Genomic DNA, 57,553 nt, shown 5'->3' with positions numbered 1-57,553 from the left:
TCTTCCAACTCTTCAATTGTTTTTTCTAGATAATTCATATGATCCCAGTGGTAACTCAACATATCACGATGGTGACGGCTTTAAAGCCGCCATTGGGGTTTCTTATCTAAAAAGGATTTCTTTTCAGAAACATTTTAGTGAATAGTAAATTCTATAAAAGTATAGAGGGAGATTTATGTTTAAAGAAAGCGATTAGAAGGGAATCTTATTATCACGAGCGGGTGAAGATAATTATTCCAATTAATATGTTAACATACAAGCATATGGACATAGTAAGCTTATCAATTAATCCAGGGAGGATAATTAAATGAGTGCAGATATTCTAAAAGAAGAAAATCGGTATTTTATAAATGATGAAAGTGGAAATATGGCAGCTGAAATCACTTTTGTACCAAGCGGTGATTCTCAAATTACAATCGACCATACGTACGTCAGTGATTCGCTACGGGGCCAGGGAGTCGCAGGAAAGCTGGTGGAAAAAGTGGTACAAGAAGCGAGAAAGAGCGGGTTAAAGATTGTGCCAGCTTGCTCATACGCAAAGGCTCTTTTTGAACGAAAAAGTGAATACCAGGATGTACTAGCAAAATAAAGGGGGTGTTTTGGTTGAATGCTAAACAAGTAAATGTAAATGGGACGCCAATATCTTTTTACGAGGAAGGACAGGGGGATCCGGTTGTTCTTATTCACGGGTTTTGCGGGAGCAAGGATTATTGGCAAAAGGTGATACGGCCATTGGCAGAGGATTATAGGATAATCGCAATTGACCTTCCGGGCCATGGAGATTCTGAAATGCCTTCAGGAGATAGCTCAATTGAAAAGATGGCTGAGTTGATCCAAGGTACTATTCAGGAGCTTGGAGTGGAGAAAGCATCATTATTTGGCCACTCGCTGGGCGGCTATGTGACCCTTGCTTTTGCAGAAGCTCATGAAGACAAGATTAGAAAATTTGCACTCATCCATTCAACTGCCAACCCCGATTCAGAAGAAGGGAAAAAGGGCAGGGACGTTGCGGCCGGAAAAATTGGTGCCGAGGGAATCAGGTCCTTTGTAGACGGGCTTGTTCCCAATCTGTTTGCACCAGGAGAAGAGCACAAACAGGAACTTCAGACTGCAAAAGAAATCGGATATAGCACTAGCTCAGAAGGGGCAAAGGCAGCCTTGAAAGCAATGAAACAGCGTCCGGACCGTAATATGATTCTAAAAAAGACAGAGCTGCCGGTTTTAATCTTAGCTGGAGGGAAAGATCAAATTATTCCGCCTGAAAAGGCGTTTACCGTTGAGCGGCCGAATATTCACCAGGAAACTATTGAAGAGGCAGGGCATATGAGCATGTATGAAACGCCCGTTGAACTTGTTGCTGTCATTCGGGAGTTTATGCAGAAGTAGTCCAGTTTATATAGGGATAAGGGCAAATGATTACTAAGCGCACATAAGTATTTTTTATTCGCACATAAAGTGTTAAAAAGTATCCGCACATAAAAAATTTTATCCGCATATAAATTGTTGTCTTGTGCACACATATATGCTTTTTAAGGCCTCAGTTGATTATTTCCCTAATCCTTCTGGTCTGAAAGATAGAAAACGCTCCTTCTTCATCAAAAAAAGGAGCGTTTTTCCATTGCTATTACTTAAAAATAACCGAAATAATCTCGTCTGTTGTCATTCCGCTTTCCACTTCGAAGGTACCGGGCCGCAATTCATTTGCCAAACCGCGTTTTTCAACATCTTTGTAAAATTGGACGCCGCTGTTAATGATGTTGGCACGTTCAAGGGCATTGCCTACATCTATGCTCGTCATTCCCATTGAGACGGTCAAAATAGTGCGGTAGACAACCTTCTCGCCGGCTTCTTTGTTTGATTTCTCTTCTGTTTTTTCTTTGTCTTTTTCACTGGCTTTTGCAGCAGCAGCGAGCTGTTCACTCCATTCCGCTTCTGTGTTGATCACATACCCTTTAGATACAAGCAAATCGATCATTTCCTGCACTCCAGGTCTTTCAGTCTTAGCCGCTTTTTCCGTTTTATCCGCTAGATTTTCCGTGCTCTTTGCTTCTGAAGGGCCGAATAGATAAACACTTCCAGTCAGAATGGCAGCCACAAATAGACCAGCGGAAAAACTGCGCAAGGAATTAGGTGTCATTGTGCAACCATACTCCTTTCAGCCTTTTTTGAAAGGTAAGGCAAAAGCATCCGCTCTGCCTCATTTGGTGTGAGCTGCTGTTTTAAGGCAATGCTATCGAACGAATAACCGCGTTTATGAAGATCAAGCATTTCCCGAAGCATTTGGCGTTCTTTGGAAGATACATCCAATGCCCCTGACTGCTGTGCAGTGATTTCTGCATCTAATTCAAGATTCCTGATCTGTTGCTGCAGTTCGTGAATTTCATTTTTTAATGAAAAAGTTACCTGATCAATTTGCTGTTCCAGGTTTGATTTGGATTGCGCCGTTTTAAAAAACGATAAAATGAGCAGCACAACTGCTGAACCAAACAAAATGGCTATTACCCATCCCATCTTATTTATCCTCCCTTATATAAAACATATTCTATGTATCTATTTTTCCAAACTAAATTATAACCTGAATACAAATGGAATTCGAATCAAAACGACAAAATACCACAAAAGTACTGTTTATCTGTAAGAAAAAGGAGTGGATGGTAATTCTAAATTCTTAAAAAATGAGAAACCGCTAATCTGCTGGATCGTTTTTTGAAAATAAATTATTAAAATTACTGGTAAGCTTCTCTTAAAACCCAATAGAAAAACCTGATCCTAAACTGGACCAGGTTTTAATTGCTTCAACTTTCCTTCTGCATTTGTGTTCTTTTTGCAGCCTGGAGTATTTCCTCAAGAGGGGAGACCCTGCCAAATTTGTCTTTATGAACAATATGCTTTCTTTCAAATTGGGTCGGGTTATCTATCCCCGCGGCGGCAGCCAGGTTATATAACCCTTCTCTTAGCGAGATGACATAATTGCAGACACGATAATGCTTTTCTTCGACAATGAGCCCGTCCTGAAGCTTTTTGTCAGTGGTAGCAACGCCTGCAGGGCAGTGATTTGTATGGCAGACTTGTGCCATGATGCAGCCAACACTGATCATAAAGCCGCGCGCAATATTAACGAGGTCTGCACCCATCGCAAGAGCAATCGCAATTTTATCAGGCGTAATCAATTTACCGGAGGCAATGATTTTTACACGGTCCCTGACTCCATACTGTCTTAACATTTCATCTACTACAGTCAGGGCAGATTGAATTGGCAAGCCAACGCTGTCTGCTAGTTCCTGATAGGTTGCACCTGTACCGCCTTCTCCTCCATCAACAGTTATAAAATCAGGTCCTTTGCCGCTTTCCTTCATATAGGAAATCATCTCTTCAAGAGCATCCAGATCGCCAACAACAATTTTCATTCCAACCGGCTTGCCGCCAACACTTCGCAGCTCTTCTATAAAGTCAAACATGGAGGGGGCATCATTAAATTCATAGAAACGGTTTGGACTATTAATGGTTTTCCCGACTTCAACCAGGCGAATGCTCGCAATTTCTTCTGTGACTTTTTCACCTTCTACGTGTCCGCCCCGGGTTTTGGCACCCTGGGCAAGCTTTAGTTCAAAAGCTTTAACTTCTGGAATTTCGCTTTTCTTTTTAAACGCTTCCCATGAAAATTCACCATTTGGTTTCCTGACGCCAAACATATCCGGTCCAATTTGCATAATGATATCCGGGCTTCCAGCTAAGTGATATTGAGATAGGCCGCCCTCACCTGTATTCATCCACGTTCCGCCAGCCAAGCCAAGGCCTTTTGATAAGGCGGTTATCGCTTTCTCGCCAAGAGAGCCATAGCTCATTGCCGATTGGCCGACAAGCCCCTTTATCCTGAATGGGTGCCGGCAGGTTGTTTCGCCCAATACAACCGCATCTTCATCCCGCAGGTAATAGGGATCGGCAAGTTTTTCTTCGCTATGCTCCTTTCTTGAAAACAGGTTGTCTCCATCTATCTTATAAACACGACTTTTAATTTTCTTGGTATTATCGACTTTCATCTCATCGGCCAATTTTGGAAACAAGGTATTCCGGATATAAAAACCTTCTTCATCAAAGTTTCTTATCGATCCAAAACCTATCAGTCTCTCTTTATATTTTCCTGCTTTAACAACATCCTGGTATTCTTTTCTGGAAAAAGGTTTGCCTTCTGTATCTGTATTGAACAAATATTGCCTTAACTCAGGGCCGATTTTTTCAGTAATATACCTAATTTTACCAATTACGGGAAAATTCCTGAGAATGGAATGCTGTTTTTGCCTGTCATCTTTTATATGCCAATAGATATAAAGAGAGACTGGGATTAGAGTGACAAGTGCAATGAAAATAAATAGTGCAATTACAAGATAATCAGTTAAGCTCATATGCTCCTCCTTCTATCAAAATAAATTTAGTGCATCTTTAATAGGGGTATCACCAGACGAAACCTCTATCGTTTTATTAAAAACAGCCTTATAATTTAATGATTCAACAAGTATGGCTGCGGCATCCTCCCTGGGAATTTCCGCTGTTTTATCGTGGATTTTGTTAATTGCCTGCACCAGTCCAGTACCAGGATGATCTGTTAATTGGGCAGGGCGTACGACTGTATAGATTAAATTGGCGTTCTTCAGCATATCTTCCGGCAAATCTTTGGCAGCAATTGTACGTGACGAATCATTCTCTCCCTCTTCCGCTTTAACTGCGCTCATCATCACAAATCGCTTTACACCTGATTCCTGTGCCCATTGGATGGTATCTGAAACCGACTGATGGTCAACCAAAACCGTTTTGCTTGTATGCTTCTTGGGATTGACACCAGTCAGATAGATGGCTGCATCTGCTATTTGAAGACGTGATAAAAGGATTTGCTCATCATACAACACTGCATCATTAGCACCCAGTTTTATATAATCTTCCATTTGAACTTCATTGGCAACAACCGCAATAGATTCTATGTTTTTCTCTGCAAGCTTTTTTATCACATGTTCTCCAACATCACTATTTGCTCCTATCACAACCGCTTTCATCAAAACGCCTCCTTTTCTATCCTTTTTCCACGAGATGGTAGTTTGAAACCAAATGGAGATAAAAGAAAAACGCAGTCCTATGAGAAGGATGACTGCTTTTTCTTACCAATAGTGGTATGTATTTCATGAAAATAGGTCGTTTCTCTTATGCTGCTGGTTCTTTCTTTCACATGCCGGAGCCGACATCCTCTCCTGAAGGGGATAAATAGCTTTTAATATGAAAAAGCTTCATCCGCGGTGGATGAAGCTTCCTATATTTATACTAATCGTTTAAAGTTTTGACCCAGGATTTCACTCATCGTATGAACGGTAATAAAGGCTTTACTATCAACCTGGGTGATATAGCCCTTAAGTCTTGTAAAATCTTTCCTGCCGAGGATCGTCGTAATTACTTCTTTCTGGTCAGAAGTAAAGGCTCCAGTTGCAGTATGAATGGTTGCTCCTTTGCCTAATTCATGGACAATATATGTCTTAATTTCATCACTGTATCGGCTAATAATCACAATTTCTTTATTTGAATTGAATTGCTGAAGCGCATAATCAATGACAAATCCGTTTATAATCACACCAAAGAATGCATACATGCCGACTTGAGGACCGAATAGGATGGCGGAGGACAGTGCAATGGATAAATCAGCAAGAAGTACGCCTCTGCCAACTTCAATATTTAAGTATTTATTGAAAATCATGGCAATAATGTCCGTTCCGCCGGTGGATGCCTGCTGGTTGAAGACAATTGCCATCCCGGTTGCGGCAATGCATTGCCCGATAATCAGCTGGATAAGAATATCATCACTAAGCGGCTGGTTCATTGGAGCAAATTTTTCAAGCACCCATACATAAAATGAAAGGGCGAAGCTGGCATAGATTGTCTTAGCTCCAAAGCCCGAGCCTAGAAAAATAAATCCGACTAAAAACAGTACAATGTTGACAAGAATCATGAAAATTCCGATTGAAAGGCCGGGGAACAAATCATTCATGATAATCGACAAACCACTAACTCCTCCAGTTGCTAAATTATTGGGTGATAGGAAAAAGTGGACATTTATTGAAACAAGGAATGCTCCAAGATTGATCAATAAAAAGGAAATTGTTTTTTGTCGCATCGCCGCAACCTCCTTTATCTTATTTTTTTCGATTTCCGTAAAAAGTGGAACAACGGGGATTATAAAGCCCAAAACACCCTTTGTAAAGGGACTGCGGCAAAAAAGTTAAGGTTTAATAATTATGAAAATTGGAAGGGGTTGCATAAAAGGTGTGAGATTATCCATCTGCACAGTTTTTTTATATAATAGAATGCAGATCATGCCATACTGATGTGTAACGAAAGGAAGAAAGATATCTTGAAAAATAGAAAGCTTATTGTTATTCCTATTATGATTCTTGTAGCTGCGGCAGCTATGTGGATGTTAAACAAAGATTATCAGCAAATAGATATGCCTATCAGAATGCTGATAGCAGCTGGTGCCGCCCTATTGTCCGGTGTCCTATCATATTTTCTATTTAAGCCTGAAAAAGATGGAAATGAAAAAGTCTGATCCCAAAGGGGACAGGCTTTTTTTGAAGCCGATAATCAGGGGTGAGAGCGAAAGGAGGTCGCCATGAACGCTTCATGAAGCCGGTAATCAGGGGTGAGCGCGAGAAAGGGCCGCCATGAACACTTCTTAAAGCCGATGTCTAACAAAAGCTTTATATTATTTTCCTGATTTCTGGCGGTTCTGCAAAGAAGCTGGCCACCAAATTGTTTCGAAAGCAGCCTACGTTGTTCTGGAAATCAACAGTGAAGGATATAAAGAAATACTGGGCATCTGATTTTACGCAGACCCAGCTTTTTTCCAATATTCTTCACGCACAATAAAAGCTGATTCCCTTAGGAATCAGCCTTATTTTTTACGCTTGAGCAGCTGTAAGTCGATATAAAGCTGGCATCTTGTGTTAAAGTCATCAAAATCGATGGATGTCAGGTCTGTAATTTGCTTCATACGGTATTTTAAAGTGTTTGTATGAATGAAAAGCTGTTCAGCTGTCGGCTTGATGCGGCAGTTGTTTAATAAATATACCTCAAGTGATTTCAGCAAATTCGTTTGGCTTTCCTGGTCTTTTTTCTTGAGCTTCAGTAAATCTTCATTAACGTAGTTCGTTTTGTTATTATGCTGGGCAATGGGCTCTAAATAGCGGAAAACCCATAATTTTTTATAGTCAAACGGCAGTTCTTCCGGTGAACCGATGAATTTTGCCGCTTTTATGACCTCCTGCGCCTCTTTATAGCTTTTTCGGAGCTTCAGGATGGAGGTATACTCACCGCCAATCCCTGCGAAAACGGCTTGGTGTTTAAATTGGCTCAGAACAGTGTTTGTCAGCTCATAGGCATCTTCCGATAAGCTGCCTGGTGCTGGAGAGCTGCTTCCAATCAATACGATAATCTCCAGCTGGTTTGTGAAAATGTGGGCGGGATGGCTAAGTGCATTCGCAAACAATCGCACGGTTTCCGCCAGTTCTGCAAATTTCTCTTCGTCTGCCTGGGCAATGGAAAACACATTTACGATAAAAGCCTCTGGAAGGATGATTTTGACATTTGCAGCTTCCCATTTGATTTGATCTTCTGTCTGATATGTCCGGTCAATGATTTTCCTGTAAAATTGATGTTTTTCCTCATCTTTACGAAGCTTAAGCAAGTTTTTCTGATATAAAAGCTTGCCGATATGAAAAGAGATTTCATGTAAAAATCTAAGTTCGGTTTCTATCAGAAGCCCATCTGTTTCCTGCACCCAGATATAACCCAAGATATGCTCTTTATATTTAGCGCTGACAACCACTCGCTGATTAAGCCCGATTTCTTCCATCTTTTTAATGCGAAAGGGTTCTGGAACGGTTTTCAGCTGATCGACAATGCCTTCATCCATAAATTTTTCCAAAATAGGGATCGGCCACCGTTTTGAAAAAATAGTCTGCTGATTGGCGAGGTCAAAGTGCTCAATATAATAAGAACTGTAGGCCAGCAGAGAAAATTGCTCATCCTCAATGACAACCGGCTTCTTTAAAAAAGTGCTGGCCATTTCCGTTATCTCATCAATATTCGTCAAATTAAGGATTTTCTCAAGTGGCTGGCTCATACAGGTCCCTCCTCATTATTCTTTATTATAGAGAAAATCAGCACCAAGCACCACTCGTATTTTGTCGAAAAGAAAAGGACGGGCATTTTTTGCCCAGTCCTGGTAGCTAATTTATTTAACCGTTTTCTCAAAAGCTTCAAATTGTTCTTCAATTTCCTTGGATGGCTTGGAAGTTAAAAGGCTGACAACAATGATGGCGATTAAGCTGGCTGCAAATCCTGGAATCATTTCATACAGAATTCCGGATAGGCCGCCACTTGACCAAATAATAACAGTGCTTGCTCCCACAACTATTCCGGCTAAAGCTCCCCATCTTGTCATGCGCTTCCAATACAGGCTAAGAATAATAAGCGGTCCAAATGAAGCACCGAATCCTGCCCATGCATAGCCGACAAGGCTGAGAATCGTTTCATTTTTCTCCCATGAAATAATCAGAGCAACAATCGAAACGAGCAAAACGGATAGCCTTCCAATCGTGACTAGCTCCTTATCTGAAGCAGAACGGCGGAAGAATGTCTTGTACAAATCTTCCGTTAATGAACTTGATGTCACAAGCAGCTGGGAAGAAATCGTACTCATGATGGCTGCCAGAATCGCTGCAATTAAGAATCCAGTAATGATGGGATGGAATAATACCTCACCCAAAAGGATGAAAATCGTTTCTGAGTCTTCAATGCTTAACCCAGTATCTGCAACATAAGCAATCCCAATGAAGCCTGTCAGCATTGCACCGATGCTTGAAAAAATCATCCAGCCCATCCCGATGCGGGTGGCCTTTTTGATTTCCTTCACAGAGCTGATGGCCATAAAGCGGACAATAATATGCGGCTGGCCAAAATAGCCAAGTCCCCATGCAAACAGAGAAATGACGCCTAGGAGGCTTGTCCCTTTAAAAATATCAAGAAGTGCAGGGTTGATGGATCTGGCTGTTTCAATAGCAGGGCCGAATCCGCCCACATGGAAAAGAGTTACTAATGGTACAAGGATCAATGCAATAAACATGATCAGACCTTGAACAAAGTCTGTCAAGCTAACTGCAAGGAATCCGCCAAATAGTGTATAGGCCACTACTACTCCTGTAATAATCCAAAGACCTGTATGATAATCCAAACCAAACGTGCTCTGGAATAATACTCCTCCGGATACCATGCCTGATGAAACATAGAAAGTAAAGAAAATCAAAATAACTAATCCTGAAATCAGGCGAAGAATTTTGGAAGTGTCGCCGAAGCGGTTTTCCAGATACCCGGGAATGGTAATCGAGTCATTGGCTACTTCTGTATAAGTGCGCAGTCTTGGAGCCACATACAGCCAGTTAGCCCATGCTCCCAGTGTCAAACCGATAACAATCCATGATGCGCTTAGGTCTGTCGCGTACATGGCACCTGGCAATCCCATAAGAAGCCAGCCGCTCATATCAGATGCACCTGCACTTAAAGCGGTAACAGCAGGACCGAGTGTTCTCCCGCCAAGCATATAGTCAGATAGATTGGATGTTCTTTTGTAAGCATAATAACCAATCCAAAGCATCCCGATCATATAGACGGTAATGGAAACAAGCAATGCATAATCCATCTGAAAACCTCCTTTAATATTAAGTTTTGTAAATATTTAGATAAAATAAGCTGTGAGAAAGCATCTACAGATCGCTTTCTCATTACTTAGGAAATCTCTCATTAGCTTTATACAGATTTATATTATATCCGGATTTTACTATTTTGGAAGAAAAATAAATTCTAAATGAGTTACTTTTTGAAAATACCTTTGAAGGCAAATGCAATGTTGGCAGGACGTTCCGCCATACGTCTCATGAAATAGCCATACCAGTCCATTCCATATGGAACATAGACACGCATTTTATAGCCTTGCTTCGCAAGTTCCAGCTGTGTTCTGTTCCTCATGCCGTAAAGCATCTGAAATTCAAAGCGGTCGTTTGGAATGTTATGCTTTTTGGCTAGCTCTTTTGTATATTCAATGATTTGGTCGTCGTGTGAAGCTATTGCCGTATAGTTTCCATTTAATAGACTTTGCTCAATTAGTTTTTTATAATTCTCGTCTACGTCTGTCTTTTCAGGAAATGCGTGTTCAGGAGATTCCTTATAAGCTCCTTTGACCATGCGCAAAAACGGCTGATACTTTCCAAGATCCTGAAGGTCTTTTTCGGTGCGGTACAAGTAGGCTTGCAAAACAGTGCTTACGCAGCTGTATTTTTCTTTAAACTGCTTAAACAAGTCGATGGTCGCCTGGCAGCGGGGTACATCCTCCATATCAATTGTAACCATAATATTGTGTTTTTCAGCTGTGTCCAGGATTCGCTTCATATTTTTTACAACGAGATCTCGGTCAATATCCAGACCAAGGGATGTCATTTTAAGGGATACTTGTGAATCTAAACCCTCTCTGCTGATCATTTCAATCGTGGAGATGCATTCTTCTGTCCGTTCGTTCGCAACCTCAACAGAATCCACAAACTCTCCCAAATGGTCGACCGTGACCGAAAGACCCTGATTATTCAAATCTCTTATAAAGCGGACACTGCTCTGAAAGTCCACTCCGCCAATTAATTTACCTGCCGCAAAACTTCCGCCGCGGTTTTGTGCAATTTTATTTAATAAGCTATTTTTTGATAAAAAAAGAAAAAAGTCCCTTGTAATCGCTTCCATTTCATTGAACACCTCCATGGTTATATCTTTAGATTAATCTTACAATTCTGTGACAAGTCCCGACAATGTTCACGAAAAACAAAGATTGCCTCTTTCTTTTGTTGGCGGAAGACAATCGGAGGAGACATTTGCCAAACGATCGAAATTTCAATCTTTTTAAGAGATTAATATATAAGAAAAGTTTCCATATTGTTATTTACATTGCCAAGCATTTGTATTTAAATAGTAATATAGTTTTGAATATTTACTTATTTCTGAAAAATGGGGGTTGGAAGATGAGAAAACAGTTGAAGAAATTTGCCCAGTTTACAGCGCTGTCCAGTTTGCTGGTTCTGTCTGCCTGCGGAGGAGACCAGGCTGCAGGTGACAAAGAGGAGCAAAGCGGCGGAGGAACAGTTAAAGCGGATATTGGCGTTATTTCCTATATCAGCGGTCCTGGAGCAGCCTATGGGGAAGCTATTACAAATGGATTAAAACTTGCCCAGGAAGAGATTAATAGCAAAGGTGAGGTAGAGATAAACCTTGTTATTGAAGATTCAGCCGGCAAGCAAGATCAGGCGTTGACAGCAGCTCAAAAATTGATGAATTCCGAGAATGTGACAGGCATTATCGGACCTACCTTAAGCACAGAAATGAATGTAGTCGGCCCTGAGGCAGATCTAAATGGAGTGCCGATCATGGGAACATCGACTACAGCAGAAGGCATTCCGCAAATAGGAGATTATGTATTCCGCAACTCGCTTCCTGAAGCATTGGCCATCCCGGCTGCAATCGATAAAGCGATTGAAAAATATGATGCTAAAAAAGTTGCAATCCTATATGGAAATGATGATGTATTTACGAAATCGGGATTTGACACGATGAAAAAGGCTGCAGAAGAAAAGGGTCTGGAAATATTGACGATTGAAACATTCCAAAAAGGTCAATCAGACTATAATGCGCAGCTAACAAAAATTAAAGGTTTAAATCCGGACCTGATTTTGGCCTCTGCCCTATACAACGAAGGAGCCGTTATTATGGACCAGGCACGCAAAATGGGTATTGATGTTCCATTTGTAGGCGGAAACGGCTTTAACTCACCTGAGGTAATCAACATTGCAGGTGATGCGGCAAATGGGCTAATTGTGGCAACGCCTTGGTATGGTGAAAAAGAAGATGAAAAGGTTCAGGATTTTGTCAGCAAATATGAAGAAGAATACAGTAAGAAGCCAGACCAATTTGCAGCCCAGGCCTATGACGCGCTTTACATTATGGCAGAAGCATTGAAAAATGCGGGTGAAGCTGACCGTGATGCACTTCGTGATGCATTGGCTGAAGTACAGGGCTTTAATGGTATTCTGGGTGAGTTCTCCTTTGATAAGGAAGGGGATGTTGTGATGGATCCAACTGTCCTAGTGATTGAAGATGGAGCTTTCAAGGTTTTTGAATAATAAATGTAATACCAAGTAAAGCTCTGGCGCCAATAGTGCCTGAGCTTTACTTTTAAAAATTGAGATTCCAAGTTTTATATAAAAAATGTTAGTAGGTGGATAGCCGTGTTAATTGAACAATTAATAAACGGAATTACCCTTGGCAGTATTTATGCCATCGTTGCACTTGGGTTTACACTAGTCTTTGGGGTGCTTGGCATTATTAACATGGCGCATGGAGAGATCTTTATGTTTGGCGCTTTTATCGGTGTTGTTGTGACTGCTACATTCAAAGGACCGCTTTGGCTCGCTTTCCTTGCCGCCATATTGGTAACTGCTGCAATGGGGTATATGCTTGAACGCTTTGCTCTAAGGCCACTGCGAAGTAAACAAGGTGTTTCACATTTGGCGCCATTAATTAGTACAATTGGTGTTTCAATCTTACTGGAAAACCTATCCCATCATCTCTTTGGTCCGGGGAATCATCCATTTAGGGCTTCATTTGCAGAAATAAGCTTCCAAATCGGATCGATTACCGTATATCTCGTGCAGATTGTCATTTTTATCATTTCTGTACTTCTGATGTATGCACTTTCTTTTTGGCTTGGCAAAACAAAGGCAGGCAAGGCGTTAAGGGCAACAGCGGAAAACCTTGAAACGGCAAGCCTTCTTGGTGTTGATGTAAAAAGAACGATCACGATGACCGTTATCATTGCATCGGCTATGGGAGGAATTGCCGGCATCCTGGTCGGAATGGCATTTAACTCTGTTACGCCGCAGATGGGATTATCCATAGGGCTGAAAGGGCTTGCCATCATTATTCTCGGCGGTATGGGGAATGTCAAAGGAGCAATGGCAGGCGGGCTGATCCTTGGATTAGCAGAAACCTTTGTTGTTGTTTACGGGAATTCCGGCTACAAGGATGCAATCGCTTTTGTGGCCATTATCGTCATACTTCTCATTAGGCCTCAAGGATTGTTTGGCCAAAAAATTTCAGCATAAGAAGGTGAATCCATGCTAGCAGAATTAATCAATCCATATCACTTACAGGTTGCTTCCTTTATATTAATTAATATTATCTTAGGGGTAAGCATTTATATAACTCTATCAACTGGACAGCTGTCCCTTGCCAATGCAGGGTTTATGGGAATCGGCGCCTATACTTCCGCACTTCTGACGCTGAATTTTGACCTTCCGATTATTGTGGGAATACTGGCAGGAACCTTAATGGCGGGTTTATTCGGAATTATTATTGGAATTCCAACTTTAAGGCTTCAAGGCGTCTATCTGGCGATTGTTACTCTTGGCTTTGGAGAAGTGATCCGTGTTATTTTTGTAAACTGGGAGTCGCTGACAAAGGGGGCTGTTGGTTTATCAGGAATACCACATATGGGGCGTGAAATCCTGAAAACGTTAAAAGGCTTTGGCTTTGATCCGAAGGTATTCGGCCTGCAAAATAACCAGTTTGTATTCTTAACTATTTTTCTGCTCTTATTAGTCATTACCATCAGCATTATTATGTTTTTTAGAAGGCAAAACCGTTCCAGGGTCGGACGGGCCTTTGCAGCGATAAAGCTTGATGAAAAAGCAGCGGAGTCAATGGGGATCAATATTACTTATTATAAAGTTCTTGCGTTTGCACAAGGTGCTTTAGTAGCAGGATTTGCCGGCACATTGTTTGCGCACGTGCTTGCTTATATAAGTCCTGCTGATTTTGCTTATCACCGTGCAGTCGAAATTTTAATTTTTGCAGTCTTTGGGGGCAGTGAAGTTATTTGGGGACCGGTATTTGGGGCGCTATTCTTGACCGTCATGCCGGAAGTGCTCCGTTTTATCAGCGAATATCGCTATATGATTTACGGATTAATCATCATTATAATGATGGCTGTCCGTCCTCAGGGACTTATTGATGTAAATATTTTAAACTGGATTAAGCTGAAAACGTCAAAGAGGAGGCAAAAGCATGGTACTTCAAGTCAAAAAAGCATGTAAAAACTTTGGCGGGCTGAGTGCCCTGTCTGATGTCTCATTTTCCATAAACAAGGGTGAAATCTTTGGGTTGATCGGTCCGAATGGAGCCGGTAAAACAACGATGTTCAATTTGATTACCTCGATGTTTATTCCGACTTCAGGCGAAATCCTATTTAACGGAGATAACATTAATGGCCTGAAGCCTCACCTGATAACAAAAAAAGGGGTCTGCAGGACATTCCAGAACATTCGTCTATTTCCCCAAATGACAGCTGAGGAAAATGTAATGGTAGGGGAACACTGCCGAAGCAAAGCAGGAGTATTCAGCAGTGTTTTTCGGACAAAAATGCAGCGACAGGAAGAAGAGAGAATCAGAAACAAATCCAATGAATTGCTTCAATTTGTTGGTTTAAAAGGGTATTCGGATGTTGTTTCGGACAGCCTGGCATACGGCCAGCAAAGGAGATTGGAAATTGCCAGGGCATTGGCCAGCAGCCCGAAGCTTCTGCTTCTTGATGAGCCTGCTGCGGGAATGAATGAAACAGAGACAAGCGAACTTTTCCATCTTATTAAAAAGATACAAGAGCAGGGGGTTACGGTACTGCTTATCGAGCATGATATGCCTCTTGTAATGAAATTATGCGATCGAATTGCAGTACTCAACTTCGGAAAGAAGATTGCAGAAGGCACACCGGCAGATATCCAGAATAATCCTGATGTCATCGAAGCCTATCTCGGCAGCGAGGAGGATGATTTGTATGCTTAAAGTAAGCGGCATTTCCGCTTTTTATGGTAGGATCCAGGTGCTAAAGAACATTGGTCTGGAAGTAGCAGAAGGCAGCATTGTTACTATTCTGGGTGCAAACGGGGCAGGCAAAACAACCACCATGAAAACTATTTCAGGACTCCTGAAACCACAGCAGGGCAGCATCGAATTTCAAGGTGAGGAAGTAAAGGGGCTGCGGCCTGATCAGCTTCTGAGAAAAGGAATTGCTCTTGTCCCGGAAGGCCGGCAGATTCTATCCGGGATGACGGTGCTCGAAAATCTTGAAATGGGTGCATATCACCGAAAGGATAATGAGATTGACCGGGATATTAAAGCTATAATGGGGAGGTTTCCGATTCTTGAAGAAAGGCAGAAGCAGCTTGGGGGGACTTTATCAGGCGGCCAGCAGCAAATGCTTGCCATTGCCAGAGCAATCCTCAGCAAGCCGAAGCTTCTGCTCCTTGACGAACCATCAATGGGGCTGGCGCCGCTTGTAGTGGCTGATATTTTTAAAATTATTAAAGAAATTAACGAAGCCGGTACAACAGTTCTCCTGGTAGAACAGAATGCAAGGCAGGCTCTGCGCATTTCTGATTATGGATATGTGCTGGAAACCGGAAAAATCGTAGCAGAAGGAAGTGCTCATGAACTGTTGAATGATCCAAGAATTATGGAAGCCTATCTGGGACGGAAATCAAGTTAATCTATTTTTGAAGGCCAAATCTACTGATTTGGTCTTTTGTATTTAGGAAGGGAAGATTATGTTAAAATCGATTCGTGAATAAATTTAGATAAGAAAACAATATCGGAGGACAGATGAAAAAGATTAAAAAGTTTTTTAAGAGAATGTTCATGTTTCTATTAATTCTTGCTGTGTTCATGTTTGCCAATAACAGCTCATTGTTTACTAAAGAAAGAGAAGAACAGCCATTGCTGCTGGCGCACAGAGGAATGGCACAGACCTTTTATATGGAAGGAATAACTGGGGATACGTGTACGGCAGAGCGAATTTATGAACCTGAACATCCTTTTATTGAAAATACAATTCCATCCATGGAGGCAGCTTTTGAAGCCGGAGCCGATGTAGTAGAATTAGACATTCAGCTGACAAAAGATGGCCAGTTTGCTGTTTTTCATGATTGGACACTGGAATGCCGGACAGATGGCCAGGGGGTTACCAGGGAACATACAATGGAGGAACTGAAACAGCTCGACATTGGATTTGGTTATACAGCCGATAAGGGAAAAACTTTTCCGTTTCGCGGAAAAGGGACCGGACTTATGCCTTCGCTTGATGAAGTAATAGAGCATTTTCCGGAAGGGAATTTTTTATTCCATATCAAAAGCAATGATCCGAATGAAGGCAAACAGCTTGCTGAATATCTTTCAAATTTTCCGGAAAGCCGGCAGCAGGAAATAACGGTATATGGGGGAGATGAACCTATTGCTGCGCTTCAGGAGATAATGCCTGGCATGCGCGTAATGTCAAAGGCAACCCTCAAGAGCTGTCTCTTGCCCTATCTGGCAGCTGGCTGGACAGGATATATATCTAATTCCTGTAAAGATACGCAGCTGCATATCCCTGAATCTTATGCAAAATGGATGTGGGGCTGGCCTAATAAGTTTTTAAACCGTATGGATAAAGCAGGCACAAATGTCATCGTGGTTGCAGGCGACGGCGGCTGGTCTGAAGGCTTTGATAAACCAGCAGATTTGGGGCGGCTTCCTGCTGACTACTCCGGGGAAATATGGACAAACCGGATTGATCTAATTGCACCCCATTATAAAGGAAATTAACGCTTGGTGTATCCAAGCTTTTTTTAGGCTATTTTCACAAACTTTGTTACTTTTTAAACAAGAAGGAAGGAAAGGTTGATTTATTTTATTAGGTCAATTTCTGTTTTTATAGACTGTTTAACTTTGGCATCTTCACACAGAAGTATAAGGGAGACTGCCCATTTCTAATTTTTTACAGGAAAATTATTTAAAAATTTTGTAAAAAGGGATATTATATATATAGCATTACAATATTTAGTTTACCGAAGGATTTCTCGTGCCTGTTTATACATATATTATAATTTACAATTACAGCTAGGGGGACTACGGATGGTGAGGATTTTATCATACATAAAGCCGTACCGGATCGCGGCAGCGGTTGCTCTATTGTTAATGCTGACAGAGCTCGTAGTTGAGCTTATTCAGCCATTGTTAATGGCAAAGATCATAGATAACGGTATTATGAAAAATGACCTTCAGGAGGTTATGAAATGGGGAGGACTAATGGCCGGAGCTTCTTTTGCCGCTTTTGCTGCAGGCGTAATCAATTCTTTCTATGCTGCCCATGTTAGCCAAAGCTTCGGTTTTGATGTTAGAAAAAGCTTATATGAAAAAGTGCAATCCTTCTCTTTTGCCAATTTTAATCGTTTTCCGACTTCTTCTCTAATTACAAGGATGACCAATGATATTACACAACTGCAAAATACAGTCTTCATGAGTCTTAGAATTATGATGAGAGCGCCTCTTTTAATTATCGGCGGCCTTGGGATGGCATTTGTTGTGAACACAAAACTGGCGCTTATTTTATCTGCAGTGGCACCTTTTCTGTTTCTTTTCCTGTTTTGGGTGATGGGCAAAGGGGGAGCAAAGTTTAAAGTGGTTCAGGAAAAACTGGATGCTGTAAATAGTGTTATGCAGGAAAATTTGTCAGGCATGCGTTTAATAAAAGCCTTTGTCCGCAGAAACCATGAGGTGAAACGGTTTACAGGAACCAATGAGGATCTTAGAGATGGAACAGTCAAAGCATTGCGGCTTATGGAAGTAACCATGCCGGTGCTGCTGCTGATTATGAACCTTTCCATTCTGGGTGTACTATGGTTTGGGAGCATCCAGGTCAATACAGGGGATGTGAAGGTGGGAGAAGTGGTCGCAATTATCAACTATGCGACCAGGATAACGGCTGCTTTTTCGATCTTTTCCTGGATTATTATGGCCTTTTCGAGAGCCAGTGCTTCTGCAAATCGTGTCACTGAGATATTGGAAACAGACGTTGATTTAGCGGATCTTTCCGACTCTCGAAAAGATTTAACAGTGAATGCAGGGAAAATTGAATTCGCAAATGTCTCATTTCAATATCCGGAAATGTCTGAAAAAGTTCTCGAAAATATCAGCTTTATTATTAATCCGGGTGAAACGGTTGCCATCCTTGGTGCCACGGGAGCGGGCAAGACCTCTTTATTCCAGCTCATTCCCCGACTTTATGATGTAACTGGGGGAGAAGTTAAAATTGATGGGCATGATGTTCGTGAGATGAAAATGGAGAACCTCCGCAGGAAGGTCGGCTTCGTGCCGCAGGAAGCCTTGCTTTTTACAGGAAGTGTGAAAGAAAACATATCATGGGGCAAGGAAGGTGCCGCCATGGAGGAAATGACTGCAGCTGCCGTGAATGCTCAAATTCACGAAACCATTATGAAGCTTCCTCAGCAATATGATACAAGAGTGGGACAAAAGGGTGTTAATCTATCCGGCGGGCAAAAACAACGATTGTCGATTGCGCGGGCTCTTGTCAGAATGCCGAAGATTTTGCTGCTGGATGACAGTACAAGCGCATTGGATATGAAAACAGAAGCAAAGCTGCTTGGCGCTTTAAGGGAGTATACTTGCACAAACTTGATTATCACGCAGAAAATTAGGACCGCAATGGAAGCGGACCGGATTTTGCTGCTGGAGGATGGAAAGCTGCTTGCTGAAGGCGATCATGATAGCCTGCTCAAAACATCAGAATTATACAAACGAATTTTCCAATCCCAATCAGAAGAGGAGCATAGAAACTATGCTTAAACAGCTGAAAAGACCTTTCCAATATAAAAAAATCCCTCTCCAGCTCGATGAAAAGGTTTCACCGGGGAAAAAGGCCAAATCAAAAGATATGGGTGCAACTTTAAAGCGGATTTGGACCTTTCTTTCCTATAATATTAGCCTGCTGGTCCTGGTTCTTTTCATGGTACTCATCAGTTCCGCATTGGCTTTGCTGGGCCCATTTTTAGTTGGGATGGCCATAGATGATTATATTGTCACGCAAAGTAGCGATGGTTTTATCACCTTGCTGGCATGGCTGGCAGTGATCTATGTGTTTCATTCGCTTTCGCTCTGGTTCCAGAACTATTGGATGATCGGCATTGCCCAGGAGACTGTTTTTACAATGAGAGCTAAGCTTTTCAGGCAATTGCATAAGCTGCCGATTCCTTTCTTTGATAAACGACAGCAAGGAGAATTAATGAGCAGGGTTACCAATGATATTGAGAACGTCAGCTCCACCTTGAATAGCTCAGTTATCCAGGTGTTCTCCAGTTTGCTTACTCTAATTGGCACGATTTCTGTGATGCTGTGGCTAAGTCCGCTGTTGACGATGATCACGCTCATTATTGTTCCATTAATGTTTCTGGGCATGAAATGGATTACAAAAAGGACACGAAAACTATTTAAGGAGCAGCAGAAAAATCTGGGTGAACTGAATGGTTTTATTGAAGAAACGATATCAGGACAACGAATCATCAAAACCTTTTCACAGGAGAAGAAAGTTATTGCCGATTTTCATGAAAAAGGGGAAAAGCTTAGAAGGGCAGGATTTTGGGCACAGACCTTTTCAGGGTTTATTCCGAAGCTGATGAATGTACTGAATAACCTGAGCTTTGCCATTATTGCAGGTATAGGGGGCATTTTTGCTCTAAACGGAATGATCTCGATTGGTGTCATTGTTATATTTACCGAGTATTCCCGTCAATTTACCCGTCCGCTGAATGATCTGGCAAATCAATTTAACACGCTGCTGTCTGCGATTGCAGGTGCTGAGCGGGTATTTGACATAATGGATGAAGAGGAAGAGTTTAAGAATGAAAAGGATCTTAAGGAGCTTTCTCGCATTAGAGGGGAAGTCGAGTTCAGCAATGTTTCATTTTCATATGAAGAGGATGGCAATACAATTAGGAATGTTAGCCTCCATGTGGAAGCGGGACAGACGGCTGCCTTCGTAGGACCGACTGGTGCAGGGAAAACGACTTTGATTAATTTACTTTCGCGTTTTTACGAGCTGGACACAGGAAGCATTTTAATAGACGGCCAGGATATCTCCCTTGTGAAAAAAGAAAGTCTGCGGAAGAATATGGGCTTTGTCTTGCAGGACTCCTTTTTATTCAAGGGTACGGTCTGTGAAAATATCCGCTATGGAAGGCTGGAGGCGTCAGATGAAGAAGTGGTGAAAGCAGCAAAGCTCGCAAACGCCCATTCTTTTATCATGAAGCTCCCCCAGCAATACGAAACCGTCTTAAGCCAGGACGGAAGCAGTATCAGCCAGGGGCAAAAGCAGCTGTTATCCATTGCGCGGGCGTTCCTTGCTAATCCCAGCATTTTAATTTTGGATGAGGCGACAAGTAGCATTGATACTGTGACAGAGCTGAAAATCCAGGATGCCCTGCATGAACTGATGAAGGGCCGGACCAGCTTCGTCATAGCTCATCGCCTAAATACGATTCAAAGTGCAGATAAGATTTTTGTACTTGAAGAGGGGCGGATTATTGAAGAAGGTACGCATGAATCGCTTCTCAAGCAGGAGGGCGTTTACGATCAGCTGCATGGTAAAGCTGCTGTTGGTGCACATGCATGAGATTAGGATCACCTGCTGCAGGCATCCTGAGAAGGCGGGCTTGAGCAATTTCAACCCGCCTTTAATCTATCTATTAAGCTTTAAGAGGATCCCTTTAATTCGAAAACCTCATAGCGAAGTCAATAAGCATTTTTTCATATAAATGAACTGAATGCGGAAGAACATATTCTTTATCACCGTGCCAGTTTAAGCCGGATGGGCCAAACTCGATAGCTGGTATTCCATAATTGGCGAAAAAGACCGTATCCGCAGAACCGTGCTGCCCAAAGAACACTGCTTTATCTTCCGTATGTTTTTCAACGATCGGTTCGAGCATTAAGATGAAGGGGTTATCCCTTTCGGTAACAAGGGGTTTGCTGAACATATTGATGATTACTTCGCCATCTGTAATGTCTTCAATTTGTTTGATGACATCTTCATGATTCTGTGTAGGCAAGTAGCGGATATCATAGGACATCACACATTTTTCTGGAACTTTATTATATACATCCCCGCCATGTATTTTAGCAAGATTAATAGATGGGTATGGATAGAAGTCGGACGATTCATTTGTAAAAGGCAATTTCAGCAGTTTTTGATGAACTTCAAAAGCCTTCTCTATAGCATTGATTCCCTCCCAAGGACGGCTTCCATGAGCGGGATCACCTTCAATTTCAATATCCAGCCTAATAACGCCTTTTGCTTCCAGCGCGATCCCTAGTTGTGTCGGCTCGGAACAAATGATAAAATCACCGCGATACCCCTGCTCTGCAAGATAGCCGGAACAATTAAACCCGCCAATTTCTTCATCTGATACAATTTGGAGCTGTATTTTCACGCCTATTGGTTTATTGTGAAGCTCTTTAACCGCGCACATCATCGCAGCAACACCTGCTTTCATATCTGCTGCGCCGCGGCCATAAATTTTATCTCTAACTTCCACAGGAATAAATTGCTCTTCCTTTCCTGATACAACATCGACATGGCCATTAAAGATGACGGTTTGATCACCGCTTCCAATTTCACAGACAGCCATTTTATATCCGTTGTTCTCAATCAATTCAGAAGGAAGGTTATGGCCTGACAGCCACTGGTGGCAATATTCGATTGCCCGGTTTGCCCCTTCCTTGGCAGAGCTGTTAATTGAAATGAGATCCTTCAATACATTCTCAAGCATATTATAAAAGGTCCTCCTTTTGGTTGTATCTGCATACGTTTTACAAACATATTATTTCTATTCCCGGCTTTGGGCAGAAGAAATCGTACTTTTAAAAATTTCTTTTAGAAGAAGGCCTTTCATTCCCTTCAAGGCGATAGTTATCTAAATTCTAAGACATAAATTTTGATACTAAAAAAGGAACTAAAGTTCGGTTCCTTAATCTCTCAAGCTATTTTACAGGCAGCATTATTTCCTCAACATTTCTACCGTCAATATTCATTCTGTGTAAATGATATTCACTGCCAGCTTTCCCAAATCTTTTATCTACCATAAAATAAATGGTTTTTCCATCTGGATAAATGCCCCTTTTCTAGTAACTGGACAAAAAGGTAAGATAATCAGGCTGTTTACTTATTCACGTATTTATCAACAAATTAAATCTTGATTTAAAAGTGATCCACAAACTTATCAACATTATCCACATAATCCATTAGAACTGTACACGGAATGTTATTAATATCCATAGAGATATATAAATTCACTGGTAAAAGCAGTTCATTTGACTTATTAACATTATTCACACCCTTGTGGATAAATAACTGTTCACAACTTGATCAAACTTAGCCCAATATTTGTGAAGAGTTGGTGAAGTGCATTGCAGAATGGCGTTAGAAGGAGTATATTAAAAGTGAAGAAAGATAGTGAAACATTTCACAAAATGATCACCATAGCATCCTTTCTTCCAAAGAGCTGGCCGGCTTTTAAAAACCCTATATGGGTTAAAAATTTTTTTCAAATCATGTGAATAATTTCACAATATTAAATATGGAGATGATGATCATGAGATGGTGGAAAACTCCGCAAGCGGCAGCAGCGTGGACGATATTAAGAATTTGGCTTGGAATACAGTGGTTTGAAGCAGGATGGCATAAAATAGCAGATGGATTTGATGCAGGCGGATTTATGCAGGGGGCCATTGCAAAAGCAGGCGGCGATCATCCGGCAGTTCAGGCCTGGTATGCAGGATTCCTTGAAAGAGCAGCAGTCCCTAATGCAGAATTATTCAGCTTTTTAGTCGCATGGGGCGAAGTTCTTGTTGGTATTGGACTTATCCTTGGTGCTGCAACCATCCCGGCTTTAATCGCAGGAGCATTTATGAACCTTAACTTCTTAATGGCAGGAACTACAAGCACAAATCCAGTATTATATACTGCAGCAATCATCCTTCTCTTTACCGGAAGCGGTGCGTATTTCTGGGGTGTTGATAGATTTGCAATCCCTTATGTCAAGACCTGGATGAAAAAGGGAGGGCACGGAATCGGAAAAAGAGTAGCACATAATCACTGAATTCAATGAGAAGAAGCAGGGATTTGGTTCCCTGCTTCTTTTTTAGAGCTGAAAAGAGATATTACCATGGGACAGCTTAGCGTTTTTGTCTGTTTCTTGCACGCTGGTCTGCCGCCTTGGAGCGTGCCATTGCCTCGAGGTCATCATGGTCGGCAAGATCGCGGTCGAACTCCACGTCTAAGCCGTCTGATTTCAGTTTTTTAGGTACTTGTGGAAGTGATCCCTTATTTCTGTCACGAGTTTTATGTCCATGTGCACGGCCCATTATGAAAACCCCTTTCAAGAATAAAAGTACGGAAACTGATTGCTTCCGTACTTTTATCTTGTGCCATTTTAAGGGCTGTATAAATGGTAATTAATGTTTTGGCTGCCTTCCGGCAAATCCGCCGGCTTTATCCGCTCTTTTAAATTCTCTTGAATAAATTACTTCCTGCATGCTGGATAATGTACTCTTTGATTTGTCTTTTTTCTTTTTGTCCACTAAGGATCATCCCTTCCGAAATAAAGTTCACTTCCCTTATTTTCCCCTTATTTTAAAAAATGATACTAAATTTTAGTGCAAATTTCTTTCATTTGAAAGATTAATGCTGTTGTCAATCTTCATGAGATTAATTTGCATTAATCCGGATGCTTAACGACGATATCAACACTTTGCGGTCCAATTTGGTTGTTAACCAGGATGATTAACAATGTTTACTTCTCTATCGCTTTAATATCGTCCGCGATGCAATCAAGAGTAAATGTCCCGGAGAGCTACTCTTAAATCTTTAAATAAAAAATCATATCCGAAAGCTTGGAGCTTTTCAGGCACCACTTTTTGCCCTTCCAGTACAAGGGAGCTCATTTCACCAAGGACCAGTTTTAATGCAAAGCCCGGAGCTGGAATCCAATGGGGGCGATTAAGTACCTCCCCAAGTATTTGGCCAAACTGTCTCATCGTCACAGGATTGGGGGAGGAAAAGTTTACTGAGCCTTGCAGCTGATCTTGTTCAATGCAAAAGTCGATTCCCTTAATAACATCGTTTAAATGGATCCAGGAAACCCATTGTCTGCCTGTTCCGACTGTTCCCCCTGCAAATAACTTATAAGGCAGCGCCATTCGTGGAAGGGCGCCTTCATTTTTATCCAAAATGATCCCAAATCGGCAGAGAACAGTGCGGACTTCCCATTCTTCTGCTTTAGAGGCTTCCATTTCCCAACGCCTTACTGTCTCTGCGAGAAAATCAGTGCCAGGTTTTTTACTGGCTTCTGTAAATAGGCTGTTTTCTGATGTTCCATAATATCCGACTGCGCTGGCATTGACTAGTGTATAGGGTTTTTCCTCAAGCCGGCTAATGATGCGGACAACTTCTTTTGTAGCCGATAGACGGCTCTCTAAAATTCGCTTTTTACGCACTCCTGTCCATCGCCCGCTGTTAATGGATTCGCCAGCCAGGTTTATAAACACATCAATTCCTTCAAGCTCATCCTCTGGCGAATCTTCTTTGTTCATCCATTGTACATATTGAAGCTTTTTAGAATTATGTTTATTGGCTGCATTTCTCGTTAAAATAAATAGTTCATGACCATTTATTAATAAATGTTCCGACAAGGCGCTTCCAACAAAACCGGTGCCGCCTGCTATGGCTATTCTCATGGGAAATTCCCCTTTCAAGTGGCAATACTTATAAAAGCATTTATCAAAAATGGCTGTAAATAAGGTTCGCTAATTGAATGGAACGTGCTGGAACCTCGCTTTTCTCTTTTCTGATATTTTACGATGTTTTTTTCAAAAACCTTTTTTAGATGTGTTACATTTATAAAAAGAGGTGGAGAAAATGCCAATCGTTACGAAAATTACTGTCCAGAAAAAGAATAAAGACCGCTACAGTATATATATGGATTTTGGCAAAGGTGAAGAATATGCATTTAGTGTCGATGAAGATGTATTAATTAAACACCAGCTGAAAAAAGGGCTGGAACTTGATAAATTCGCACTAAGTCAAATTGGCTACCAGGATGATATCCGAAAAGCATATAATACGGCTATTCAGTATTTATCCCGAAGAATGCGTTCAGAAACCGAAGTCCGCAAACATTTAGCAGAAAAAGAAGTTGACGAACCCGTCATTCAGGAAGTAGTTCACAAATTATATACGTATCAATTTTTAAACGATGAAGAGTATGCAAAAGCTTTCGTGCGTACCCAAATGAATACATCAGATAAAGGGAAAGGATTAATCCGTACTGAACTCAAACAGAAAGGTATTTCCCCTAAATCAATTGAAGAAGCATTGGAGGAGTATTCTTGGGAAGCTGAACTTGAAACAGCAAAAAGGCTATGTGAAAAGCAGGCCCAAAAACTCTCCCGTGATTCATCGAAGATACTCAAGCAAAAACTGGAACAAATGCTGATGCGTAAAGGGTTTAAATTCGAAATTATTCAAGAAGCTATTTCTAAAACAGAAGTTGAAAAGGAAGAGGATGAAGAGCTTGCAGCCTTAAAGTTCCAAGCAGAGAAAGCAAAGAAAAAATATGCTAGGCTCCCTGAATTTGAATATAAACAAAAAATGAAACAAACTCTTTTCCGAAAAGGCTTTTCCTTTGATCTAATTGAGCAATACCTAAACGAAGAAGGTAATCTATATAAATAACACATGGCGAAAACCATGTGTTATTTGCCTTTAGATTGTATTACAATTGTATCTTCATCCATGCTGTTCAAAATTATTTCTGCCACTGCTTCCGGGGAGCGCAGCCTTGATTTGTCCTTGATATGGTCGCTTTCATCCCAAAAGGGCGTGTCCATGCCGCCCATATAGACTGCTTTAACCTCAATATTTGTATCTTCGAGTTCTTTCTGAAGGCTTTCTGTAAAGCCTCTCACCGCAAATTTGCTTGCAACGTAAACAGATTCATTTACTTTTCCTTTTAAACCTGCAGTAGAAATGATATTCATTAGCAAGCCTTCGTTTTGGTCTTTTAAATAAGGCAATACAGCCTGGGACATATAAATGGAGCCTAACACATTTGTATCGAGCATCTCATGTATTTCTTGCTGTGTTAGACCTTCGAATGGACCGAAATGACCAACTCCTGCATTGTTTATCAATCCGAATAGAGAAAAGTTTTCAGCTGCATCTTGTATGAATGGGCGGATCTCATCTGGTTTAGTAACATCAACTGAAAAAGATTGAGCGCTTCCGCCATTTTCGCGTATTTCCTTTTCAACCCTTTTTAATTTGTCCAGAGTCCGTCCTATTAGAATGATATGAAAGCCTTGTTTTGCGTACAATAAGGCCAGTGCCTTCCCTAATCCGGATCCTGCACCGGTTATAATGAGGGATTTCATATGTTATCTCTCCTTTTTGAGAACTATAAGTACCATTTTAGCAAACTCCGTATTTTTTTACTTTGCACGAGTCTTTTCTAAGTAAGCATTTTCCCATATACTTAGCTATGTAATTAGTTTTAAAACACAGATGTCCTATAACTTAGACTAGCCAAAATAAAGAGCAATTATCTAATGAAAGTATGAGGGATTCAAAATGCAGGAAAAAAGATACAGCACCATGACTACATATGAACTTCAGCAGGAGATTGCCGCGTTAAACGAAAAAGCCAGGAAAGCAGAGCAGATGGGTATGGTAAATGAGTACGCTGTACTCGAGCGAAAAGCCATAATGGCGAAAGCCTACCTGCTCAATCCGGATGATTTTAAACCAGGAGAAATCTATCAAATTGAAGGTGATCCTGGAACATACTTTAAGATTGAATATATGAATGGAGTTTTTGCTTGGGGCTTTCGTTTAAATGGAACAAAAGGGGAAGAAGCATTGCCGATTTCTATACTAAAACAAATAGAAAAGAAAGAGGATGAATAGACATCCTCTTCCAAAAAATTATGATCTCTTTCTGGTTTGTCTTTCTAAAATGATGAGGTCTTGAGTTTGCTGGGTTTCTCCGTTTACTTGCGAATGGGCTTTTTTAGGCCGAAAGTGCGGAGAAGTAAACGGACTGGAATACGGATTGTCTCCAAAGAATTTTTTGCTGTTTCCCATAACCAAGCCTCCTCGATTAGTTAAAATTCTGGTGTATCACTTGTGCGGTTTGATGAAGCTCTCATTCGTTCCTGAGGGTGTGTATTGATCGTGCCATCTGCCCGGCGTGAAGCATATTCAGCTTTAGCCCTAGGCTCACCCTCCAATTTATTGTTATTTTGATTTGGGAAATTTCTCGCTTTATTGCGCATAAGCAGCCTCCTAATCCGGAATAAGAGCGTGACCGGCATAAAGGCCAATCACGTAATACTATTATTTGTTTTTTTCCGCAGGGTATGAAGGAAACAGGAATTTAATAAATGGTAATGGGGTGATAATTATGAATGAATACCAGCAAAAGCTTTATGTGCTTTTATTGGAAAAGAATGATAAGCTGTCGGCTAGCCAGGCCCAAACCTGGATAGAGCTTCTTTGGGAGGACTTTGAAGCTACTTATGCCAAAGCAGGCAGAGAATATAAAGGCAGTGAAATGACAGAGCGGATCGTAAGGCAATGGGTAGATAATTATGGCAGCAGACTCCATGAATTTGTGGCTAACAATCCTAAATATAAGCATTTGCTTGAGCAGGATAAAAATAAACTACATTAAAAACAGGCTGCCTTTCGAGGGCAGCCTGTTTTCGGCTTTATACTAGCTAGAATAAATCACTATCTGATTAACCGGTTAACCGGGAAGAATATCCAGTTTTTTTCGGAGTTTTTCTTCACTGAAAATCCAGCCGGTATAAGAAGACTGAATGGTTAAATCCCGGTCAAGCTGGACAACAGCGACAAATGGATAATGTCCATTGCTCCGATAGCGGAGATCGATGAAGCGCACTTCATAATAATCATCATATTCATCCACTTCCCACCGGTAAACCGGTGAAAAAGACAGAAAGGCCGAGAGATTTTTATCTTTTTTGGCTGCTTCAAGTACAGGGGTTTCGGGTACAGGAACACGGTTAAATTGATCCAGAATCCGAACATGATTCTTAACAGCACGGCCTACGAAAAACTGATGCTTGCTCATAACCGCAACTCGCCAATGGTTAAACCTCATAGTTGGGGCAATAATGATTTCAGTGGCGTCCGGAACTATAGTCTTTACAGCATTCAGGACACTCCTCTGGGCTTGGAAGCGGATCAGATAGTACATGACAATGATGCAATAGATCATTAAAAATGTATACCCAGGATGGGCGCCAAATGCCCAGATAAATAATCCCACGACATGAATCCCAAAGATAAAAGGGTCAAACGTGTTAATGATTCCTAATGCGACCCATTTCGACGAAAAAGGACGGAGAGCCTGGGTTCCGTAGGCGTTAAATATGTCGACAAAAACATGCAGGAAAACAGCCAGAAATGTCCAAATCCAAAGGTGTAGCAAATTGGCTTCCGGAAAAAAGGGATAAATGACAGCCAATATGAAAAGCGGCCATAGCAGAACAGCCGGAATGGAATGGGTAATCCCCCTGTGGTTGCGTATATAAACTGCATTATTCCTAAGTTTTAAAACAGTATCAATATCAGGTATCTGTGAACCGACGACTGCTCCAATCATCACGCTTGTTGCCGTAGCAGAGCTCTGCGCTACAACTGGGTCAAGAGTGGCTATCCCGCCAATCGCCAATCCCATTACTACATGTGTACCAGTATCCAAGCGGACAGGACCTCCTTCCTTCAGGGTTATTATAAAAAGACATAAAGAGTTATAACTTTGAACGTCGATAACTTCTAGCGCAAGCCTTGAGGTCACAAGCCAATCCTGCTAAAAAACGCCTTTCCGTGAGGCTCGTCTTGTGCTTGTCGGGGGTGGGCAAGGCGCCTTGCGCTTTTCTTAAGTGTATCAACAAATTTCTTGTCATAACAGCTAATTATGGGTACCTTTAAAGGAGTTGCTTAGGTAATGAAACAAAATGTTCAAATGATTGTGCAATATGAAGTCAAAGGCTGTTCACTTTCTCAGTATCAGGCTGTAATGGATAAGATTATTGAAATGCTGCCTTCCTATGATGCAGCAGATATCAAGGTTTCCCAATATGCTGCTGGATCTTATAAGATTATAGAATCTTTTAATGTCCCAACAGAGTCCCATTATTTTGCGCTGAAAAAACTTCGCAAATCTGCAAAGCACAATGTATTTGGCAGCTTGGATCCCATTATATCCGGTGGATTGGCTAAAATGGATTGCTGGGCTTTAAAAAAGCAACTGTACTAATATATTCCCATATTTCCGATAGTTTAACATCAGGAGGAGCAAAAATTGAAAAATGTAAGTCAAAATACGATTGAGTCAATGGATATAAATATGTTTCAGGATGCTTTGCTCAGCTGGTTTGAAGCCGAGCAAAGGGACCTTCCCTGGAGAAAAGACCAGGATCCTTACAAGGTTTGGGTTTCGGAAATCATGCTTCAGCAAACACGAGTGGATACCGTTATTCCTTATTTTCATCGCTTTATTAAGCAGTTCCCGACAATAAAAGCTCTTTCTGAAGCTGATGAAGAGAAGGTATTAAAGGCCTGGGAAGGCTTAGGCTATTATTCCAGGGCAAGGAACCTGCAGGCAGCTGTCCGGGAGGTCCATGAAAAATATGGCGGGAAAGTTCCAAGCAGCCCAAAAGAAATTTCATCATTAAAAGGGGTAGGGCCCTATACGGCAGGAGCGATTTTAAGCATTGCCTACGGTATTCCTGAACCGGCGGTAGATGGCAATGTGATGCGTGTCCTTTCCCGTATCCTCTCCATTTGGGATGATATTGCAAAGCCTTCATCAAGAAAAATTTTTGAAGCTGCTGTAAGAAAGCTGATCTCACACGAACATCCATCCCATTTCAATCAGGCGCTGATGGAGCTAGGCGCTTTAATTTGTACTCCGACTTCGCCATCCTGCTTATTATGTCCCGTCCGAGAGCATTGTACGGCATTACATGAGGGGACACAGCACGAACTTCCCATAAAAACGAAAACAAAGAAACAGCGAAATGTGCAGCTGGCAGCAGCTGTCCTTGCCGATGACCAGGGAAGAATCCTTATTCATAAAAGGCCAGAAAAAGGCCTGCTTGCAAATCTATGGGAGTTTCCTATGGTAGAAATTAATCTGGCTTATATAAATGAAAAAGAGCAGATGAAGGGTGCATTTCACACACAATATGGTGCACAAGCTGAGATAGATGAAATGACAGGGCAGATTGAGCATGTTTTTTCGCATTTAACTTGGAACATTAATGTTTACAAAGGAAGAGTTAAATCATTAAATAAGGAAAAGGCAGATCTAAAATTAGTCAGCATGGATGAAATGGAAGTTTATCCTTTTCCAGTTTCCCATCAAAAAATGTTCAAACAATATTTGGAAAGTGAAAAATAAAAAAGGGGGCTGCATGATGCCCCCCCAAAAAAATATTTAATCGTAGCTAACACGGGTTCCGTGGGTATAGTCAGCTTCCTGACGCTTTAAACCGCCTCTATTTTCAATTTCTTCAATAATTTCCCTGTGAATGGTTTGCCCTTCGGCATTTAAATAAGGCATAATCTGCTGGAAAGAATGATGATAAAATGCGAGTTCACTGTCCTTCCAGTCATTTTTTGGCATCATGGAAAGTTCAGTCATATCACGGCCGACAAACATACGCAATCTTCCTTTCATCACAATTAATTACTGATAGTGTTATAATCTGAATTGCCATCTATACATGGAAAAAGCTAAAATGAAAAACGTGTAAGGGATTTTTTTATCTTGATTCCGGGATATCAATATCTAAACAGGTTAGGAATACATATTGAGAAAGGAAATGAAATATGACACAAAAAGTAGCACTTATTACAGGAAGCAGCAGAGGAATTGGTAAAGCTACAGCCATCAGGCTGGCAAAGGAAGGCTATGATATTGTCATCAACTATGCACGCAGCAAGGCCGCTGCCAATGAGACAGCAGCCGAAATTGAGGCACTGGGCAGAAAGGTGCTGGTTGTAAAGGCTAATGTTGGGAATGTAGAAAAAATAAAAGGGCTTTTTCAGGAAATTGACCGTGAATTTGGAAGGATAGACGTATTTGTAAATAATGCGGCTTCTGGTGTACTGCGTCCGGCGATGGAGCTGGAAGAATCACACTGGGATTGGACCATGAATATTAACAGCAAAGCCTTGCTTTTCTGTGCGCAGGAAGCAGCAAAGCTCATGGAGAAAAATGGGGGAGGAAAAATTGTAAGCATCAGCTCCTTGGGTTCAATCCGCTATTTGGAAAACTATACAACTGTTGGTGTTTCCAAAGCAGCTTTGGAAGCTCTCACACGCTATTTGGCTATTGAATTGGCTCCAAAAAACATTGTCGTAAACGCTGTTTCGGGAGGTGCGGTTGATACAGAAGCACTGAAGCATTTCCCGAACCGTGCTGAGCTTTTGGAAGAAGCCAAGACGAAGACCCCTGCTGGACGTATGGTGGAAATTGAAGATATGGTCAATACTGTCATGTTCTTATTAGGTGAAGAGTCAAGCATGATCCGCGGACAAACCATCATTGTGGACGGAGGAATCTCACTACTCGTCTAGTTTATTTACTGGGTATTTTTGGATTTCAAAAAAGTTGGATAGTTTGCTCCTCTCGGGGATACATTAATGAGCGTGGAGGTGATTACAATGGCTAAACAACCAAACCAAACTCAAGCTGGAACTAACGTTCAAGAAGTAAGACAGCAAAACGCTCAATCAGCTGGCCAAGCTGGACAAGGACAATTCGGTACAGAATTTGCCAGCGAAACGAATGCTGCAGAAGTAAGACAGCAAAACCAGCAAGCTGAAGCTAAAAAGGGTCAAAACGCCGGCCGTCAAAGCCGCTAATTAAATTAGCACCATACTTAAAGAAGAAACCGCCTTCGATTGGGATAGGCGGTTTCTTTTTTGCTTTCTAAACAGATTTGTTCATTTTTTGAAGAGCATATTTTAAGGTCAAAAAAACAATCCAGAATAAAATAACTTTAACGAAAGAAATTTGTTCGAATAAAGAAGTATGTGTGGAGCGGTCAGGCGATAAAATAGACCACCATACAGGTTCAAGGTAAATATTTGAGGCTGTAATCCATAGGAGAAACAGGAAAAATATAGCGAACCAATACAATTTCATCAAGCTTATTCCTTTCTCAATTAGTCATGTTGGAAAAATTATAAAGTGGCTGGTTCAAACTTAACATACTAATCGACAAAACTTCCATTAAGTCAACAGAAGTAGTCAAAGGGTTGAAGGGAGGAACAGCGAATTATACATACTAGAATATCAAAGGGACGGTGAATCGATCATGAAAAACTTTAACAGTCTGGTATCAGACCAAATGAAAACGATGGAAAAGCTTTTGTATTTGCAAAGTGAATTAGAACGCTGCCAGGAAATTGAGGAAGAACTTAAAGCAATCCAGCAGGAGACGGAACTGGAAAGTGTGCAGTACGAAATTGCTAGGATGAAAGCTGAACTGAAAGAAATCCACCATGTATTTGAAGAGCAGACAGAAGAGGTGATCCGTTCATATCAGGAGGTAAATGTAACCGTTTAATGATCATTATCAAAACAATCATTCTCTTACAAGTTCAGCTAGTATATCCTTTTGGGGCAGCCGTTGATACATTTCAATGGCTCTTTTGTTTTAAAAATTTCCTTTTACCGTTATAATAGTAGAAAACAGGAATCGTACTTTGTTGCCTTTTGCCTATGAATTGTATTAGTCATGCTTTAAATAAAGAATTTTAGCATGATGGAGAGAGCTTATGTAAAGGCGCTGAGAAATGTTTACAGGTTGCAAAGCTTCCGGAATAGGAAAGTAGGGAAAAAAATGGCGGTACCCATAGAAGGCGAACCAATGCAAATTCACAGCTATAAACATAATGGGCATATCCACCGCGTCTGGGAGGAAACAACCGTATTAAAAGGGACACAAAATTTAGTAATTGGCGGTAATGACCGGACAATTGTAACAGAATCTGACGGAAGAACATGGGTTACAAGAGAGCCGGCAATCTGCTATTTTCATTCGCAGTACTGGTTTAATGTAATCGGAATGATTCGGGAGGATGGAGTATATTATTACTGCAATATTAGCTCTCCATTTATTTTTGACGGAGAAGCGTTAAAGTATATTGACTATGATCTGGATATTAAGGTTTTTCCAGATATGACGTTTAATTTATTGGATGAAGATGAATATGAACGGCACCGTCAGGAAATGAATTATCCTGATGTGATTGACAGTATACTAAAATCCAATGTGGACCAGCTTATCCATTGGATTCGTCAGAGAAAGGGCCCTTTTGCACCAGACTTTATTGATATATGGTATGAACGTTATTTAACTTACAGACGCTAAAAATGGTAAATGTGCCGAGAAAACGCCTGTTGGACCTTGAGTCAACAGGTTTTTATTTTTGCCTTATTCCTGCATGTTTGCCTGAATTACGGGTAATTTTAAGAAAAACTGCTGTTTAGGAAACAGCAGTCCTTTCATAATTGGCAGCAGCCAATCAAAGCAAAACTGCTGATTTAGATAGAGGGGGAACGGAACGGTTGGGAAGTATAAAAAGATACTTAAAGTTCGTAAAGCCGTATAGGCTTCAGATAATCGGTACCATCATAATCGGCATTGTTAAGTTTGCCATACCGCTATTAATTCCGCTTCTGATCAAATATGTGATAGATGACATTATCGGCAATGAGGCAATAAGCCAAAGCCACAAAACGAATACGCTTGTAATTGTTATGGGCATCATGATCGCTCTATTTTTAATTGTTCGCCCACCCATTGAATATTATCGGCAGTACTTTGCCCAGTGGGTGGCAAGTAAAATACTATATGATATCCGTGATAAGCTTTTTACCCACATACAAAAGCTAAGTTTCAAATTTTATGCAAATACACGGACAGGGGAAGTAATTTCAAGGGTGATAAATGATGTGGAACAAACCAAAACCTTTGTTGTGACAGGGTTGATGAACCTCTGGTTAGATGTGGCGACCATTTTGATTGCTGTTGTGATTATGCTGAATATGGATGTTGCCTTAACCATTGTGTCGCTTCTTCTATTTCCATTTTACGCTTTTTCGGTCAAGTATTTTTTCGGGAATCTCAGAAGGCTGACTAGAGCCCGCTCGCAGGCTTTGGCGGAAGTTCAAGGATATTTGCATGAACGAGTGCAGGGAATGGCTGTGGTCAAAAGTTTTGCCATTGAAGATTATGAGCAAACCCAGTTTGATGCCCAAAACAAAAATTTCCTGACCAAAGCGATAGACAATACAAAATGGAATGCAAAAGCTTTTGCAGTGGTTAACACGATCACAGATATTTCTCCCCTTTTAGTGATTGGCTATTCTGGCTATCAAGTCATCCAGGGGGATATTTCACTCGGTGTCATGATGGCGTTTGTAGCTTATATTGAAAGGCTGTATAGCCCGCTTAGAAGACTTGTAAATTCATCGACAACTTTAACTCAATCGATCGCATCAATGGATCGTGTATTTGAATTAATCGATGAGAAATATGATATAGATGATTCGCCTAATGCAACTGAATGTGAAAATGTTAAAGGCCATATCCAATTTGAAAGTGTAAGCTTCTCATACAATGAAAAAGAATTATCTGTATTAAAGGATATTACGCTCGATATAAAAGCAGGGGAGACAATCGCTCTTGTTGGAATGAGCGGAGGAGGCAAGTCTTCATTAGTTGGCCTGATTCCTCGTTTCTATGATGTAAATAAAGGCAGAATCCTGCTTGATGGCAAGGATATCCGATCGCTTCAAGTCAGAAGCCTTCGCGATAAAATCGGAATGGTGCTTCAGGATAACATATTGTTCAGTGAATCGGTAAAGACGAATATTATTCTTGGAAATCCGGAGGCAACAGATGCAGAAGTGATTGAAGCAGCTAAGGCTGCCAACGCTCATGAGTTTATTATGAATTTGCCAGAGGGTTATGAAACAAAAGTTGGCGAACGCGGTGTTAAACTTTCAGGCGGACAGAAACAGCGGATAGCCATTGCGAGAATTTTTTTGAAAAATCCGCCAATCCTTATTTTAGATGAAGCAACTTCTGCCCTGGATCTTGAGAGTGAGCATCTGATTCAGGAAGCACTGGAAAAATTGGCAAAAGATCGTACGACGTTTATTGTGGCCCATCGTCTTTCTACAATTACCCATGCCGATCGGATTATTCTAGTAGAACATGGGGAAATTTCTGAAGCGGGAAGCCATGAAGAGTTAATGGAAAAACAGGGGAATTATTATAAGCTTTTTCAAGTTCAGCAGCTTGAACACTAGGTAAAAAAGCCAGCTCCAAGAGGGCTGGCTTTTTAGGTACTTTTTTATAGTAGTGCGTTAAATTACTATAGCTTAACAATAATTTAATAGTAAAAAACTTGTCATTAAGATACAACTTTTTCATAGGTATTAGTAGAAAACAATTATCTGCATAGGACGAAAGATGCAGAATTGTGTAGAAAAATATATAATGTTTACTATATTTAAATAATTTAGAAAAATGAGTAGACTTCAATCACCTTTTTTTATAGAATGAAAAAAGATAGTGACCTAAGGTCCAAAATTGTTAAAAATGTCCCATTTCATAGAAACGGACGTAAGAAAGGAGTATCCGTGTGACTCAAGCTCCAGTTTTAAATGTTAAACAGCTGAGGACATCCTTTTTTTCTTCGGATGGAGAAGTTCCGGCTGTAGACGGTATTAGCTTCTCGGTTAATAAAGGTGAGATTCTTGGGATTGTTGGAGAGTCTGGCTGCGGAAAGAGTGTAACATCTCTATCCATTATGAAGCTGATTCCACAGCCTCCAGGAAAAATTGTTGGCGGCGAAATCCTATTGGACGGAGAAAACTTAGTCAATGCTTCTGAAAAAAGAATGCGTGAAATAAGAGGCAATGAAGTGGCCATGATTTTTCAGGAGCCTATGACTTCATTGAATCCGTTATTTACAATTGGAGATCAGCTGATAGAGGGCATCAAAATACATAAAAAAGCAAACAAAAAGGCTGCATTCCAGCAGGCTGTTGAAATGCTTAAGCTTGTTGGATTGCCAAGAGCAGAACAGATTATGAAGGAATATCCCCATCAGCTATCCGGAGGGATGAGGCAGAGGGTAATGATTGCTATGGCACTTTCTTGTCACCCGCGGCTTTTGATTGCTGATGAACCAACGACTGCATTGGATGTGACGATTCAGGCTCAGATCCTTTCGCTAATGAAAGATCTTAATGAGAAATTGGATACAGCTATCATTATGATCACTCATGACTTAGGGGTAGTTGCGGAAGTATGTGAAAGGGTCATTGTCATGTACGCAGGAAAAATAGTTGAGGAAGCGCCAGTGGAGGAGATCTTTAAAAATCCAAAGCACCCTTATACACAAGGCCTTCTTCAATCTGTTCCAGATGTACGGGAAAAAAAGGAACGTTTATATTCCATTCCTGGAAATGTTCCAAAACCGGGGTCCATCAAGACAGGCTGCCGCTTTGCTGCTCGCTGCGAATTCGCCCACGATCTCTGCCTGGCGGAGAGCCCTCCACTTTACAATGTTGAAAATGCAGAACTGCACACAGTACGCTGTTTCCTGCATGAGTCAGGAGGTGTAGTAAATGAACGAAGTGCTGTTGGAAGTTAATCAATTGAAAAAATATTTTCCGGTAACAGGCGGTTTTTTTGGGAGAAACCAAGGCGATGTTAAAGCGGTTGACGATATTAGTTTCTTTGTGAATAAAGGAGAAACGCTAGGTCTGGTAGGTGAATCAGGCTGCGGCAAATCTACTACAGGCAGAATGCTTATGCGATTGATAGAGCCAACCGATGGAAGAGTAGTCTTCGAGGGGAAAGATCTGACAACTTTAAACTCTGGAGAAATGCGCAAAATGAGAAAGGAAATGCAGATGGTGTTCCAGGATCCTTTTGCTTCTTTAAATCCCCGGCATACCGTTGAGCAGATCCTGGAAGAGCCGTTAATCGTCCATGGCATTGGCAATAAAGAAGAACGCAGGCAGCGGGTTAGGGAAATGCTCGAAGTTGTCGGCCTCAGCAGCTACCATGCAAAACGTTATCCGCATCAATTCAGCGGAGGCCAAAGACAGAGAATTGGAATTGCAAGAGCACTGATGACCAAACCAAAGCTGATTATTGCTGATGAGCCGGTTTCAGCTCTGGATGTTTCGATTCAATCCCAGGTTCTGAATTTGCTGGAGGATCTCCAAAAGGAATTTCAGTTAACTTATATCTTCATTGCCCACGATCTCGGGGTAGTTAAACATATCAGTGATAGAGTTGGAGTTATGTATCTTGGAAGGCTTGTAGAAATCACAACAGCCGATCAGCTCTATGACAAACCACTGCACCCGTATACAAAGGCATTGCTTGGTGCAGTTCCAGTACCTGATCCGACTTTAAAGAAAGACAGGGAACTTTTAACCGGGGATATTCCAAGCCCGCAGAATCCGCCAGCAGGATGTGCTTTCCATACTAGATGCATTGATTGTATGGATATTTGTAAATCAGAAAGGCCTCAGCTGGAGGAAATTAAACCAGGTCACTTTGCAGCCTGCCACTTATACAGCCCGAGATGAGCTTAAGAAGCCGGCAGCTCTGCATGGATGATAAATAGTTAAAAAGCCTATTAAGGCAAAAGGAAAAAGGGGGAAAACAATGAGAAAGCGCAATGGTATTTGGTTCCTTATTGTCGCTATGCTTCTGTCACTGGCACTTGCCGGCTGCAGCAGCAATTCTAGCAGTGGAACGAAGGAAGAAGATGATAACGAGAAAGGCACAGATACAGAAGAAACGTCTTCAGGCGGTACATTGGTATTTGGCCGCGGCGGTGATTCGACTTCACTTGATCCGGCGATTACAACAGAAGGTGAATCTTTCAAAGTTACAAAGAATATCTATGAAACACTAATTAACTTCGGTGAGCAGGATACAGAAATTGAAGCGGGTCTTGCAACTGAATGGGAAACTAGCGAAGATGGTTTGAAACATACATTAAAGCTTCGCGAAGGCGTTAAATTCCATGATGGAACAGATTTCAACGCTGAAGCGGTTGTCTTCAACTTTGAAAGATGGAAAGCTGGAAGCGCTGAGCAATTCTATTACTATAATTCTCAGTTCGGAGACAAAATCTCTGAAGTGAAAGCAGTGGATGATTACACAGTTGAGTTTATTTTGAACAAGCCAATTGCTCCATTCCTTAAGAACCTGGCTATGTCTCCATTTGGCATTGCAAGTCCGGCTGCGATTGAGAAGCATGGTGAAAAGTTCCTTCACAACCCGGTTGGCACAGGTCCATTTGTATTCCAAGAATACAAAGCGAACGATCGCATTACACTCGTGAAAAATGAAGATTACTGGCAAGAAGGTCTTCCAAAGCTTGAACAAGTAATCTTCCGTGTTATCCCTGAAAACTCTGCCCGTTTGAATGCTTTAACTACAGGCGAGGTAGATTTAATCGATGGCGTTAACTTTAGTGATGTTGGCCAAATCGAAGGAAATCCGGATCTTCAAGTATTTGAGCGTCCAACGTTAAACGTTGCTTACCTTGGATTAACAAGCACTCGCGGACCATTAAAAGATAAGAAAGTCCGCCAGGCACTAAATTACGCAGTTGATAAGAAAGCCTTAATTGATGCATTCTATGCAGGTGCAGCAGAACCTGCGAAAAACCCGATGCCCCCAGTTGTAGCGGGTTACAACGATGATGTTGTAGATTATGAATACAACCCTGAAAAGGCGAAGGAACTATTAAAAGAAGCTGGATATGAAGATGGATTTGAGATGGAACTTTGGGCAATGCCTGTTCCAAGACCGTATATGCCAGATGGACAAAAAGTGGCTGAAGCCCTTCAGGCCAACTTTGATGCCATTGGTGTAAAAGCAAAAATCGTTTCTTATGAATGGGGTACTTACCTGGATAAGGCAAAGAATGGTGAAGCTGATACATTCTTATTAGGATGGACTGGCGACAACGGTGATGCGGACAACTTCCTATATGTTCTTCTTGATGAAGACAGCATCGGTTCTAACAACTATTCTTACTACAAAAACCCTGAAGTGCATGAATTGCTTGTAAAAGCTCAAGCAAGTGCAGATCAGGCAGAGCGTGAAGAGCTTTACAAACAAGCTCAGGTTATTATTAAAGAAGATGCTCCTTGGATTCCGCTTGTTCACTCTAGACCAATCCTTGCGGGTAAAGCAGATATTACAGGCTTCAAGCCGCATCCAACAGGATCTGACTTACTGTCAACTGTAGAATTTAAATAAGGTGTTTTTCGGGTTGGATAAGCATACTTCTTATATTAAAGGAAAAGGGAGTACAGTTTTGTAACTCCCTTTTCTATTCCAAATTATTTATTAAATATGAAACTTTGAACTTAGATAACTGTCTAGCTCCAGGCGCCTCCCCCTTAGAGATTCCCCTCTTGTACTTGTCGGGGGTGGGGCAAGGCGCTTGCGCTTTTCTAAAATAACCTTCAAGAGAGGTGAAATGGCAATGCTTTCCTATACACTTAAACGTCTATTTTCTCTTGTTCCGGTTTTGCTGGGGCTTTCCCTAATTGTCTTTTTTATGATTCGGGCAATCCCAGGTGATCCGGCACAGATAATCTTGGGACAATTGGCAACAAAAGAGTCTGTAGAGGAATTAACGAAACAGCTTGGACTTGACCAGCCTTGGTACCTTCAATATTTTACATATCTAGTCGGACTTTTGACCGGTGATCTTGGAGAATCGATCCGGACCAAGACGGAGATTAGCCAGGAAATATGGCCCTATTTGGCTGCAACGATTGAACTTACATTCGTTGCAATGTTAATTGCTATTTTTATTGGTGTAAATGCTGGGATTATCAGTGCCTGGTATCAGAATTCATGGTTTGACTATGTTGCCATGGTACTTGCACTAATTGGCGTTTCCATGCCGATCTTCTGGCTAGGTCTAATGGAACAGTGGGCTTTTGCCATAAAACTTGATTGGCTGCCAACATCGGGAAGGGAAGAAGTGAGAAATCCAATAACGGCCATTACACACATATATATGCTTGATACCCTGATGCAGGGAAGGATGGATCAATTTTGGGATGTCGTGAAACACTTGATTTTACCGGCATTTGCACTAGCCACGATTCCAATGGCCATTATTGCAAGAATTACCCGTTCTACCATGCTTGAAGTGATGAGATCTGATTTTATTAGAACAGCAAGGGCAAAAGGCTTAAGAATGTTCTGGGTCGTTTATAAGCACTCATTAAAAAATGCAATCATTCCAGTTCTTACGATTATTGGTCTTCAAATGGGCTTATTGCTCGGGGGAGCGATCTTGACAGAAACTATTTTCAGCTGGCCGGGAATTGGACGTTATATTTATGAGGCTATCAACTATCGAGACTATCCTGTTATTCAATCGGGCATTCTTGTAATCGCTTTTATCTTTGTCATGATCAATTTAGTGGTGGATTTGCTATATGCAGCAATAGATCCGCGCATTAAATATAATTAGGGAGGGGGAGTAGAACTTGGAACTTTCAACTCGAAAAGATCTTCAGCCGCCAATTATGCCAGCTGAAGAAAAAGCAATTTCCCCCTGGCTGGAGGCATGGAGGAGCTTTAGAAAAAACAAGTTAGCTGTGATCGGGTCGATCATTGTTTTATTCTTTATTATTTTAGCTGTTTTTGCGCCGCTCATCGCGCCGCAGGGGATAAATGAACAAATGCTTTCCAAAAGGCTTCAGGCTCCTTCTAGCGAGCATTGGTTTGGAACTGATGACTTTGGGAGGGATATTTTCTCAAGGGTCGTGTATGGTGCAAGGATTTCGTTATGGGTAGGATTGCTGGCAGTAATGGGATCTATTATTGTAGGGTGCCTGCTGGGGGTTGTGGCAGGATATTACGGTAAATGGGTTGATACAATCATCTCACGCATATTCGATATTATGCTCGCATTCCCAAGTATTTTGCTGGCGATTGCGATTGTAGCAGTACTGGGCCCATCTTTGAGAAATGCCCTGATTGCAATTGCGATTATCAACATTCCTAACTTTGGAAGGCTAATCCGTTCGAGGGTGCTAAGTGTCAAACAGGAAGAGTATATAATGGCTGCAAAAGCGGTAGGCATGAGCAATAGCCGAATTCTCTTTAAGCATGTACTGCCTAATAGTATGGCGCCGATTATCGTACAGGGTACACTTGCCATCGCAACTGCGATCATTGAGGCGGCTGCTTTAGGTTTCTTGGGACTTGGTGCTGAGGCTCCAAACCCAGAATGGGGAAAAATGCTGGCTGATGCAAAAGCATATCTTGTTCAGGCACCTTGGACAATGATATTTCCTGGGATTGCAATCATGCTTACTGTTCTAGGATTTAACTTAATGGGTGATGGATTAAGAGATGCTCTTGATCCAAGAATGAAGAATTAACAAAAAAGCAGCTGAAATCAGCTGCTTTTTCCCTTTTTGTAGTGCTATTGCTTGTCATTTCTTTATTCCATGTTTTCCTGTATGGAAATTTCATTCTCCTTTTTATGAAAAGCCTGAAAACTTGAAATCAGCTTATCGAGATGTTCCAAATGTTCATCGTAGTCTATAATGGCAGATATGATTTGTATGGTGTGGGGAAGAATGCTTTCTTCACTAGGCTCATGTTCCTTTTGCTGAGCCAGAAAAAGATTGACAAGTTCTTTTCTGCTCAGGTTGAAATCTCCTTCTTCAAAAACGACATTCGGGCGGACTTTTCCTATGAATTTTAGCATGACATGCTCATGGTAATGAATTAAGATATCAAGCTGCTGCTGTACTGCATGCTGAAAGTCTTCAGGCATTTGCTGCAGGTCATTTTCAAAGCGGTGCAGGTTTTTTAGTGTGTCGAGAGAACGTTTTACAGTTGATATCATTTGTCTATAAATGACAAGCTTCCGTGATTTAACTAAATCATTCCGTTTAAAATAGTTCCGTTCTTCTTTATACATTAAATATAATTGGTCGAGCTTGACATTGGTTTCTTTCATCTTATCAATGTCGTTTTTCAGCAGCTGATGCTCGGAAGCATGCCTGATGTTAAGACGAATCCATTTCGTAATTTCTTCTGTGTTATTGGATATCTTGAAGTATAGCTTGTTTTCATATTTAGGCGGGAGGAACACTAGGTTCACAATAAATGCAGATAGAACACCAAGCAAAATGGTAGAAAAGCGAATAAGCGCGAACTGCAGGAAAGTGTCTCCTGGTGTCTCCATAATAGCAATCAGAGTGACAAGTGATAAGCCAATCGTATTTTCAATTTTGAGCTTCAGATTGATGGTAATCACTATAATGGCTGCAAGACCAATAATAAAGATGTCATTGCCAAATAAAAGTACAAAGATGACTGCAGTTAATGCACCGATTGCATTACCCTGAATTTGCTCGATAATAGAAAGATATGATCGATAAATGGTCGGCTGTACGGCAAAAATAGCGGCAATGCCGGCAAAGATAGGGGAAGGCAAGTTAAACAGTTCTGATAAAAATAAAGATAAAATAATTGCGATTCCCGTCTTTAGTATGCGGGCACCAAGCTTCATATACAATGTCCTTTCCCCAGCAAAATTTTTAGCTGCTGGTGATTAATAGTCTTGACGTCAGGCTGTCCAAGAGAAATTACTATTCTATAGGTACTTTAAACAGTTTTGCTCATTATTAAACAATATTGTACTATACAGGGATATGGAAAGAAGTTCAAGGGGCATTTTAATGAAATTTTTATTAAATAAAGGAAATAGGCCAGTAGGCAGACATTTGATGGGTGAGTGCCAGAGGGGGGAATTTCATTCAAAATAGGGCGACTAGGGATTATTGTCCTAGAATTCGATTAATGTTCATGAAGATTTTTTCAAATAGCGCCTGCCAGAGAAGCAAGGGGTAGCTGCGAATGGACTAAAGTGGGAGATTAGTGCCGTTGAACGCAACGAAAGATTTATGAGCGGAACTAAATATGCAGGTGTAATTTAGAATCGAGTGCTAGGCTGTGTTAGAAAAAATTATAGAACCAATCAAAGCCCCATCCGCAGATACGGACGGGGCTTTGATTGGTTTTATAAATATATCACTCTGTAGAAACTGAAGGATCTGCTTGCTCTTTAACCGGAATGACCTGTATGAAGTGGTCTGCCGGATGCTCAAGAAGGGCATCCAGCTGGGAAGCTTCCTCTTTCTGGCCTTGTTCTTTCAGCATTGCAATGTATTGGCCAAGAAGTTCTATTACATCTTCTGTTCCTTTTTCGGAAAGAGAAATGACAGAGACTTTTGCGCCTTTCGCGATTCGGCGCTGAATGGCTTCCTTCGTTAAGCCCATTTCTGGCTGATGTCTTAGGTAAACAACACCGCCAGTCATGCCTGCACAAATCCATGGGCCTGGATCGCCGAGGACAAGTCCTCTTCCGTTAGTCATATACTCGAACGCAAAGCCCTTGATATTGGCATTTGTTCCAATATTTCCATATTCCTTTTCAGGAAGCGGTTTATTCAGCTGGCCGCCAATAATCATGTCTGCTCCGGATAATCGGATTCCTGCACGGGCATCAGCGTTGCCTTGTGCTATGAGCAATCCTTGCTGTGCCCCATATCCAAAGCCTTTACCAACAGACCCGTTATAGAACTTTCCATTCTTTCCTTTTGCCTTAAAGATCATAATTTGGCCGCCGAATGATGTTTTTCCAATTCCATCTTGTGCCCCGCCGGCAACTTCGATATTGATGCCGAAGCTATTGTAAGCACCCAGGCCGTTTCCAGGAATAGATCCGCCTTTATATTTCAAGTCTACCGGCGGAAGAGCCTTATAAGAACCATCCAAACGTCCTCTTACTCGGTGGCAGGAAACACGGCTTCCCAATACACGCTGTTCAGAGGTAATGCTTTGGAATTCACGTGATTGGTGCAATTCCTCCACGCTTGCATCCAGGTATTCTGCTCCAACAGCAACCTGCAGCTTTGCTTCTTGCAGGGCAGCAGGAGCTTCCTGCGGAGAGAATTGGCCGATATCAAGTGTCTTTAATAGGTGAGTCAGGTTAAGCTGGTTTTCACCTTTCGTTTGAACAAGAAGGTCCGAACGTCCGACTGCATCCTGGAGGTTTTTCACGCCAATTGAAGCTGCCAATGCTTTCAGCTCTTTGCCAAATGCTGTAAACAGATTCATAATTCCTTGAACAGCAAGGTCGAATTGGCGAGGTACGAATCTTCTTAAACCATGTTCTTTTGCCTGTGCTTCAGAATCAATCTGTGTAGCGATCCCAACATGGCAAGTATCAAGATGGCAGCCGCGGCATGTCGTACAGCCGATGGCAAGCATGGATAATGTACCAAAGCCAACACGGTTAGCGCCAAGCAGCATAACCTTCAATACGTCCGCTGCACTCTTGATGCCGCCATCTGCCCAAAGCTCGACATTATCGCGAATTCCTGCTTCCAGGAGGGCGTTATGAGCAGCCTTTACGCCAATTTCTACCGGCAAGCCTACGTGCTGGAGTGCATGGATTCTTGCTGCACCAGTACCTCCGTCAAATCCGCTTAGTGTGATAATATCAGCACCGGCCTTTGCAATGCCGACAGCGATTGTTCCGATATTCGGTACAACTGGAACCTTAACGGCTACTTTTGCTTTGTCGTTGGCCGTTTTAAGCTCATGAATCATTTGTGCCAAATCTTCGATTGAATAGATATCATGATTGTTTGATGGCGAAATTAAATCTGACCCAATGGTTGCATTACGGGCTTCTGCAATTTTTGCAGTAACCTTTGAACCCGGCAGATGACCGCCTTCACCAGGCTTTGCGCCTTGCCCGATCTTGATTTCAAGCAAGTTGGATGAATTTAATAGTTCGGCATTAACACCAAATCGTCCGGAAGCTACTTGCTGTCCGCGGGTTTTTGGGTATTTGCCAAGCATATCTTTGATTTCTCCGCCTTCACCATTCAAGCTAACCATGTTCAGACGGTCTGCACCTTCAGCATATGCTCTAAAAGCTGTCTCATTCTGTGACCCAAACGACATGGAAGAGATAACGAATGGCAGGTCATGTTCCCCAACATGCAAGCTGATATCCTCAGGTTTTAGGCTAGTAGCCGTCTCTTTAAAACCGGTCAAATGGCGGATTGTGGTAGGGTTCTGATCTTCCTGCTCAGTAATCTTTTCCTTATATGCACTATAGTCGCCTGTTGACGCTATTTCGCCAATGGCTTTCCAGATACGAGGGAAAAGGCTGAACGTCTTTCCAATCCGTTCTTTTTCATTATGGTAATCTTCTGCTCTCGCAATAGCATCTTCTTTTAAAGCATCAAAGTTAAATGCAAGCTCCCTTGAACCGAAGAAGTTTACAATATTCAAATACTCAGCAAGATCCTCATGCAGGCCGATGGCAGAGAATAGTCTTCCATAACCTCTTAATTCATGAATCCCGATTGTGGAAATAACTTTTTCAAGTCCTTTCGTAAGAGCTGAATATAAATTTGTCAAAGGAGTTACAGAATCGCCAAGCACGGTCATAAACATGTAGTACGGGCTGATAATATCAGCACCCAAGCCGAATGCTGTAATAATATCATGAAGTGACCTAATGGAAGCAGAGCGCACCAAAATAGAACACTCACGGCGTGAAGCTTCTCGCACAAGGGCCTGGTCAATAGCAGAAACGGCTAAGTGCGGATCAATCCAATAGGCATCCTCCTGATGAGCATTGGCATCATCTAGTACAAGCAGAGTTTTGCCGGTTGAGACTGCTTCAATCGCTTCTGCAGATAAACGTTCCAAAGCTTCTTTTACAGTTTCATTTTTCTTAAATGTGGTAGACAGATAAGATATAAGCTTTTGTTCCTGGTAAAAACCGGTTACCTGATCATAGCTTGGCTGATTAAGAGCATTGGAACATTCAAACCCTGCTTTTCCTTCTATTAAAATAGGAGTCTGCAATTCAATTACTGCACCAGGCTGCTGCTTTTTAAATAATGATGGACGCTGTCCGATAATCGTGCGGGTTGAGAAATGTTCCGTTTCTCTGTCACGGTCAATAGCAGGGTTTGTAACAACTGCAACGCTTTCCTTGATAAAGTCAGCAATGTTTTTTCGCTGTGGATTTAGTGCTGCCAGTGGTGAATCATGTCCGAGGGAGCGGATTGGTTCAGCACCTTTTTCAGCCATTTGTTCTACAAGCTGTACATGGTCTCTTTCCCAGCCAAACGCTTTATACTGACCATTATGGACTTTGTCCGGATAGTTTACAGAAATTGTTTTTTCGAATGTTGGTGACTGAAGGCGAGTGCGATAATTATCTGCATTCACACGTTTTGAAAATCTTTCAAAAACTTCAGCTTGATAGTTGCTATGTTCATATACGGAAAGCGTGTCGCCGTCCCACTTTAATCCAACCTTTTCACCTGGCGATAATGGCTTAGGCTCATTTACATATTCACTTGATGGAATAATTCCCGGCTCAGATGAGAAAAGATATGAGCTTTCAGTTTCCAGCATCCACAATGGACGCAGACCTAAAGCATCTACACTGAATACGGCCTCATCAGCAAAGCGCGAGATAATACCAGCCGGACCTTGAGCAAAATGTCCCCACGCTTCACGGATATAGGAATACATATCCTGAAGATGATCCGGGTATGATTTAATTTCATTTACGATAGGCGGGAACAAGACATCCATTGCTTCAAATAATGAATAGCCGTCACGGCAAATAAACGTTTCAAGCGTTCTGCTCAAATCCTGTGAGTCGCTTCCGTCTTTTACAAGCGGAACGCCAACCATTTTTGCTTCATCCCTTAGCTTGGCAATCGTGTTGATTTCACCATTATGGCCTAAAATACTGAAAGGCTGTACACGAAAGAAGCTTGATAAAGTATTCGTTGAATAACGGTTATGTCCAAGTGTCATGGTTGATGCAACAAGCGGGTTTGCCAAGTCACTGTAATACTTAGGCAGAATATCACCAGCACCCATTACCTTGTATACCACATGATGCTGGCTAAGTGATGCAACATGTACATGCTCGTTTTCTTCAAAGTCCACGATTAATTCAAAGAGCTTTTTGGAAAGCTCTCTGCCAATTTGCTCTGATAAGCAGGCAAACTGCCAAAATACAGGGTTTTCCTGGATGGCAATCGGGCCCAATGCAGAGGATTCGGTTACTTCATCAGATTCGAAGATAACTGACAGCCCGGCATCAGCCAGCTTCTTCATTAAATGCTGTTTAAATGATTCAGTATCCTGCTTTCTTGACATAAAAACATGTCCAACCACAAATCCCTCTTCTTTGGCAGCCTCCGGATCCGCACCTGCTTCCTTCAGCTTCTCCTTCCAAAGTTCTCTGGGGATATCAATGTGGATGCCGACACCATCTCCCTCGCCATTAATAAAACCTGCACGGTGATTCATGGTTACGAGCGCATTGATACAACTGAAAATATTTTCCCTTGTGGGTACTTTCATTTTTTCCATTGCGGATACAATACCGCATGCATCATGTTCCTGACGGTGAAACTCTTTTAAAAGTGAAGGACTCCATTGCTGTAATGTCATAAAATTCGGCTGAGAATAAGGCGTTGCCTTAAAGCCGTTCACCTCCTGAATAGTAATCTATTAATAATTTGTTGTTTACGGGTTTTAAATGAGGTTATTCAAAAAGTTATTTTTTGAAAGGATAAATGCACGAAGCATTTATGTAAATGAATAGTGTGGTAATTTCGGGCAGGTTTTTGCCTTAATTACGATCTTTTTGCTCGGCAAACTGCTCTACAGAAAAGATTTCTCCCATCATATCATAAGAATTTTCAGAAATCAATTATTTATACAAAAAGTTGGATAGAGTTTTGAGGAGGATGATGGCTGTTGCATAAAAAAACACTGCTATTGTAACCGTTTTCATCCTTGTAAATAAAGAAAACGGGGAGGTGAATGCCCCCGTTAATGTATAAATTAATGAATATTTATTCTTTGTTTAATCGCTGGAAAGCATTTTCGACTGCGTGTATGGTTGCATGAATGTCTTCTTCTGTGTGTGCAATGGTGATAAACCACGCTTCATACTTGGAAGGAGCAAGGTTTACTCCCTGGTTAAGCATTAGTTTGAAAAACTTGGCAAACATTTCGCCGTCTGTGTTTTCCGCCTGTTCGTAGTTTGAAACTTTTTCATTGGTAAAATAGATCGTAAGAGCGCCTTTAAGACGATTAATCGTAATTGGAATATTAAATTCCTTAGCTGCTGCACTGATGCCTTCCTCAAGCATTTCGCCAAGGCGGTCTAAATACTCATAAACCCCTGGCTGTTTAAGAACTTCGAGGCAAGCAATCCCCGAAAGGATGGAGGCGGGGTTTCCTGCCATGGTTCCAGCTTGATAGGCAGGACCTAAAGGAGCTACCGTTTCCATGATTTCTTTTTTTCCGCCATAAGCACCGATTGGCAGGCCGCCGCCAATGATTTTCCCCATCGCGGTCAGATCTGGTTTCACGCCAAGCAAGTCCTGTGCACCGCCATACATAAAACGGAAAGCAGTGATGACTTCATCATAAATGACTAAGGCGCCTGCAGCATGTGTTAATTCGTTCACTTGTTCTAGGAAACCCGCTTTTGGTTCTACGATTCCAAAGTTGCCGACAATCGGTTCAACCAGGACTGCTGCAATCTGGTCTCCCCATTTTTCCAAAGCTTCCTTATATGGCTCGATTTCATTAAACGGAACCGTGATAACTTCCTGTGCGATGCTTTTCGGTACCCCGGCAGAATCCGGTGTGCCCAGTGTTGAGGGGCCTGATCCCGCTGCAACGAGAACAAGGTCGGAATGTCCGTGATAGCAGCCGGCGAACTTGATGATTTTGTCTCTGCCTGTATAGGCTCTTGCCACACGGATGGTTGTCATTACCGCTTCAGTCCCAGAATTGACAAAACGGACTTTATCCAAATTCGGCATTGCTTTCTTCAGCATCTCGGCGAATTTTACTTCATGTGGTGTTGGAGTTCCGTATAATACTCCCCGATCTGCAGCTGTTTTTATCGCATCTGTAATATGCGGGTGTGCATGGCCTGTAATGATTGGGCCGTATGCGGCTAAATAATCGATATATTGATTGCCGTCAACATCCCAAAAATATGCGCCTTGAGCCCGTTCCATGGCGACCGGCGAACCTCCGCCAACTGCTTTGTATGACCGCGAAGGACTGTTTACTCCCCCTACAATATGTTCAAGAGCCTGTTTATGTAATCGTTCAGAATTAGTATGCTGCATGGTTATCCTCCTAGTAGAATCCATTTAAAACTTCACTTATTATTTTAACATGATTGAAAGGCAGTTCGTCCAATCTAAAGAGGAAGTCAGACTATGGAGTACTTTACTATGGGAATGTACTGCATTTTAAAGGCAAAAAAACATACATTCTATTTGTGTTACATTGCTTATTTGTCTAAACTATTTCATTATGGCATTAATTCGCAGGAGGAGTAATGATGAAGGATGCAATAACAGTCCGGAATTTGAAAAAAGAATTTAAAGCTTATTCAAGCCGCTCCGGATTAAAGGGGGCTTTCCGAGACCTGCTAACAAGAAATTATAAAATTGTCCCAGCAGTTAATGATATAAGCTTTAATGTGAAACAAGGCGAGATGGTTGGTTATATTGGTGAAAATGGAGCCGGGAAATCAACAACCATTAAAATGCTGACAGGAATCTTAACTCCAACCAGCGGTGAAGTCACAGTAAACGGGATGAATCCTCATAGGGACCGTGAGAAATTCGTCAGTACCATTGGAGTAGTGTTCGGCCAACGATCACAGCTGTGGTGGGACATTGCTGTGCAGGAATCTTTCAGGCTGCTGAAGAAGGTATACAAAGTATCGGATGAGCAATTTGAAAGCCATATGGCACATGTTATCAAAACCCTTGGCTTAGAGCCGCTGCTGGATAAGCCAGTCCGAAAACTTTCACTTGGACAAAGGATGAGATGCGAACTTGCTGCGGCACTAATCCATAATCCGCCGCTTCTCTTTTTGGACGAACCGACGATTGGGCTTGATGTGCTTGTTAAGCTGAAAATCCGGGAATTTTTAAAAGAGATTAATGAAAAATATAATACGACCATTCTGCTTACCACGCATGATCTTACCGAGATTGAAGCCCTTTGTGAACGGGTGGTTATGCTTGATGATGGGAAAATTATTTACGATGGAGCATTGAAAAGCCTGAAAGAAAAATGGGGGGAAGGGAAGGAAATTGAATTTCAGTTCCTTGAAGAAGTTGAAATTACCGATCTGAATAGCATAACAGCATCATCTGAAGTGAAATGGGAGAAGAATGATAAGGAACCAATCTATACAGCAATTGTAGAAGATAATGATGAACTTATATCTTTATTGATCGCTAAGGTAGTTGCGGACTTAAAAGTAAAGGATATCAATATTAAAGAAACCTCCACTGAAGAAATTATCCGGAATATATATGACCGGGGGATTTCGTAATGGGATGGTTCGGTTCGATCCGCAGCCCGAGGTGTTCCGATGGATAAATATTTGGAAATGATCCGAATTCGCTTTTTAATGATGCTGGCTTACAGGACTAATTATTATACAGGGATTTTAATATACAGCATCAATATAGGTGCTTATTATTTCTTGTGGTCGGCAATTTATGGAGAAAAGGATGCAATTGAAGGCATGTCTGTTATCCATATGTCTACATATGTAGCAATAGCATGGATGGCGAGAGCTTTTTACTTTAATAATATCGATCGAGAAATGGCTGCGGAAATAAAAGAAGGGAAAGTAGCTGTGGAGTTGATTCGACCATATAATTATCTTGGGATGAAAACGATGCAGGGATTGGGTGAAGGTATTTTCCGCCTGTTCTTCTTCTCAGTTCCGGGGATGGTGATTGTATCATTTATTTTCCCGCTTCAATTCTCAGCAGATGCTGCCACCTGGCTCTTATTTGTCTTGTCAATCGTATTGAGTTTTTTTATTAATATACAAATAAACCTGCTGACAGGCATTACCACCTTCTTCCTATTTAATAATACAGGGCTAATCCGGGCGAAAAGAGTTGTTATTGACTTGTTTTCTGGACTCCTTATTCCAATTAGTTTTTTCCCGACTTGGGCACAGGATGTATTGAAATTTCTTCCCTTTCAGGGGATCAGTTATGTGCCAAGCATGATTTTCACAAATAGCTTTTCAAATAATGAAGCCGTACAAGCAATAATCCTTCAGGGCATCTGGGTTCTGATTCTAATCATTCCCATTCAAATTCTGTGGATAATTGCAAAAAAACAGCTTATTATTCAAGGAGGGTGACAAAATGTTTTATATAAAAATTTTCTTCCAATATGTCGCCCAATATATGAAAACGAGAATGCAGTATCGTGCCGATTTATTTGTAGAGTTCATTTCAGACCTTTTATTTCAGGCAGTCAATTTAATTTTTATATTAGTCGTTTTTGGCCATACCAATCTCCTTGGAGGCTGGACAAGAGATGAGATTATTTTCATTTATGGCTTTTTCCTTGTGCCCTATGCGCTGTTTTCATCCTTCTTTAATATTTGGGATTTTAATGAGAGGTATATTGTAAAAGGGGAATTGGATAGGATTTTGACACGTCCTATCCATAGCCTGTTCCAGATGGTTTTGGAAAGAATGGAGCTTGAGTCATTATTTGGTGCATTGACGGGCATAGCTGTCATGGTATATGCAGGAATGAGCCTTGGGCTTGTAATATCCTGGGCAGACCCGCTGTTATTTCTTCTGTTTGTAATAGGCGGCATGCTTGTGTATGGCGGAATTTTTGTTATGATCGCATGCATCAGTTTTTGGGCTGATGCGAGAACGTCAATTATGCCAATGATGTACAACATCGGGAATTATGGCAGGTATCCGGTAGATATTTATAACAGTGTGATACGATTTATTTTAACATGGGTCCTTCCATTTGCTTTTGTTGGGGTTTATCCAGCAGCTTACTTTTTGGGAAAGGAAGAATGGTTGCTTTACTCATTCTTGACTCCTGTGATGGGAATAATATTTTTCGGAATCTCCATTCTGATTTGGAATTCAGGTGTAAAACGTTACAGAGGTGCGGGCAATTGAAGAGGAGCCATGGGGGACAGCCCTGGCTTTTTTATATAAAGACAGGCAGTCATACAGGGCATAGTTAAAGCGTATAAATGAAGTGATAAAGTCCTTTCGGAGTGAGGTTGCATTATGGCACTTTATTTGTCGTTAGTCCTGATTGTTTTATGCATGGTCATGAGTCTGCAAACTCTCTTTTCGTCTGCCAAGATTAAGGGAAGATGGGTCTCGATAGAAAATTTTCTTTATCTTATTAGTTTGTATGCCACCATTATGATTGGGTTTGGATTAATTTATATTTTGCTTGATTTGCATGGTCTGGTTGTTTTAATAGATGGCACTAACTATGTTGAAGCCGGTTTTCTTGAACGCCTTGAGACAGGATTTTATTTTAGTGCAGTCACTTTGTTTTCAGTAGGATATGGAGATATCAGTCCGATTGGGATTGGCAGGATGATTGCCGTATTGGAAGCACTGATTGGCTATGTCATACCTGCGGCGTTTGTAGCAAGGGTGGTACTTGACGGGGATAAACGGGTTTGACAGCTGCAAAAATAGTTGTTTTTGAAAGAAAAGTTGGATAGGCTTAAAGTAAGGAAGACTATCCAATAGGAAGGATGTTATCATGACAGTTGCAATTGGTCAATTAACCCCAGATTTTGAGCTTGAGGCCAGCAATGGCAAAAAAGTGAAGCTTTCGGATTATCGCGGCAAAAATGTGGTTCTTTATTTTTACCCAAAGGATATGACGCCGGGATGCACAACCCAGGCATGTGATTTCAGGGATCAGCATGAGAATTTTGCAGGTGTGAATGCAGTCATTCTAGGTGTAAGCCCAGACCCGCTCAGCAGACATGAAAAATTTATTGAAAAACATGGCCTTCCATTCTTGCTCCTTGCTGATGAGGAGCATAAGACTGCAGAGGACTATGGTGTATGGAAGCTGAAAAGGAACTTTGGCAAGGAATATATGGGGATTGAGAGATCTACTTTTATAATTGACAAAGATGGCAAGCTCGTAAAAGAGTGGCGTAAAGTGAAAGTGAAGGGGCATGTTGAGGAAGCGTTAGAGTATATAAAGGGAAATCTCGCATAAATAATATACATATACAATTGGGTGGCCTATTTTTAATGGATCAAGGCTTTTGTCCATTCCTAAAAACTAGTTTTGCATATCATTTTATTAGGGCATACCTCCTCAGATACTTTTTAAGCGGACCTGATCGGGTCCGTTTTTTTTGATATCAGAATTTATATCCTTTTGAACTTAAAGAACTGCCTAGCTCCAGTCGCCATCAGCTCTCGGGTCTAAGCCAATCCGTCCAAAAGGTTAAAAAACAACCTTTCAGCCGGCTCGTCTGATGCTTGTCGGAGGTGGGCAATATGACCTGCGTTTTTCTTTTCACAATTCAGACAACGGTGATATGATGAAAAAAACAAGATAGGGTGATCAATACATGAAAGTTGTTTCTTCAATATTGCCACCGGAAGTGCTGTGTAAGGATGCAGCAAGGGAATTTCCCGAAGCTGAGTTTTTATTTTATAAAGGAATGGAAGCAGCGGGGCAATCTTTTTATGAGGCGGAAATATTTATAACTTATGGAGAAGACTTAACAGAAGAGCACATTTATAAAACATTAAATTTAAAGTGGATCATGGTAATGTCAGCCGGAATGGATGAAATGCCATTAAAAGCATGTAAGGAAAAAGGAATCCTTGTAACCAATGCTAGGGGGATTCATAAAATTCCAATGGCTGAATTTACGCTGGGTGCTATGTTGGGACATGTCAAAAAAATAGCTCTTCTTGCTGACAATGAGGGGAATGAGGTTTGGGATAGGAAGCTGCCGGTGGAGGAGCTTAATGGCAAGACTTTATTGATACTGGGCGTAGGTGCTATAGGAGGAGAAATAGCGAGGCTGGCAAAGTGCTTTGGCATGAAGGTGGCTGGTGTGAACAGAAGCGGCAAAGATTCGGCTAATACAGACAGTATATATAAAGTGAGCCAGCTTACTGATATCCTGCCGAATGCTGATTTCATCGTTTCAGTTCTGCCGAGCACAGCAGAAACAAAATATTTGCTTCAGAAAGAGCATTTTGCAGCTATGAAGGGTTCTGCAGTGTTCATAAATATAGGGAGAGGAAATCTTGTGGAGGAGGATGTACTTATTTATGCGCTGGAAACAAACGAGATTGCCCATGCTTATTTGGATGTCTTTCAAAAAGAGCCGCTCCCAATGGGACACCCTTTCTGGAAAATGGAAAATGTAACAGTCACACCGCATCTCTCAAGCAAAACTAAAAATTATTTACCAAGATCTTTTGAAATTTTTAAGCATAACCTTCATACATATATAAAAAATAACAAAGATTATATTAATGCGATTGATCTTGAAAGAGGGTATTAAGATGAAAATATACACGAAAACGGGAGACCGAGGGACTACTTCCTTGATATACGGGCAAAGGGTCAATAAAGATGACATTCGAGTAGAAGCATATGGAACATGTGATGAAGCCAACTCCATGATTGGATTGGCGCTAAGCCATATGGCCAATGAATTTTTTTCAGATAAAGATGCTGTAGAAGAGGTATTTCATAAAGTGCAGACTGATTTATTTCATGCAGGAGCAGAACTCGCAACACCTAAGGGGAAGAAAGTTAAATGGGTCATTACAGAAGATGATCTTGCTTTTATGGAAATTCAAATTGACAAATGGGAATCAAATCTTGCTGAACTGACTAACTTCATCTTGCCTGGCGGTCATCCATCGGGAGCAGCATTCCATGTAGCAAGAACTATCGTAAGAAGAGCTGAGAGGTGTGCAGTTTCGCTCGGTGAAAATGTAAACCCGCTGGTTTTAGCCTACTTAAACCGTTTATCTGATTTGCTGTTCGTTTCTGCCCGCTTTGTAAACCATCATTTAGGTTCCAAGGAGCAATCTTTGCATGCTGATAAGAGCTGATTTCCCTCTATTAAGGTGTTTGTAATATTGACAAATGTGGTGAAAAATTAGTACACTATTTATAAAGATTATAAAGTAAGAATATTTGTTGGAAAAGAGGTGCATGGCGGTGGCGCAAATGGAATTAAAAGAGGCGCTGGATACTTTGAAAGAAACTGGAGTCCGTATCACTCCGCAGCGTCATGCGATACTTGAATATTTAATAAACTCCATGTCACACCCGACTGCAGATGATATATACAAAGCATTAGAAGGAAAATTCCCTAATATGAGTGTGGCTACAGTTTACAATAATTTAAGAGTATTTCGTGAAGTTGGCCTGGTAAAGGAACTAACGTACGGTGACGCATCGAGCCGCTTCGATTTCGTAACAACTCATCATTACCATGTCATTTGTGAGATCTGCGGGAAGATCGTAGACTTCCATTATCCTGGTCTTGATGAAGTAGAGCATCTTGCCTTACATGTCACAGGCTTTAATATTAGCCATCATCGAATGGAAATTTACGGAACCTGTCCTGAATGTGCAAGTAAGGAAGCGCATTAGAATATAAGGGAAGCTGTCGGCAAATAGCTGTCAGCTTTTTCTTTTTGCGAAAAGCCTAGACGAATAATAAATAACCGGCTATCAGCTAGCCGGCCATTTGGAAACATCGGTATGAAGCGGTGAGCTTATCAGCTCTGCTTCGAATTTTTTTTATTGTATTCTTCGTTAAACTCAACGCCCTCAAGTTTTGGATCAAGTGTTAAAGGTTCGTTGCAATACATGCACATATCAACACGGCCAAGCATCTTAGTATGTTTTCCACAATTAGGGCAAACCACCTGCACGGTTTTAGTTGAAAGCATGCCGATCCAGAAATATACACCTGTGCTCGCTAGAATGCACAGCATTCCAAGGAGCATAAATATTGTCATGAGAAGAGGGGAATTTCTAAAGAAGATTCCTAGGTACATAACGATAAACCCGATAAAAATTAAACTAAGGGCAAATGTGCGGATTTTATTAATTTTATTTGAGTACTTAGCCATTCTGCTCCCTCCTAAAAACTAACTATACCATACTCTCTTTGCGTAAATAAATATTAATATAGAATCGTGTCGAAAAATGTCTCACATTTAGGAAGGATTTCATTTATAATTGTCGAAGATATACGCTATCAATAAACTGGAGGAATTATGATGGAAGATATTCTCCGTCCTATATACCAAGAACGGGCAAGTCAGGCAAACACTCTTGGAGTGATCATGACTGAAAAAATGCAAAAAGCCATTCCTGCTACCGATACATTTGATGCTGTACTGCTGATTCTTGTAAAGGAAGCAGAGGAGCCTGTATTTGTTAAACATTACACATACATGGATAAAAAAGCTGCTCTTCATATCGTGACGGATAAGCAGCTTCGTGAATGGATTCTTTTGGGATCAAACCGAAAGATTTTTGATTGGCTTTATAATGGAAAAGTTCTCTTTGACCGCAATGAATATATCCATAACTTGAAGGTTGAATTAAGGGAATTTCCGTTCTATGGACGTAAATTAAAAATGGGGCTTGAATTTGCCAAGCTGATCCGGCGTTATATGGATGGGAAAGCGTTTTTTGAAAATCGCCATTATTTTGATGCCTATAATCATATTGTTCATTCTCTTCATCATTTGGCAAGGCTTGCGGTTATCGAAAGTGGGTTTCATCCTGAGGTAACTGTATGGAATCAAGTTAAGCAAATTGAACCGGAAATTATGAAACTATATGAAGAACTTGTAAATAGCCAGGAGCCACTTGAAAAAAGACTGGAACTTCTATTCTTGGCTAGTGAATTCTTAATACATTCAAGAACGAAACAAGGCATCAGCCATCTGACTGATGTTCTGGCCGAAAAAAAAGAATGGTCGATTCATGACATTATGAGCCATGAAGAACTACATTTATATGCAGTTGACTTAAGTATGCTGCTAGAGTATCTAATTGATAAACATATTATTGAAGTCGTAAATGCAGAAACTAAGGGACAAGGAATTTATCATAGGTATTATACACTCGGAAAAAAATTATCGTAAAAAAATATTAAAAGATATTGACCTTTATTTAAATCCTTGTTATATTTATATCCGTCGCTGCGATGTGAAGAAAAAACATTTTCACAGCTGACGGATTTCTTAAAAAAAGTGTTGACACTTAAAACAACACATGTTATATTGATAAAGTCGCTTCTGAGCGGCGAGGGGAAATATAACAAAAGAGAAATTGACCTTTGAAAACTGAACGAACAAGAACGTCAACGTTAATTCTTTAGTCTTTTTTGAAAAGACAAATCGAGCTTAATCAACTCTTATATGGAGAGTTT

General features: G+C 41.2%; 57 protein-coding genes. 36 read left to right on the top strand and 21 right to left on the bottom strand.

Going from position 1 to position 57,553, the window contains the following annotated elements; all coding sequences use genetic code 11:
- Positions 1–307: 307 nt before the first annotated feature.
- Together NCCP133_RS10345 and NCCP133_RS10340 are read left to right on the top strand one after the other, a co-directional pair.
- A complete protein-coding gene (locus NCCP133_RS10345) occupies positions 308–589 on the top strand; it encodes a GNAT family N-acetyltransferase (RefSeq protein ID WP_264804879.1) in 282 nt (93 codons plus the stop codon).
- 5 nt (positions 590–594) lie between these two features.
- On the top strand, positions 595–1,386 hold the full coding sequence (locus tag NCCP133_RS10340; RefSeq protein WP_309298053.1) for an alpha/beta fold hydrolase: 792 nt from the start codon (positions 595–597) through the stop codon (positions 1,384–1,386).
- A gap of 238 nt (positions 1,387–1,624) precedes the next feature.
- On the opposite strand, the gene NCCP133_RS10335 is transcribed toward NCCP133_RS10340, so the two are convergent.
- The 5 genes from NCCP133_RS10335 to NCCP133_RS10315 all read right to left on the bottom strand — a co-directional run bounded on the left by NCCP133_RS10335 (position 1,625) and on the right by NCCP133_RS10315 (position 6,154).
- On the bottom strand, positions 1,625–2,137 hold the full coding sequence (locus tag NCCP133_RS10335; RefSeq protein WP_264804877.1) for an endolytic transglycosylase MltG: 513 nt from the start codon (positions 2,135–2,137) through the stop codon (positions 1,625–1,627).
- Positions 2,134–2,511, bottom strand: coding sequence for a hypothetical protein (locus NCCP133_RS10330; RefSeq protein ID WP_264804876.1), 378 nt, complete (start codon positions 2,509–2,511; stop codon positions 2,134–2,136). The genes NCCP133_RS10335 and NCCP133_RS10330 overlap by 4 nt, the downstream gene beginning before the upstream one ends.
- A 284-nt stretch (positions 2,512–2,795) precedes the next feature.
- Entirely contained in the window at positions 2,796–4,403 is a 1,608-nt protein-coding gene (locus NCCP133_RS10325) for an FMN-binding glutamate synthase family protein (RefSeq protein ID WP_264804874.1), read from the bottom strand.
- A 15-nt stretch (positions 4,404–4,418) separates the two neighbouring features.
- Positions 4,419–5,048, bottom strand: coding sequence for an NAD(P)H-binding protein (locus NCCP133_RS10320; protein WP_264804873.1), 630 nt, complete (start codon positions 5,046–5,048; stop codon positions 4,419–4,421).
- A 257-nt stretch (positions 5,049–5,305) separates the two neighbouring features.
- Entirely contained in the window at positions 5,306–6,154 is an 849-nt protein-coding gene (locus NCCP133_RS10315; RefSeq protein WP_264804872.1) for a YitT family protein, read from the bottom strand.
- 237 nt (positions 6,155–6,391) lie between these two features.
- Between NCCP133_RS10315 and NCCP133_RS10310 the strand changes: the two genes are divergently transcribed.
- On the top strand, positions 6,392–6,586 hold the full coding sequence (locus NCCP133_RS10310; RefSeq protein ID WP_264804871.1) for a histidine kinase: 195 nt from the start codon (positions 6,392–6,394) through the stop codon (positions 6,584–6,586).
- A 345-nt stretch (positions 6,587–6,931) separates the two neighbouring features.
- On the opposite strand, the gene NCCP133_RS10305 is transcribed toward NCCP133_RS10310, so the two are convergent.
- The 3 genes from NCCP133_RS10305 to NCCP133_RS10295 all read right to left on the bottom strand — a co-directional run bounded on the left by NCCP133_RS10305 (position 6,932) and on the right by NCCP133_RS10295 (position 10,824).
- Positions 6,932–8,161, bottom strand: a complete 1,230-nt coding sequence (locus tag NCCP133_RS10305) for a PucR family transcriptional regulator (protein WP_264804870.1) — start codon at positions 8,159–8,161, stop codon at positions 6,932–6,934.
- Positions 8,162–8,272: 111 nt separating this feature from the next.
- Entirely contained in the window at positions 8,273–9,736 is a 1,464-nt protein-coding gene (putP, locus tag NCCP133_RS10300) for a sodium/proline symporter PutP (RefSeq protein ID WP_264804869.1), read from the bottom strand.
- Between the two features lie 170 nt (positions 9,737–9,906).
- Positions 9,907–10,824, bottom strand: a complete 918-nt coding sequence (locus NCCP133_RS10295; protein ID WP_264804867.1) for a proline dehydrogenase family protein — start codon at positions 10,822–10,824, stop codon at positions 9,907–9,909.
- Between the two features lie 275 nt (positions 10,825–11,099).
- Between NCCP133_RS10295 and NCCP133_RS10290 the strand changes: the two genes are divergently transcribed.
- From NCCP133_RS10290 to NCCP133_RS10255, 8 genes are all read left to right on the top strand, one after another.
- Entirely contained in the window at positions 11,100–12,254 is a 1,155-nt protein-coding gene (locus NCCP133_RS10290; protein ID WP_264804866.1) for an ABC transporter substrate-binding protein, read from the top strand.
- Positions 12,255–12,359: 105 nt separating this feature from the next.
- Complete coding sequence (locus tag NCCP133_RS10285; RefSeq protein ID WP_264804865.1) at positions 12,360–13,235, top strand: branched-chain amino acid ABC transporter permease; 876 nt, start codon at positions 12,360–12,362, stop codon at positions 13,233–13,235.
- Positions 13,236–13,247: 12 nt separating this feature from the next.
- Positions 13,248–14,225, top strand: a complete 978-nt coding sequence (locus NCCP133_RS10280) for a branched-chain amino acid ABC transporter permease (protein ID WP_264804864.1) — start codon at positions 13,248–13,250, stop codon at positions 14,223–14,225.
- Positions 14,197–14,970: an ABC transporter ATP-binding protein gene (locus NCCP133_RS10275; protein ID WP_264804863.1), complete on the top strand. Its 774-nt coding sequence runs from the start codon at positions 14,197–14,199 to the stop codon at positions 14,968–14,970. Before NCCP133_RS10280 ends, NCCP133_RS10275 begins: the two co-directional genes overlap by 29 nt.
- On the top strand, positions 14,963–15,673 hold the full coding sequence (locus tag NCCP133_RS10270; RefSeq protein ID WP_264804861.1) for an ABC transporter ATP-binding protein: 711 nt from the start codon (positions 14,963–14,965) through the stop codon (positions 15,671–15,673). Before NCCP133_RS10275 ends, NCCP133_RS10270 begins: the two co-directional genes overlap by 8 nt.
- Before the next feature lie 113 nt (positions 15,674–15,786).
- Positions 15,787–16,767 carry a glycerophosphodiester phosphodiesterase family protein gene (locus tag NCCP133_RS10265; RefSeq protein ID WP_264804860.1) on the top strand — a complete coding sequence of 327 codons (981 nt, stop codon included), beginning with the start codon at positions 15,787–15,789 and terminating at the stop codon, positions 16,765–16,767.
- A gap of 309 nt (positions 16,768–17,076) precedes the next feature.
- Positions 17,077–18,807, top strand: a complete 1,731-nt coding sequence (locus tag NCCP133_RS10260) for an ABC transporter ATP-binding protein (RefSeq protein ID WP_264804859.1) — start codon at positions 17,077–17,079, stop codon at positions 18,805–18,807.
- A complete protein-coding gene (locus tag NCCP133_RS10255) occupies positions 18,800–20,629 on the top strand; it encodes an ABC transporter ATP-binding protein (RefSeq protein ID WP_264804858.1) in 1,830 nt (609 codons plus the stop codon). The genes NCCP133_RS10260 and NCCP133_RS10255 overlap by 8 nt, the downstream gene beginning before the upstream one ends.
- Before the next feature lie 94 nt (positions 20,630–20,723).
- Here the strand turns inward: NCCP133_RS10255 and NCCP133_RS10250 are convergent, their stop codons facing one another.
- A complete protein-coding gene (locus NCCP133_RS10250) occupies positions 20,724–21,785 on the bottom strand; it encodes a M20 family metallopeptidase (RefSeq protein ID WP_264804857.1) in 1,062 nt (353 codons plus the stop codon).
- A gap of 822 nt (positions 21,786–22,607) precedes the next feature.
- Between NCCP133_RS10250 and NCCP133_RS10245 the strand changes: the two genes are divergently transcribed.
- Positions 22,608–23,114, top strand: a complete 507-nt coding sequence (locus NCCP133_RS10245; RefSeq protein ID WP_264804856.1) for a DoxX family protein — start codon at positions 22,608–22,610, stop codon at positions 23,112–23,114.
- A gap of 76 nt (positions 23,115–23,190) precedes the next feature.
- Here the strand turns inward: NCCP133_RS10245 and NCCP133_RS10240 are convergent, their stop codons facing one another.
- From NCCP133_RS10240 to NCCP133_RS10230, 3 genes are all read right to left on the bottom strand, one after another.
- Positions 23,191–23,379: a YfhD family protein gene (locus tag NCCP133_RS10240; RefSeq protein WP_264804855.1), complete on the bottom strand. Its 189-nt coding sequence runs from the start codon at positions 23,377–23,379 to the stop codon at positions 23,191–23,193.
- A 90-nt stretch (positions 23,380–23,469) separates the two neighbouring features.
- Positions 23,470–23,595, bottom strand: coding sequence for a YfhE family protein (locus NCCP133_RS10235; RefSeq protein ID WP_264804853.1), 126 nt, complete (start codon positions 23,593–23,595; stop codon positions 23,470–23,472).
- A 249-nt stretch (positions 23,596–23,844) separates the two neighbouring features.
- Positions 23,845–24,750, bottom strand: coding sequence for a TIGR01777 family oxidoreductase (locus NCCP133_RS10230; protein WP_264804852.1), 906 nt, complete (start codon positions 24,748–24,750; stop codon positions 23,845–23,847).
- Positions 24,751–24,931: 181 nt separating this feature from the next.
- On the opposite strand from NCCP133_RS10230, the gene recX reads away from it, so the two are divergent.
- Complete coding sequence (recX, locus tag NCCP133_RS10225) at positions 24,932–25,747, top strand: recombination regulator RecX (protein ID WP_264804851.1); 816 nt, start codon at positions 24,932–24,934, stop codon at positions 25,745–25,747.
- A gap of 20 nt (positions 25,748–25,767) precedes the next feature.
- Here the strand turns inward: recX and NCCP133_RS10220 are convergent, their stop codons facing one another.
- Entirely contained in the window at positions 25,768–26,445 is a 678-nt protein-coding gene (locus tag NCCP133_RS10220) for an SDR family NAD(P)-dependent oxidoreductase (protein ID WP_264804850.1), read from the bottom strand.
- 196 nt (positions 26,446–26,641) lie between these two features.
- Between NCCP133_RS10220 and NCCP133_RS10215 the strand changes: the two genes are divergently transcribed.
- On the top strand, positions 26,642–26,977 hold the full coding sequence (locus NCCP133_RS10215; RefSeq protein WP_264804848.1) for a YfhH family protein: 336 nt from the start codon (positions 26,642–26,644) through the stop codon (positions 26,975–26,977).
- Positions 26,978–26,995: 18 nt separating this feature from the next.
- Here the strand turns inward: NCCP133_RS10215 and NCCP133_RS10210 are convergent, their stop codons facing one another.
- A complete protein-coding gene (locus NCCP133_RS10210) occupies positions 26,996–27,154 on the bottom strand; it encodes a YpzG family protein (RefSeq protein ID WP_264804847.1) in 159 nt (52 codons plus the stop codon).
- 20 nt (positions 27,155–27,174) lie between these two features.
- Positions 27,175–27,345: a small, acid-soluble spore protein K gene (locus NCCP133_RS10205; RefSeq protein WP_264804846.1), complete on the bottom strand. Its 171-nt coding sequence runs from the start codon at positions 27,343–27,345 to the stop codon at positions 27,175–27,177.
- A gap of 128 nt (positions 27,346–27,473) precedes the next feature.
- Between NCCP133_RS10205 and NCCP133_RS10200 the strand changes: the two genes are divergently transcribed.
- A complete protein-coding gene (locus NCCP133_RS10200) occupies positions 27,474–27,743 on the top strand; it encodes a YfhJ family protein (protein WP_264804845.1) in 270 nt (89 codons plus the stop codon).
- Between the two features lie 75 nt (positions 27,744–27,818).
- On the opposite strand, the gene NCCP133_RS10195 is transcribed toward NCCP133_RS10200, so the two are convergent.
- Positions 27,819–28,799, bottom strand: a complete 981-nt coding sequence (locus tag NCCP133_RS10195) for a metal-dependent hydrolase (RefSeq protein WP_264804844.1) — start codon at positions 28,797–28,799, stop codon at positions 27,819–27,821.
- A 246-nt stretch (positions 28,800–29,045) separates the two neighbouring features.
- Here NCCP133_RS10195 and NCCP133_RS10190 point away from each other — a divergent pair, with 246 nt between their 5' ends.
- Together NCCP133_RS10190 and mutY are read left to right on the top strand one after the other, a co-directional pair.
- A complete protein-coding gene (locus tag NCCP133_RS10190; protein WP_264804842.1) occupies positions 29,046–29,357 on the top strand; it encodes a hypothetical protein in 312 nt (103 codons plus the stop codon).
- Between the two features lie 78 nt (positions 29,358–29,435).
- Positions 29,436–30,503, top strand: coding sequence for an A/G-specific adenine glycosylase (gene mutY, locus NCCP133_RS10185; RefSeq protein WP_264805008.1), 1,068 nt, complete (start codon positions 29,436–29,438; stop codon positions 30,501–30,503).
- 36 nt (positions 30,504–30,539) lie between these two features.
- Here the strand turns inward: mutY and NCCP133_RS10180 are convergent, their stop codons facing one another.
- Complete coding sequence (locus tag NCCP133_RS10180; protein ID WP_264804841.1) at positions 30,540–30,764, bottom strand: hypothetical protein; 225 nt, start codon at positions 30,762–30,764, stop codon at positions 30,540–30,542.
- A gap of 170 nt (positions 30,765–30,934) precedes the next feature.
- On the opposite strand from NCCP133_RS10180, the gene fabL reads away from it, so the two are divergent.
- From fabL to nikC, 10 genes are all read left to right on the top strand, one after another.
- Entirely contained in the window at positions 30,935–31,684 is a 750-nt protein-coding gene (fabL, locus tag NCCP133_RS10175) for an enoyl-[acyl-carrier-protein] reductase FabL (RefSeq protein ID WP_264804839.1), read from the top strand.
- Between the two features lie 87 nt (positions 31,685–31,771).
- Positions 31,772–31,972: a gamma-type small acid-soluble spore protein gene (locus NCCP133_RS10170; RefSeq protein ID WP_144542318.1), complete on the top strand. Its 201-nt coding sequence runs from the start codon at positions 31,772–31,774 to the stop codon at positions 31,970–31,972.
- A 455-nt stretch (positions 31,973–32,427) separates the two neighbouring features.
- Positions 32,428–32,679 (top strand): YgaB family protein, encoded by a 252-nt coding sequence (locus NCCP133_RS10165; RefSeq protein WP_264804838.1) that lies wholly within the window; start codon positions 32,428–32,430, stop codon positions 32,677–32,679.
- 276 nt (positions 32,680–32,955) lie between these two features.
- Positions 32,956–33,486, top strand: coding sequence for a nucleoside tri-diphosphate phosphatase (gene ntdP / locus NCCP133_RS10160; protein ID WP_264804837.1), 531 nt, complete (start codon positions 32,956–32,958; stop codon positions 33,484–33,486).
- A 197-nt stretch (positions 33,487–33,683) separates the two neighbouring features.
- Positions 33,684–35,432 (top strand): ABC transporter ATP-binding protein, encoded by a 1,749-nt coding sequence (locus NCCP133_RS10155; protein WP_264804836.1) that lies wholly within the window; start codon positions 33,684–33,686, stop codon positions 35,430–35,432.
- 335 nt (positions 35,433–35,767) lie between these two features.
- Positions 35,768–36,784 carry an ABC transporter ATP-binding protein gene (locus NCCP133_RS10150; RefSeq protein WP_264804835.1) on the top strand — a complete coding sequence of 339 codons (1,017 nt, stop codon included), beginning with the start codon at positions 35,768–35,770 and terminating at the stop codon, positions 36,782–36,784.
- On the top strand, positions 36,759–37,733 hold the full coding sequence (locus tag NCCP133_RS10145; RefSeq protein WP_264804834.1) for an ABC transporter ATP-binding protein: 975 nt from the start codon (positions 36,759–36,761) through the stop codon (positions 37,731–37,733). Before NCCP133_RS10150 ends, NCCP133_RS10145 begins: the two co-directional genes overlap by 26 nt.
- 79 nt (positions 37,734–37,812) lie before the next feature.
- Entirely contained in the window at positions 37,813–39,423 is a 1,611-nt protein-coding gene (locus tag NCCP133_RS10140) for an ABC transporter substrate-binding protein (RefSeq protein WP_264804833.1), read from the top strand.
- A gap of 229 nt (positions 39,424–39,652) precedes the next feature.
- Positions 39,653–40,657, top strand: coding sequence for an ABC transporter permease (locus tag NCCP133_RS10135; protein ID WP_264805007.1), 1,005 nt, complete (start codon positions 39,653–39,655; stop codon positions 40,655–40,657).
- A 55-nt stretch (positions 40,658–40,712) separates the two neighbouring features.
- Positions 40,713–41,573 (top strand): nickel transporter permease, encoded by an 861-nt coding sequence (gene nikC / locus NCCP133_RS10130; protein WP_264805006.1) that lies wholly within the window; start codon positions 40,713–40,715, stop codon positions 41,571–41,573.
- Positions 41,574–41,635: 62 nt separating this feature from the next.
- Here the strand turns inward: nikC and NCCP133_RS10125 are convergent, their stop codons facing one another.
- From NCCP133_RS10125 to NCCP133_RS10115, 3 genes are all read right to left on the bottom strand, one after another.
- Complete coding sequence (locus NCCP133_RS10125) at positions 41,636–42,715, bottom strand: FUSC family protein (protein ID WP_264805005.1); 1,080 nt, start codon at positions 42,713–42,715, stop codon at positions 41,636–41,638.
- A 521-nt stretch (positions 42,716–43,236) separates the two neighbouring features.
- Positions 43,237–47,709: a glutamate synthase-related protein gene (locus NCCP133_RS10120; RefSeq protein WP_264804831.1), complete on the bottom strand. Its 4,473-nt coding sequence runs from the start codon at positions 47,707–47,709 to the stop codon at positions 43,237–43,239.
- Positions 47,710–48,116: 407 nt separating this feature from the next.
- Entirely contained in the window at positions 48,117–49,412 is a 1,296-nt protein-coding gene (locus tag NCCP133_RS10115; protein WP_264804830.1) for a glutamate-1-semialdehyde 2,1-aminomutase, read from the bottom strand.
- Positions 49,413–49,630: 218 nt separating this feature from the next.
- Between NCCP133_RS10115 and NCCP133_RS10110 the strand changes: the two genes are divergently transcribed.
- From NCCP133_RS10110 to perR, 8 genes are all read left to right on the top strand, one after another.
- A complete protein-coding gene (locus NCCP133_RS10110; protein WP_264804829.1) occupies positions 49,631–50,638 on the top strand; it encodes an ABC transporter ATP-binding protein in 1,008 nt (335 codons plus the stop codon).
- 39 nt (positions 50,639–50,677) lie between these two features.
- Complete coding sequence (locus NCCP133_RS10105; protein ID WP_264804827.1) at positions 50,678–51,469, top strand: ABC transporter permease; 792 nt, start codon at positions 50,678–50,680, stop codon at positions 51,467–51,469.
- Between the two features lie 4 nt (positions 51,470–51,473).
- Complete coding sequence (locus NCCP133_RS10100; RefSeq protein ID WP_264804826.1) at positions 51,474–52,259, top strand: ABC transporter permease; 786 nt, start codon at positions 51,474–51,476, stop codon at positions 52,257–52,259.
- Between the two features lie 114 nt (positions 52,260–52,373).
- Positions 52,374–52,784 (top strand): potassium channel family protein, encoded by a 411-nt coding sequence (locus tag NCCP133_RS10095; RefSeq protein ID WP_264804825.1) that lies wholly within the window; start codon positions 52,374–52,376, stop codon positions 52,782–52,784.
- 82 nt (positions 52,785–52,866) lie between these two features.
- Positions 52,867–53,337: a thioredoxin-dependent thiol peroxidase gene (gene bcp, locus NCCP133_RS10090; protein ID WP_264804824.1), complete on the top strand. Its 471-nt coding sequence runs from the start codon at positions 52,867–52,869 to the stop codon at positions 53,335–53,337.
- Positions 53,338–53,698: 361 nt separating this feature from the next.
- Positions 53,699–54,649 carry a D-2-hydroxyacid dehydrogenase gene (locus NCCP133_RS10085; protein WP_264804823.1) on the top strand — a complete coding sequence of 317 codons (951 nt, stop codon included), beginning with the start codon at positions 53,699–53,701 and terminating at the stop codon, positions 54,647–54,649.
- A gap of 1 nt (position 54,650) precedes the next feature.
- Positions 54,651–55,208: a cob(I)yrinic acid a,c-diamide adenosyltransferase gene (locus tag NCCP133_RS10080; RefSeq protein WP_264804822.1), complete on the top strand. Its 558-nt coding sequence runs from the start codon at positions 54,651–54,653 to the stop codon at positions 55,206–55,208.
- Positions 55,209–55,317: 109 nt separating this feature from the next.
- Positions 55,318–55,755, top strand: a complete 438-nt coding sequence (gene perR, locus NCCP133_RS10075) for a peroxide-responsive transcriptional repressor PerR (protein ID WP_264804821.1) — start codon at positions 55,318–55,320, stop codon at positions 55,753–55,755.
- Positions 55,756–55,883: 128 nt separating this feature from the next.
- On the opposite strand, the gene NCCP133_RS10070 is transcribed toward perR, so the two are convergent.
- Positions 55,884–56,240, bottom strand: coding sequence for a YgzB family protein (locus tag NCCP133_RS10070; protein WP_264804820.1), 357 nt, complete (start codon positions 56,238–56,240; stop codon positions 55,884–55,886).
- Positions 56,241–56,390: 150 nt separating this feature from the next.
- Between NCCP133_RS10070 and NCCP133_RS10065 the strand changes: the two genes are divergently transcribed.
- Entirely contained in the window at positions 56,391–57,266 is an 876-nt protein-coding gene (locus NCCP133_RS10065; protein ID WP_264805004.1) for a nucleotidyltransferase-like protein, read from the top strand.
- The last annotated feature ends 287 nt before the right edge of the window (positions 57,267–57,553 follow it).

Origin of the sequence: Cytobacillus sp. NCCP-133 (assembly GCF_026011715.1) — a bacterium.
Lineage (GTDB): Bacteria > Bacillota > Bacilli > Bacillales > Cytobacillaceae > Cytobacillus.
The sequence above is the reverse complement of the archived record's forward strand: the minus strand, read 5'-3'. Positions and strand labels throughout refer to the sequence as shown.

Coding starts and splice junctions, on each gene's coding strand:
- NCCP133_RS10345 (WP_264804879.1), top strand. CDS start 308: ATGAGTGCAGATATTCTAAAAGAAGAAAATCGGTATTTTATAAATGAT.
- NCCP133_RS10335 (WP_264804877.1), bottom strand. CDS start 2,137: ATGACACCTAATTCCTTGCGCAGTTTTTCCGCTGGTCTATTTGTGGCT.
- NCCP133_RS10330 (WP_264804876.1), bottom strand. CDS start 2,511: ATGGGATGGGTAATAGCCATTTTGTTTGGTTCAGCAGTTGTGCTGCTC.
- NCCP133_RS10325 (WP_264804874.1), bottom strand. CDS start 4,403: ATGAGCTTAACTGATTATCTTGTAATTGCACTATTTATTTTCATTGCA.
- NCCP133_RS10320 (WP_264804873.1), bottom strand. CDS start 5,048: ATGAAAGCGGTTGTGATAGGAGCAAATAGTGATGTTGGAGAACATGTG.
- NCCP133_RS10315 (WP_264804872.1), bottom strand. CDS start 6,154: ATGCGACAAAAAACAATTTCCTTTTTATTGATCAATCTTGGAGCATTC.
- NCCP133_RS10305 (WP_264804870.1), bottom strand. CDS start 8,161: ATGAGCCAGCCACTTGAGAAAATCCTTAATTTGACGAATATTGATGAG.
- putP (WP_264804869.1), bottom strand. CDS start 9,736: ATGGATTATGCATTGCTTGTTTCCATTACCGTCTATATGATCGGGATG.
- NCCP133_RS10295 (WP_264804867.1), bottom strand. CDS start 10,824: ATGGAAGCGATTACAAGGGACTTTTTTCTTTTTTTATCAAAAAATAGC.
- NCCP133_RS10290 (WP_264804866.1), top strand. CDS start 11,100: ATGAGAAAACAGTTGAAGAAATTTGCCCAGTTTACAGCGCTGTCCAGT.
- NCCP133_RS10280 (WP_264804864.1), top strand. CDS start 13,248: ATGCTAGCAGAATTAATCAATCCATATCACTTACAGGTTGCTTCCTTT.
- NCCP133_RS10275 (WP_264804863.1), top strand. CDS start 14,197: ATGGTACTTCAAGTCAAAAAAGCATGTAAAAACTTTGGCGGGCTGAGT.
- NCCP133_RS10270 (WP_264804861.1), top strand. CDS start 14,963: ATGCTTAAAGTAAGCGGCATTTCCGCTTTTTATGGTAGGATCCAGGTG.
- NCCP133_RS10265 (WP_264804860.1), top strand. CDS start 15,787: ATGAAAAAGATTAAAAAGTTTTTTAAGAGAATGTTCATGTTTCTATTA.
- NCCP133_RS10260 (WP_264804859.1), top strand. CDS start 17,077: ATGGTGAGGATTTTATCATACATAAAGCCGTACCGGATCGCGGCAGCG.
- NCCP133_RS10255 (WP_264804858.1), top strand. CDS start 18,800: ATGCTTAAACAGCTGAAAAGACCTTTCCAATATAAAAAAATCCCTCTC.
- NCCP133_RS10250 (WP_264804857.1), bottom strand. CDS start 21,785: ATGCTTGAGAATGTATTGAAGGATCTCATTTCAATTAACAGCTCTGCC.
- NCCP133_RS10245 (WP_264804856.1), top strand. CDS start 22,608: ATGAGATGGTGGAAAACTCCGCAAGCGGCAGCAGCGTGGACGATATTA.
- NCCP133_RS10240 (WP_264804855.1), bottom strand. CDS start 23,379: ATGGGCCGTGCACATGGACATAAAACTCGTGACAGAAATAAGGGATCA.
- NCCP133_RS10230 (WP_264804852.1), bottom strand. CDS start 24,750: ATGAGAATAGCCATAGCAGGCGGCACCGGTTTTGTTGGAAGCGCCTTG.
- recX (WP_264804851.1), top strand. CDS start 24,932: ATGCCAATCGTTACGAAAATTACTGTCCAGAAAAAGAATAAAGACCGC.
- NCCP133_RS10220 (WP_264804850.1), bottom strand. CDS start 26,445: ATGAAATCCCTCATTATAACCGGTGCAGGATCCGGATTAGGGAAGGCA.
- NCCP133_RS10215 (WP_264804848.1), top strand. CDS start 26,642: ATGCAGGAAAAAAGATACAGCACCATGACTACATATGAACTTCAGCAG.
- NCCP133_RS10210 (WP_264804847.1), bottom strand. CDS start 27,154: ATGGGAAACAGCAAAAAATTCTTTGGAGACAATCCGTATTCCAGTCCG.
- NCCP133_RS10205 (WP_264804846.1), bottom strand. CDS start 27,345: ATGCGCAATAAAGCGAGAAATTTCCCAAATCAAAATAACAATAAATTG.
- NCCP133_RS10200 (WP_264804845.1), top strand. CDS start 27,474: ATGAATGAATACCAGCAAAAGCTTTATGTGCTTTTATTGGAAAAGAAT.
- NCCP133_RS10190 (WP_264804842.1), top strand. CDS start 29,046: ATGAAACAAAATGTTCAAATGATTGTGCAATATGAAGTCAAAGGCTGT.
- mutY (WP_264805008.1), top strand. CDS start 29,436: ATGGATATAAATATGTTTCAGGATGCTTTGCTCAGCTGGTTTGAAGCC.
- NCCP133_RS10180 (WP_264804841.1), bottom strand. CDS start 30,764: ATGTTTGTCGGCCGTGATATGACTGAACTTTCCATGATGCCAAAAAAT.
- fabL (WP_264804839.1), top strand. CDS start 30,935: ATGACACAAAAAGTAGCACTTATTACAGGAAGCAGCAGAGGAATTGGT.
- NCCP133_RS10170 (WP_144542318.1), top strand. CDS start 31,772: ATGGCTAAACAACCAAACCAAACTCAAGCTGGAACTAACGTTCAAGAA.
- NCCP133_RS10165 (WP_264804838.1), top strand. CDS start 32,428: ATGAAAAACTTTAACAGTCTGGTATCAGACCAAATGAAAACGATGGAA.
- ntdP (WP_264804837.1), top strand. CDS start 32,956: ATGGCGGTACCCATAGAAGGCGAACCAATGCAAATTCACAGCTATAAA.
- NCCP133_RS10145 (WP_264804834.1), top strand. CDS start 36,759: ATGAACGAAGTGCTGTTGGAAGTTAATCAATTGAAAAAATATTTTCCG.
- NCCP133_RS10140 (WP_264804833.1), top strand. CDS start 37,813: ATGAGAAAGCGCAATGGTATTTGGTTCCTTATTGTCGCTATGCTTCTG.
- NCCP133_RS10135 (WP_264805007.1), top strand. CDS start 39,653: ATGCTTTCCTATACACTTAAACGTCTATTTTCTCTTGTTCCGGTTTTG.
- nikC (WP_264805006.1), top strand. CDS start 40,713: ATGCCAGCTGAAGAAAAAGCAATTTCCCCCTGGCTGGAGGCATGGAGG.
- NCCP133_RS10125 (WP_264805005.1), bottom strand. CDS start 42,715: ATGAAGCTTGGTGCCCGCATACTAAAGACGGGAATCGCAATTATTTTA.
- NCCP133_RS10120 (WP_264804831.1), bottom strand. CDS start 47,709: ATGACATTACAGCAATGGAGTCCTTCACTTTTAAAAGAGTTTCACCGT.
- NCCP133_RS10115 (WP_264804830.1), bottom strand. CDS start 49,412: ATGCAGCATACTAATTCTGAACGATTACATAAACAGGCTCTTGAACAT.
- NCCP133_RS10110 (WP_264804829.1), top strand. CDS start 49,631: ATGAAGGATGCAATAACAGTCCGGAATTTGAAAAAAGAATTTAAAGCT.
- NCCP133_RS10105 (WP_264804827.1), top strand. CDS start 50,678: ATGGATAAATATTTGGAAATGATCCGAATTCGCTTTTTAATGATGCTG.
- NCCP133_RS10100 (WP_264804826.1), top strand. CDS start 51,474: ATGTTTTATATAAAAATTTTCTTCCAATATGTCGCCCAATATATGAAA.
- NCCP133_RS10095 (WP_264804825.1), top strand. CDS start 52,374: ATGGCACTTTATTTGTCGTTAGTCCTGATTGTTTTATGCATGGTCATG.
- bcp (WP_264804824.1), top strand. CDS start 52,867: ATGACAGTTGCAATTGGTCAATTAACCCCAGATTTTGAGCTTGAGGCC.
- NCCP133_RS10085 (WP_264804823.1), top strand. CDS start 53,699: ATGAAAGTTGTTTCTTCAATATTGCCACCGGAAGTGCTGTGTAAGGAT.
- NCCP133_RS10080 (WP_264804822.1), top strand. CDS start 54,651: ATGAAAATATACACGAAAACGGGAGACCGAGGGACTACTTCCTTGATA.
- NCCP133_RS10070 (WP_264804820.1), bottom strand. CDS start 56,240: ATGGCTAAGTACTCAAATAAAATTAATAAAATCCGCACATTTGCCCTT.
- NCCP133_RS10065 (WP_264805004.1), top strand. CDS start 56,391: ATGGAAGATATTCTCCGTCCTATATACCAAGAACGGGCAAGTCAGGCA.